This window comes from Arsukibacterium perlucidum DSM 18276 (genome assembly GCF_000382165.1).
Classification (GTDB): Bacteria; Pseudomonadota; Gammaproteobacteria; order Enterobacterales; family Alteromonadaceae; genus Alishewanella; species Alishewanella perlucidum.
The window spans coordinates 1-57,671 of sequence record NZ_KB907723.1 but is presented as its reverse complement, the minus strand read 5'-3'; the positions used below and the strand labels follow the sequence as shown (position 1 = coordinate 57,671).

Genomic DNA, 57,671 nt, shown 5'->3' with positions numbered 1-57,671 from the left:
GACCGACATTGGAATCACCGAAAATTAATGTAGAACGATCTCCATCGGTAAACAATACTGGCTCGCTTGGCATCCCATCGAATTTAACTCCACTCGCAGCATCACCACTAGACAATGCATCTGAATCTTTAAATTCATCGTCCCGTGACAAGTCAAAGAAATGATAATTTAAACGGGAACCTTTAAAGGGGTCTACCGCCATTATCCAGCCATCGCCTTGTGGATTACACAAATCGGTGTCAGGAATAATAGTGTTCATTACTAAAGTTCCACCTACAATTCTGGGTTTTGAGGTTATCCGCTCCCGGGTATCGACTAAGTCCATTACCCAGCCGCGTTTACCATCCATATCATTGCCGGCAACATAGGGCAGACTGCGGGCACTTCGATTCTCACCAGTATCAGGGTTCACATAGTCTACATTGGTCATAGTGCGGGACACTAACTGGCCGCGACCCGATATAGTTGCACCATCTTTAATACCATACCAGCTCTGGCTATCAGCATTCACACTGTCACCGGTTTCTATAAACTTACCGGTACCAAAGAATATCCATAATTCGGCCGTTTCCGGGTGGCTTTCCAGCGTTACCCCACCGGTAATTGGCTGGCGCTTAAGCGCTGTATCCCGCGCAACAAATAATGGAGTGCCGCTATTTGCTACTTGCCAGCCCCCGGTAGAAGATGCGCTAAGATCAAATTTCCAGACATTGCCGTTAATATCACCGGCAAAGAACCAATCGGTATTACCATTTTTATTCTGATCCCATCCCTCTACCTGAGCCAGACCATAAGAATCAGTGGAGGAAGTTTCAAGTTTCACAATCTCCATATCTGCACCTTTTTCCAGGTCTATAACCAACAAACCTGACTTTCCGGCGCTATTGTTATAACCATAGCCGGTAACGACTGACCAGCGGCCGTTATTTAAACGGGTGATTACTGGTTTGTGTGGCATGATACCCAGCTCAGGCAATTTAATATCCCATAGCACTTTTATGGCCGTCGGATCAGTAACATCCAGGGCAAACATCCAGTCACCGCCCCGCCCCAGGGTACTAACCATTACAGTACGCCAGCTGCCACCAATATAGACATCAGCCACAGTGGGTGAACCATCAGTATAGAACCTGTGCTCATAATCCAGGCTGGCAAAATCAACCAGCCTTGCTTCGGGCTTCAGCATTGCCTGTGGTATATATGCAAAGGTTTCAATACCTGCGGTGGCAGATGAAGCATCGGCATCAAACGCATGAAACATACCGTCATTTGCACCGACGAAAACCTGCGGAGCCCGGGTTTTGGTCGACGCTAAATATGTCTGATAGCTTGATGCCTCACCCCAGCTGCTGTAACGCTGATAATTCCGATTCTGTGACTCACCAATATACACAGGTGACGAATGCGCGATATCGCCAAGCAAGGACGATCTTTCCCGGAATATGCCAGTCGGGTTTGTGCCAGACTTTTCTTTTGATTTGTTGCCACGCAAGTAATTAACAGTATCTTCGTTATTTAGTGCTGATTTTTCATCAGTGGAGAGATTGGACCAACTGAATGCAAAACTACTAGGATTGGCGCCCGCACCGCGACTGGTCAGAATTTTCCGGTCTGCCCATGCAGGGAAGTTAGCGGACCACTGCACGCTTAATGTTTCAACATCCCGACTAACCAAATCACCACTCCAGGTTGAGGTATTGAAAGAGGCCTGGAACACACTTTTATCTTCCTGCAACGAGGTAGTCGTTGCAGCAAGGTTGGATGCAGAGGCAACCCGGTCAACGATATTACGCAGGGTATTGGTTAATTCATTATTAAATGTTTCGGGATCTTTCGCACTGAAAAAACCGCCGCGGCTATTGACACCAGCGTGTAATAAATCATCAATTTTTTTGGGGTTAGTATCGGGCGTTGGCCAGCGACTATCATTAATGGGCCACTTTTTGGCATCTTCAACATTTGTTATAGAACCATCAACGCCAAGACCAACTCCATATGTCACCATATGTTGCCAGTCAGCCGGATCCAAGGTACCACTGGGCACATTATTCTCTAAGTCTAGCCGTAAATCCGTTTTCCAGTAATGATGGGCGATATCCGCCAGGGTATCACTTCTGCCATCACCATCTGAATCGCTGAAACCCCGGCTCTGATTAGTGTAAAAACCGTCAGTCATTAACACTGTGAAATTTTGCCGGCATGATACCAGACCACTACTGGTATTTTCAGGCTCTGCCCGATATGGTTCATTCGTTTTAAAATAATCCCCGGCAGCTTGCAAAGTAGATTTTAACGGAGTACCAGAGGTCGTGTCAGGCCTGCCATAAAGCCAATTATAAAACTGATTTTTACCTGCACCTTCAAATGCTCTTACACCACGCTCTACTTCAGGGTTGCGGTTTAACCTGCCATAGCCAACCCGCATAGTCTCGGGTAACGTCTGGAATGCCCTACCGATACCCGCTTTTGAAGACATAAGGCGGCTTCGATAGTAAGAATACCAGTTGGCAAAATTCTGGATGGTCTCACTGTCCTGATCAGCAACAATATAGCGCCTGTAGCAACTGTTATTATTCCGATCTGTACAGAGCGTCGTATCGAATAAATAATAATCCGCAGCGCCCGCGCTACCACAAAATGCATCACTTCCACCATCCTGATACTGCCAGGTTGCCCTGAAACTGGTTTGCAGATTGACAGTTGAGGAACTGCTGTTATAGCCATTGAATTTAGCCGCTGTAAATGTCGCATCCGGGTAAGATGCACCGTTTGCTTCCAGAGGTGGTAAATAAGTTAAGTCAGGATTAAAGTACGATTCATTGTAATCTGGAGATCTCCCCCGCGCTCTGTTCGTCACGCTGGTATCATTCCTGCATACGCCACTGACACTATCAGGCATATACGACCACGCCATTGAACCGGAATCATCCAGCATAAACAGGATATTTGGCGGTACATCACTGCCCGTTTGTAATGGCACCTGAGGAATAGAAAGCGTTGTCGCTGCATGGGCAGTCGATGCCCCAAACAGCACACCAAAGCTTAACATCAGCCAGTTCTTCATAGGCACTCTGTTATTGTTGCTCATTTTAAATATCCTCATAACCTTACAAACGCCAGATGGTTTGCATTAACACTTCCGGAGTGCCGGGTGTCACAATATTCCTGGCCGTTACCCGAAAAGTCGGCGATAAACAATCACTGTCGATGGTCGTGTTACTCGCGCAATCAGGCCTGACTGGTGAAGGCCACTCGCCAAGATACTCAATAAAGTACTGGGCTGAACTGGCCATATCTGCATTTATAACGGGCGCAGCACGCCATTCTGTTAACGGGTCCAGCCAACGGTCAACGTCGACTAATACCGGTACATCGTAAAACCAGCCATTTGCTGGAATCTGTAATCTTGGATCAGGCACTTGCGCAGCAATCCAGTTTTCAGCAGAACGCAACGCAGCTTCAACTTGTTGCACCGCCAGTTGTCGTTCATATAAATTCGCCGTCATTCGCTCCTGCATAACTGAACGCTGCATACTGGCCACTGACACCAGCGTTATCACCAGCAGCAATAACAAGGCAACAACCAGTACAGCACCATTTTGACGATAATAGTGTTTCATTTTATTACCTCATAACCTGTTGCGCACAGCAGCAAAAAATTCAATGGTCCGCATTTCTATCGGCAGGTCGGCGTTGGTAAAGGCATTCGGATCCATAACCAATGAAACCTGTACACCGGTGACATTTCCCATAGCTACTGCTGGTGAAAAAGCAGCAGGGCCAAAGGGTTGATTGCCATCCTGATAGGCCAGGGTCAAACTTGCCACCCCAAACAAAACTTCCTCTCGTACCATATTGCCTCCGATAATAATTTCCCGATATAAGGAATTAATTGCCGGATCGTCAGCACTGGCAGCCACCAGCCACAACGCAGACTCTAAGCGCATTAACATGGCTCCCCCTAGAAAGACGCGCGGCCGGGGAGCAGCGCAAACAAGCGGAGACTGATACCCCAAATCTTCAGAACAATTGAGTGGAGCAGCAGCGGCATGGCTGACAACATTTGGTGCTGTGGCTGCTACCTGGAAAATTGCCGCCAGTGTGTCATCACATAACATGGCAATTTCGCCAGCCTGAAGAGGAGACGCTTCATTAAGATTTAACAGTGGCGGCACATGGCTGCTAACAGACGCCGTAGCGCCGGCTCCATACATTAAGCGTATAGACTCACTCACACCGTTAGTACCGGCAGCGAAGCCTTCTAAACCGCCCTGCCATTGCGACCAGGCAGGTGCACCACCAATCACACTGACAACCCGTACTGAATTGTTACACCCCGCGAAACCAGCACTGCGGATATCCTGTGACATTAGCTGAAACGCTAAGCGGGCACTGCTTTGCAAAGAGGCCAGTTCGTTATTTACCCGGTTAGTGGTCTGATTAGACAAAAACACCCCGATAACGCCGCCCAGAAGCACCAACCCCAGAACCAAAGCAATCATTAACTCTACCAGTGTAAAGCCCTGACTCGCTCTGCACTGCCTCATGGCCTTACCTCCATCACTACCACAGAATTAGCATTCATTCGTTGATCAGACCAGTCCATTGTTACGGTATAAACGCCATCTGCCCATTCAACTAACGCGCACTCAGACGTCGCCTGTTTGACATCTTGCTGCCAGTCCGCAGTAACTGGAATACCACCAACACCGTCACAGGTTGTCATTGCAAACGCGCCGGTTCTTGCTACCGGTCCTGTGGTACGCATTACTTCAAATAATGTCTCAGTGAGTATGACCGCCATCGCCCGCTCATGGGCGGTGTTAGTGCTTCTGAGACTTACCGACTGCAAGCCAACAACCCCCAAAATACCAATTGCCAAAACCAAAACGGCTATCAGTACTTCAAGTAAACTCGTACCTTGCTGTTTGCTATAACCACTGAGTCTATTCATTTTAATATTCCTAAGGCGCTGGACAGCCAGCATTTTGCTCACTTATAACCGCTATCTGGCCACCTGAACGGATTCTGACATTGCGACTATTCGGATTGATTGAAGACGTTGGATGACAGACCCTTAATGTTGCCTGCAGCGGCAGGCGGTTGCCTGTTCTCAGTAAACCCTGTGGTGTAATTCTGATCTGGTCTTCAGCGTCTGCCAGAGATTCACTAGCCAGAATAACCAACTGTGGTGACTCCAGAGTTCCTTCCCGCAACACAGAATCTGGTTCAATACCTGATGGGTTTGCTGCAAGACCTACTACCCAACCTTGCCAGCCGGCCTCTGGCGCAGCGCTGCAACTATTGCCATCTGCTGAGTGACAGAATGTTACCGTAGCATTAGTTTTAACAGCCTCGGTTTTGGCATATTCAATAGCAGCGAGCAGCAGGTTTGCCTGAGCATTTAAGCGGTTACCATTCACAAGATTAGCAAAGCTCGGTACTGCTACTGTCAGGACAATGGCTAAAACTGCAACCGTCACCATCAACTCGATTAGGGTAAAACCACACTGTCGGCAGGCGGGCGGGCGCGGGTTTTGCCTAAGATCTGCAACCACTAAAGCCATGGCATTTCCTATTTTAGTTTGTTTAAAGTAAATACTTTATTTCTAGTGTCACCCTAGCAAAAGATAATGTCTATGCCTATGCCAGGACGGACTAAAGGTTTATTCAGCCGATAAACGGCAAATCTGCTTAAGCAGCAAACTGGATTTAACTCAGGCTAAGCTTTAATGCCTGCTTTACCTGACTGAGCGCTCTGCGACTTACTTCCAGCCGGTTATCCAGCCCTGTCAGTTCAATATAATGTTTGCCATCCGGCGCAGCGCGCAGTGCACTAAAATAATCTCTGTTGATTAGTGTACTGCGATGAATTCGCACCAGTTGCTGCGGATAACGTTGCTGCAACTGACTTAAGGTTTGCTCCAGCAATGCCTCGCCCTCAGCAAATACCATCCGAACGTACTTACTGTCAGCACTGAAATACAGCACTTTACTCAGATTAATTTGCCGTGTCGCTGAACCTAGCTGATAGCTGATTAGCTCCTCTTTTGCCGGGGTACGTTCCAGATGGGCCCTGGTGCGATTACCAAGCCGGGCCAGCGCGGCACTTAACCGCTCAGCTGAAACCGGCTTCAGAATATAATCAGCCGGACAAACCTGATAGGCATCCAGAGCGTGTTGCGGATGAGCGGTGACAAAAATTATCGCCGGTGGCAGTGGCTCTCTGGCCAGCTCTGCCGCCAGTTGCAAACCGTCACCGCCGGGCATTGCGATGTCTAATAGCAATACATCGGGCTGCAATTGCTTACACAGCTGCAACGCCTGCTGGCTGTTCTGTGCCTCACCGACACAGCTAAAACCGGTGATAGCCTCCAGCAAGCGTTTTAACCGGGCGCGGGCCAGTGGCTCGTCGTCGACGATCAGAACTTTCATCCGTTGCCGCCAGGCTGGTTTTTAGGTAACACCAGTTTAACCCGAAACTTACCATCGACAATACTGCGGTTTAAACTGGCACTGTCGCCGAAATAAAGCTGCAAACGCTGCCGTATATTTTTCAGTGCCACGCCATTACTGCGACTTTTATCCAGCGCAGGGGCAAACGGGTTACTGATCAGAATGGTCACCGACTGACTGCTGTTGATCATCTCAATATCAATACTACCGCCATACTGACAACTTTCGATACCATGACGCACTGCATTTTCCAGCAGAGGTTGAATAGTCAGCGCCGGCACCTGCAATTTGGGTAGACTGACAGGCAGTTGCCAGTTTTGTTTCATCCGGTCGCCAAGTCGCCACTGCTCTAACGATAAATACTGCCGGGCCAGCGTCAATTCCTCCGTCAGACTGATTTGCTCACCGGCATGCATTGCGGCCCGGAATAAATCGGCCAGATTAAGTAATGCCTGCTCGGCTGCCTGGCTGTCTTGATGAGTTAACTCAGCAGCGGTGTTTAAGCTGTTGAATAAAAAATGAGGCTGGATCCGCGCCTGCAAAGCGCCTAGTTCAGCCCGGCTCTGAGCAGCCAACTGCTGGTTGCGCTCTGCATGCATCAGCCCCAGCTGAATTGCCATTAAGCCGACCACCAACGCTATCATCAGATTCGCCAGAATAAAATGCAGGAAACTTTGGGAAAGCAGTAAGCCAACATCGTGCAGCCATAACCAAGCCAGACCGCTGACCAGGGCGGTGATAAAGAAAAGCAGTAAAAGGCAGCATGCCGCTATTGTTAAGGGTCTTTGCCGGGCCAGCAACGGTCGCAGTTTGCAATAACCGTAACCTGACACCAGCGCTATCCAGTGCACAAACAAACTGATCAGCCCCAGGCGCTGCCAGGGGCTTTCCAGGGTGCCTGGCGCAAAAGCCAGCAAAATCGCCACGGCCTGCGCCAAAACCAGCACTCTGAGTACCATCCGGCCATGACACAGATCAGGTAACGGAAATACAGGGTAAGGTGTTGCATTTGCTGCTTTAGTCACCTTAGCTCCTGTATGCTTGCTAGCGCAGCTCTGCCGGGATGGCGAACACGACATTTTCCGGCCGGCCCGGGTTTTCACTGACCGTATGACCGCCCCACATTTGCAGCTGCGCCACGACTTGCTGCACCAATACCTCTGGCGCTGATGCGCCTGCGGTCACACCTACAGCTTTTATATTCTCTAACCAGCTTTGTTGAATATCATTTGCTGTATCAATTAAATAGGCTACACAGCCCATTTTCTCGGCCAGCTCTCGTAAGCGATTTGAATTACTACTGTTTTTTGCTCCAACCACTAACAGTAAATCCGCTTTTGATGCTAAATCACGTACCGCATCCTGCCGGTTCTGGGTGGCGTAACAAATGTCATCTTTACGCGGCCCGTCAATATCCGGAAAACGGTTACGTAATGCTGTAATCACATCGGCAGTATCATCAACCGACAGCGTCGTCTGACTGGAATAGCACAGCTGAGCCGGGTTTTTCACCTGCAATCTGGCCACGTCTTCTACCGACTCAACCAGATAAATGCCCCCTGCCGGGTTGTCGTACTGGCCCATGGTGCCTTCCACTTCCGGATGACCAGCATGACCAATTAAAATACATTCAATCCCTTTGCGGCTGGCCCGGGTTACTTCCATATGTACCTTAGTCACTAAAGGACAAGTGGCATCGAATACCTTTAAGCCACGCTGCCTGGCGTTTTCCCGCACGGCCTGCGACACGCCATGCGCACTGAAAATGACAATATTGCCATCGGGAACTTCATCAAGCTCATCAACAAACACTGCACCGCTGCGGCGCAAGCCATCCACCACAAACTTGTTATGCACGACCTCGTGCCGCACATAAATAGGATGTTCGTATAATTCCAGTGCCCGCTCAACAATACTGATAGCCCGGTCGACCCCGGCACAAAAACCACGCGGATTGGCTAACAAAATATCCATCTGTTTAGCTCACTTTTACTATTTCAACATTAAAGGTCAGGGTTTGCCCGGCCAGCGGATGGTTAAAATCGACCGTTACCGAATCGCCCACCACCTCACGCACCAACCCAGGCAGTTCCGAGCCATCAGGCATAGCGAAACCAATAATACTGCCTACCTTTGCCGGGGCATCATTAGAGAACTTACTACGATCTATATAGTAGATGTTATCAGGGTTTGGCATGCCATAGGCATCCAGCGGTTCCAGGGTAAAGGTTTTTTTAGCGCCTTCTGCCATTCCCAATAAATTCGCTTCAAACGCTGGCGAGATACTAGTATCACCCATTTGTAGTTTAGCTGGTTTATTGCGTACCCGGGTACTTTCGGCGGCACTGCCATCGGTTAAGGTAATGTCAAAATGAAATAACACAGTACTGTTTGCGCCAATTTGCTGCGTCATGCTTTGCCCTCTGCATTACTGCTAAAACTATCCCAGATTAATAATACTGCACCAATAAAAATCACTGAATCTGCCAGGTTAAATACCGGATAACTCCAACTTTTATAAAATACATGCAGCATATCAATAACATAACCGTAAATTACCCGATCAATTAAATTGCCAATGGCGCCCGCCAATACCAGCGACAGCGCCAGGCTCAGCTTCAGCTGCGCCCGCCCTACCCGGCTGAGCCAGATAGCAATCACAATGCTTATTACAATCGCTATAGCGGTAAAAAACCAGCGTTGCCAGCCACCGGCATCACTTAAGAATGAAAAAGCCGCGCCTCTGTTGTAAACATGTGCCAGTTCAAATACCGGTAGTAATGGAATACTGCCCTGATAAGGAATAGCATGTAATACCCACTGTTTTGAGGCCTGATCCAGCACAATAAATAACAGGATCAGCCACCACCAGCGCCAGCCAGTCTCTTTTAGTAACCGCATCAGGCAAACTTCCTTTGCTCGCCGCTACCGGCGACATTACTGACACAACGTAAACAGATCCCAGGATGCGCAGGATCGGCACCTACATCATGCCGGTGATGCCAGCAACGCTCGCATTTAGCAGCAGCAGACGCTGTTACCAACACTTTTAAACCGGCAAGATCAGTGGCAACTGCTTGCTCTGGTGCCGCATCGCTGCTGACCTCGGCAGTTGAGGTAATTAAAGCAAAGCGTAATTCATCACCCAGCTTGCTTAATGCCGCCGCTAATTCAGGGCCAGCATACAAGGTTACTTCAGCCTGCAGGGAAGCACCAATCCGGTCCTCACGCCGCGCTGCTTCCAGCACTTTATTTACTTCATCCCTAACCAGCAGAACCTGCTGCCAGTAGCTATCATCAAACTGACCGGCCGGAACAGTAGCAAGTACGTCATACCAGACATCTGTAAATACATATTTACTGCGCTCGCCTGGCAAGGCCTGCCAGATTTCCTGCGCGGTAAAGCTCATAATTGGCGCCATCCAGCGCACCATCGCCTCGGCAATATGATACAAGGCAGTTTGACACGATTTACGGGCCAGGCCGGTCTGATGCGCGGTATACTGGCGGTCTTTAATCACATCCAGATAAAAACTACCCAGTTCAATGGTGCAGAAATTCATCAGCTTCTGACTCACCTGGTGGAACTGATAGTTATCATATGCTTCAACAATTTCCTGCTGCAATTTAGCAGCACGACTGACCATCCATAAATCCAGCTCAACCATTTGATTAAACGGCACCAAATCGGTCGCTGGGTTAAAGCCATTCAGGTTAGCCAGCAAGAAGCGCGCGGTATTGCGAATACGCCGGTACTTGTCGGCCGCCCGGTTCAGAATTTCATCTGACACTGTCATCTCAGAGGTGTAATCGGCTGTGGCTACCCATAACCGCAGAATATCTGCCCCTAACTTGTTCATTACGTCCTGCGGTGATACCACATTACCTAATGATTTAGACATCTTGCGACCTTCACCATCGACGGTAAAACCGTGCGTCAGTACCTGACGGTAAGGAGCATGCGCTTTACTGGCTACTCCGGTCATTAACGATGACATAAACCAGCCCCGGTGCTGATCTGAGCCTTCCAGATATAAATCGGCCTGCTTGGCATGATTAAATTCCGGGCGTTGATCAACCACAAAAGCATGGGTTACGCCCGAGTCAAACCAGACATCCAGCGTATCGCTTACTTTCACATATTGTTCGGCGTCGCCACCCAGCAGTTCGCCGGCCTCTAAATCAAACCAGGCCTGAATACCGCCCTGCTCAACTTTTTTAGCAACCTGCTCCAGTAAACTTTGAGTTTCCGGGTGCAAAGCGCCGGTATCTTTATCGACAAACAGCGCAATCGGCACGCCCCAGGTACGCTGGCGCGAAATACACCAGTCCGGGCGGCCCGCAACCATTTTCTCAATCCGCTGCTGACCCCAGTCCGGGATCCAGCGGGTATTGCTGATTTCGGCCAGTGATTTCTGGCGTAAGCCCTGCTTATCCATACTGATAAACCACTGTGGTGTCGCCCGGAAAATAATCGGCGTTTTATGGCGCCAGCAATGCGGATAGCTGTGTTTATAAGCCTTATGTACCAGCAAGGCGCCGGCTGCTTTTAATGCTTCCACTACACTGTCGTTGGCTTTAAATACATGCTGGCCGGCAAACAATGGCGTATCTGGCAAATACACACCATTAGCACCCACCGGGTTCGCCACTTCCAGACCGTATTGCTTGCCAACCACAAAGTCTTCCTGACCATGGCCAGGTGCAGTATGGACACAGCCGGTACCTGATTCAGTAGTAACATGCTCACCGAGGATAACCGGCACGCTGAAGTCATAAAGCGGGTGGCGCAGCTGGGCCAGTTCCAAGGCCTCACCTTTACAGAAGCCAAGGGCATGGTAATGCTCGATATTGGCTCTGGCCATCACATCGGTAACCAGATCGGTGGCGATGATTAAACGCTCAGGACCATTCGGCCCTTGCTCTACCTGCACCAGGCTGTAGTCTAACCTGGCATGCACCGCTACCGCCCGGTTGGCCGGAATGGTCCACGGCGTAGTGGTCCAGATCACCACCGATAGCGGGCCCTGGCCCCGATGCTGCTCAGGATGATCAAATTTATCTACCAGCTGCTCATCAACCAGCGCAAACCGCACGTCAATCGCGGGCGATACTTTGTCCTGGTACTCTACTTCAGCTTCAGCCAATGCTGAGCCGCAGTCGGTACACCAATGCACCGGCTTAAAGCCCTGTTGCAAGTGGCCGTTGTCGATAATCTTTCCCAGCACCCGGATAATGTTCGCTTCAGAGCTGAAATCCATGGTCCGGTATGGGTTATCCCAATCCCCCAACACCCCTAAGCGAATAAAGTCTGTTTTCTGCGCTTCAATCTGGCTCTGTGCATAATCACGGCAATGCTGGCGGAATTCTGCCACCGATAACTTCACCCCGGGCTTACCGTGCTTCTTCTCCACCACCAGCTCAATAGGCAGGCCATGACAATCCCAGCCCGGCACATAAGGCGCATCGAAATCTGACAGTGTTTTCGCCTTAACGATAATGTCTTTTAAAATTTTATTTACGGCATGACCAATATGAATGTTGCCGTTGGCATATGGAGGGCCATCATGCAAAATAAAACTTTGCTTACCTTTTTTGGCAGCACGGATCTGCTGATACAGGCCATCCGCTGTCCACTGCGCCAGCATTTGTGGCTCGCGCTGAGCCAGGTTGCCACGCATGGCAAAGGCTGTTTCAGGCAGGTTAAGGGTATGCTTATAATCGCTCATCCGTTTTATTCCGTTTTAAAAGTTAGCTAACGCTGCCGGCAGTTGTGGCCAGGCGACTAAAATACGTTTTGGCAGCATGCATATCTGCCGTAATTTGTTGTTGTAACGCGGCTAAATCAGCAAAGCGCTGTTCGCTTCGCAACTTATGGCGCAAGGTTACTGCTATCTGACTGCCATATAAATCGGCTTTAAAGTCAAAAAGATGTGCTTCAAGCTGCTCACGCTGGCCCTGCACAGTTGGCCGGTTACCAATATTCGCCACTCCCTGAAAGCAACCATATTTGGTCTCGGCGGTAATCGCGTACACCCCCCGTACCGGTAACTTGCGCCGGTACAACCAAACATTTGCCGTTGGAAACCCTAAATCCCGACCCAGCTTACGGCCGTGGCGCACCCGGCCGGTTAAACTAAATGGCCGCCCTAACATAGCCTCAGCAGCAATTAAATCGTCATGTTGCAGTGCCTGCCGGATCAAGGTGCTACTTACCCGCTGCTGGCCCAGTTTTAAACTGGAAGTGCTGGTTAAACCAAACTGATAGCGCTCAGCGGCCAGTGCCAGCATGGCAAAATCGCCGCCGCGATTACTACCAAACCTGAAATCATCACCGACGATCAATTGCCGGGCACCGAGTTGTTTAAGTAATAGCTGTTCGATAAACACCTCAGGCTGCATAGCAGCAAACCGCGGATTAAAGCCAACACAAATTAAACGATCAATTCCCAGCTGCGCCAACTGGGTATATTTTTCCCGAAAACGGCTTAAGCGGGCTGGGGCAGCACTGCCTGCAAATAACTCCAGTGGCTGCGGCTCAAACACCATAACGCAGGAAGGCAAATTCAACCGGGCAGCAATAGCCTGCACCTTTTGCAGTACAGCCTGATGCCCAAGATGGACACCATCAAAATTACCTATGGTCAACACGCAGCCATGATGCTGAGGTTGAATATTGTGTAAGCCGCGAATTAACTCCATGCCTGCCTTAAGGTTGCTGCTACTGCATATAAACGCGGCATTATAACCACTAACTTAATTGCTTTCAGCAATAGTTTGCACTCGAAAATGGGATAGCCGCACCCCCAGCAACCATAACATGGCAAAATAGCTGACAATACCCAACACACACAATATTGCCAGCCGGCCGGCCTGAGCCCAGAAGTCAAGAGCCAGCCAGCTGACAAAAGGCGGACTTAGCCAGTATAAGCCTGTTGCCATTATTGTACTTGCCAGGGCAATCTTCGCCAAAAAAATCCAGCTGGTTTTGCTAAACTGGAATACCCCGGCTAACACCAGCCCCCGGTATAGTAAATAAGCATTTAAGCTGGCCGATAAGGCGGTCGCCAGGGCAAGACCAACATAGCTGAGCCATGGCGCCAGCATCAGGTTAAACGCCATATTGGCCACCATGGCAATAATGCCAATCCGTACCGGCGTTTTAATATCCTGCCGGGCATAAAAACCCGGTGCCAGTACCTTAATCAACATAAAGCTTAACAAGCCGGTGGCATAGGCCATCAGGCTGTACGACACCATCATTACATCGTTCTGGCTAAATTCCCCACGCATAAACAGCAACATAATAATGGGTTGCGCCAGCACGATCAGCGCTGCCATCGCCGGTAAACCAAACATCGCCACAAAACGGATGGCCCAGTCCAGAGTGTGGCGAAATTTAGCGTCGCTGGCACTGGCATGATGACGCGACAAATTAGGCAGAATAACTGTGGCAATGGCAATACCAAATAAGCCCAAAGGAAATTCAATCAGCCGGTCAGAATAGTACAGCCAGCTAACCGCACCTGTTAGTAAAAACGAGGCAATCACGGTATCCAGCAATAAATTAATCTGGCTTACCGATACGCCAAATAATGCCGGCAACATTAAGGTGCGGATTTTTTTCACGTTCGGGTCGCGCCAGCCCCACTTTGGCATCACCAGCAACCCGGCTTTGGCCAGAAACGGCAGCTGAAACAACAATTGCACCAGGCCACCGATAAACACGCCCCAGGCCAGCGCCATTGCGGGCTCTTCAAGCTCTGGCGCCAGATACAGTGCCGAGCAAATAATGGCAATATTTAAAAATACCGGGGTAAAAGCGGCTACTGCAAACCGGTTGTAGGTATTGAGCACCGCACCGCTAAGCGCCACCAGACTGATAAACCACAGATAAGGGAAGGTAATTTTCAGCATCAGACTGGCCAGCTCAAACTTTTGGGCATCAGGCCCGTCATTCAGCCATTCAATAAACCAGCCCATACCGAATAACAAAGCAATAACCGGCGAGGCTACCACACCAAACAGGGTGACTATGGTAACAATTACCCCAAGGGTGCCTGCTACTTTGGCAACAAGCTCACGCACAGCATCATCGCCATGCTGCGCTTTTACCTCGCTGAGTACCGGTACAAAAGCTTGTGAAAAAGCGCCTTCAGCAAACAATCGTCGTAAAAAGTTAGGGATCCGGTTGGCAAAAAAGAACACATCGGCAGCCGCTCCTGCACCAACAAAATTTGCCACAACTACATCACGGACCAAACCTAATACCCGTGAAATCAGCGTCATAGCACTGACAATCAGACCAGATTTTAATAATTTTCCCGACACCCGCTACTCCTTTAATCGCGCCAAAGCTATTTTGGCCCGTTATCGCTACCGATTACCAGTAGCTACAACAATTTAATTCCTGCCTTTTCACGTTAAAGCATTTGACAACGGGCCATTAAATAGGCATATTATGCGGCCTTTAAAGAGTCCGGTTTTAGTTTTTAGGAGTGTTACCTTGGCTAACATTAAGTCTGCTAAGAAGCGCGCAATTCAATCAGAAAAACGTCGTCAGCAAAACGCCAGTCAACGTTCTATGATGCGTACTTTCATCAAGAAAACCTACGCAGCGGTATTAACTGCTGACGTAACCGCTTCAACTGAAGCGTTCAACAAAATGGTACCTGTAATTGATCGTATGGCGGCTAAAGGCCTGATCCATAAGAACAAAGCAGCACGTCATAAAGCTCGTTTAAATGCGCATGTTAAGGCATTGAAAGCTGCTTAATTGGTAGTGACCAACAAAAAAGCCAGCGCAAGCTGGCTTTTTTGTTGGTGTTTATAACACGTTAACTGCAATACAATTTATGCATTAAGGCAATAAGCTTCTCTGCTTCTTCACTGCTTAATCTGTAATACACAGTTTGCGCGACTTTACGGGTTTTAACCAGCTTATGCCGGCGAAGTAATGCCAGATGCTGAGATAGCGCAGACTGACTTAAATCTAATTTGTCATTAATATCCCCAACCGACAGTTCGCCTTCCAGCAAGTGGCATAGAATTATTAAACGTCGCTCATTCGACACAGCTTTTAACAGTTTCACTGCTTGTGCTGAATTATCCAGCATGTCATTCAAGTTCATTTTCATTTCTCTGACTTTCTGTATTTGGCTGATTATTACCGATTAGACCAGAATGCGACAAGATAATCATTCTTGTTTAACAAGATAAAACATTAAACGAACACTAAATAAGCAAAACCAGCATTCTCAGTTAAAGCTGGAGTGACTATACCAAATTACATATTCGTTTTGCCGAAAACGGTTTCACTACATAAAGCGTTAGCGCGAGCGGCAATCGCATCCTCAAGATTTTCTCAACTTGACTGTGCTGGCACCATAAATATCAGCGCCTGCCTATCCAGTTGTTTAAAACGTCTCAATAATACCTTATCGTTAATGTCTGGCAGCTGAATATCAAGAAAAGCTAACTAAAGGTGGTGCCGCCTGTCAATAATCCTGAAATATAAGATTGTTGAGCATGCAGCCCTGACACCTGATTGCCGAAAATTTAATAGATAAGCTTTTGGCCACAAGCCTTATCCTGAGCAAAATGTATTTCACCGCCCACTGCTAGGGCGTTAATTAAAAGCATGCTAAAGTCCCGATAATGTAACAACACTAAGGCAGAATGATAAGATGAAATTGTGGCTAACAACAATAGTAGCGGCGGCAACCTTTGCCGCAAGCAGCAGTACACTGGCGAACCAGTTAGAACTGAATAATGATCTGGCTTATAAACTGGTGGAATCATTAACAGTAGAAGTTGGTCCTCGCCTGGCTGGCAGTGAAGCGGATGCCCGCGCCGTTGCCTGGGCTGAACAGAAGTTTAAACAACTGGGTTTTGATAAAGTATGGACCGAACCCTTTACCATGCAATACTGGGAACGGGGTAATGCCAGCCTGCGGGTTGAAGCTCCCTTTAACCAGGCACTGGTATTAACCGCTCTTGGCGGCTCCGTTGGCACCCCTTTTGACGGCATTACCAGTCAGGTAGTAATGTTCGACAATCTGCAGCAACTGCAACAAGCCGACCCTGCAACAGTAAAAGACAAAATTGTTTTCATTAATCAGACTTTACGCAAAGACATTCGCGGTAGCTTTTATGGCCAGGTTGTCGGTGCCCGGGCTCAGGGCGCCGTAGAAGCAGCTAAGCTGGGTGCCAGCGCTATTATTATCCGTTCAGTTGGCACCAGCAATAATCGCTTTGCCCACACCGGCATTATGCGTTACTCAGAAGATGTACCAAGGATCGCCGCAGCCGCTATTTCGGTGCCTGATGCCCAGCAACTTAGTAAAATGCTGGCAATAAACCCGGAAACCAGCCTGAGCTTGCATATGCAAAATAACCTGCCAGGTGAAGTGACCAGCCATAATGTCATTGCAGAAATTACCGGCAGCAAGCGGCCTGATGAGATAGTCCTGATTAGCGCACACATTGATTCCTGGGATGAGGGAACTGGCGCTCTGGATGATGGCGCCGGTGTTGGACTGGTTATGGCAACTGCGGCGTTGTTGAAACAACAACGGCCAGAGCGCACTATCCGGGTAGTGCTATTTGGTAATGAAGAAGGTGGTTTAATTGGTGCCCGTGCCTATGCTGCGCGCCACGCTGCTGATTTGAAGAACCATGTATTTGCCTCTGAGTCAGATTTTGGAGCTGGCCGTATCTGGCGTTTTGATACCGGTTTTGGTGAACAGGCACTGACTTTTGGTGCTGATATCCAACAGCAGCTGAAGCACCTCGGTATAGAAACAGGAACAAATACGGCGTCTGGCGGGCCGGATGTCTCAGTGCTAAAAGCACTCGGCGTGCCGGTTGCCTCGTTACAACAGGATGGTACCGATTACTTTGATTACCATCACACGCCAAACGACACTCTGGATAAGATTGACCCGACTGCACTGCAACAAAATTTACAGGCCTGGCTGATTATGACCCGTTCCATTGCCAATAGTAACATTGACTTAAGAGAGTAAAGCGATAGTCGTTATAGTTTTCGCAGTTAATTCAGCAGCGCCGGGCGATGCCGGCGCTGCAAGTTGCGGGTAACCCATAACTGTAACCCCACTATCAGCAGAATAACTGCTGATGGATAATAAAACTGACTTAACGGTAATACAAAAATAGTCAGCGACGTTAACACACAGGCAAAAGGCAACAACTCATAACCCCAAAATGGTACCGGCCCGTTTTTTCGATCCGCATAAACTTGATCCACCCGCCTGTGCTCTGAGCGCACAATCCATACCAGAGCACCAGCCAGGAACAATAGTGCACCTGATAGCACGCCAAGCATCGATGGCAATAACATCATACTGACTAAACCAGCGAACATATAACTGTAGGGTAAAGGTTCATATATTTTAGTTGGTAACACAGCATCACCTTTAAATATCAACCAGCACAACTTTCTCAAGTATAGAAGCCCGACAGCATTTTGCACATTTTTTAAACAACAGTAAGTTTGCTGCAATTACAGGATTAGCTTTACTAGGGAAGAACAAGATACTAAGCCCTATAAATCATATTGTTAACTTAAACATCCCTTTATAACACCATCTCATCCATTAAAATATATAATGCTTAAACAGTAAAATTACTCAGTTGATGAAATGTTGGCCACTACGCATAATGCGCGCCCTTGCAGTTGGCGTTATGGCGGTACGATATGGAAAATATGCTATATGACATTATAAGTTGGATTGGTTTAACCATTTGTATCGGTGCTTTTTTTATTAAAGATGTATTCTGGCTTAGATTAGCCACATTAATAGGTTGCAGCCTGTTATTTGTTTATTACAGCCATATTGCAATACCACAGGGGGTTATTTCTAATCTGCTGGTTTTATTGATTAATGCCTATTACTTAGTGCGGTTTGCCAGTGCCCGCAGAAAAGCGCGCATTGCCAGCGAGCTGCCTGGAACAAACCCAGCGACACTGACTACAGAAAACTGACAACAGGCAATAAGCTTATTAGCCAGGCTTTTTTCAGATCGGCTGACAAGCTATACTAAGCCGCGCGACGCACACATTGGGGCAGTTGGAGCCGGCTTATGCAAGATAATGAACTTGACCTGTTTCTGCAGGAAATGACGGATGTTAAACCTTTGTCGCAAGATGAAGTGCGCCAACAAACCGAATTCAGTCCTACCTTAGCCCAACAGGCGCGACGCAAAGCAGCAGAACTGGAAATGGAGTATGATCCGAACTATCTAAGCATGGAATATGTTGATTTAGTAAAGCCGGATGACCCTTTTGCATTCTGCAAAGATGGTGTCCAACGAGGGGTATATCGAAATTTACGGCTGGGTAAGTACCAGCTGGATGCCACCCTTAACATGTTGGGTAAAACTCTGACCGAAGCCCGCAGTCAACTATTGCATTTTATTGAAGACTGCCATAAACGCGGCATCCGTACGTTGTTAATTCATCATGGCATGGGCCGTAACAGCAAACCGCATCCGGCAATATTACGCAGCTACGTATTTAAATGGCTGCCGCAGTTACCCGCAGTGCTGGCAGCGCATACCGCTCAGCGTCAGCATGGCGGATACAGCGCTACCTACGTATTGTTACAAAAGAATGCGGAGCAAAAACGGCAGAATCGGGAGCGTCACACTAAGGGTTAAAGTAGTGCGTCTTAAAGCATCAAGGGGTCAGGGCTAATAACCGGCTTGCACCGATAACAACCCTAACCCCTTGCTGTTTGGTCATTCCACTTGACCGAATCTTTTCCTGCAGCCTTAAGTATAATTAACCGTTCAGATTAACAACCAGGCCGCTTCGGCTTTGGTCAGAAACGCTGACAGTGCCATTAGACACACAACGACAGCGATTGCAGTAAAGCCAAAACCACGACTGGACGCTTTACTCATAACATACCTCAATGACGCATTTTATTCTTTTTATTATGATTTCAGTCTAAGTTACCTAAAACCGACGTTGAGTGTAGTGAACTTGTGACAAATTTACAATAACTGTGTTTTTAACCAGTTAGTAGCCTCTGACCAAATCTACCGGGTTAAGTAAGCCGGTACCTTGCTGCGCGCGCCGGTAGTTTTCTGCAATCTGACTGACCACTGTTGCAACATTTGTTACCGCCGAGACATGCGGCGTGATCAACACCGCCGGATGTTGCCACAGCGGGCTGGCCGGCGGTAATGGTTCCTGCCGGAATACATCCAGACAAGCAGCACCCAGTGGCCCGTGGTCCAGAGCAGCAAGTAACGCGGTGTCATCAACGATGGCCCCCCTGGCGACATTAATAAAAATAGCGCCGGGTTTTAATGCTTGAAAAAAATCCCGGCCCAGCAGGTTTTCAGTTGAGGGGGTCAGAGGTAGCAGACAAATAATAACATCTGCCGCAGCAACAGCATGATGCAACTGCTCATCTCCGGCAAAGCATTGTATATCTTGCAGGCTTTTACCGCTCCGGGCCCAGCCAGCCAGCTGATAGCCCTGTTGGCAAAAATGGCTGGCGACTGCACTGCCCAGCTCGCCCAGGCCCAAAATAGTAATACGACTGAGCTTGCGCGGGCTTTTTGGCCGCCATAAAGACTGTTGTTGCTGGCGACTAAACATGTCTAGCTGCAATCGGTAATAGCTCATCACACCGTCAAGGTAACCGATCATCGCAGCAGTTAAGGCAGGGTCCACAATTCTGCTTATTGGTAAATCTGGCAAAGTCGGGTCAGAGAGGATGGAATCGACCCCGGCACCAAAACACTGAATAGCCTTTAAGTTAACCAGGCCATTTAAACAACCATGCGGTTGGCGCCAAACCACGGCAAATTCAACCTCTGCTGGATCGTAAAGCTCAGGCCAGATCTCTATCCGGGTTTGCGGCAGGGCTTGCTGCAGCCGATATTGTAAATCATCCAGCTTCCGATCAGGGATGATCAGGGCAATACTCATAGACAATTCCGCTTAAGTTGCTGAAAAGGAGTGATAACTTATTCTAGCGCAAACATAGCATAGGTTGCGACTACAGCAAACTTCCGTAAACTGCCATAAAACTGTCGCGCCGCTGTCACATTCTGCGGTTAGCCTGCTGAAAAAGGCCGTTGAACCGGCATTATGCGGGAGGTTTTATGTTTAATGTCGAACAGGTTATTCAGCAACAAATGCCTGGGATCACCGGTAAACCCTGGCTGTATAAGCCAGTAAAAGGTGCGCTGAGCTATTTACTGCACGAGCAAGAGTTTGCCGCTTTCAGCCAGCAATACCCCCACCTGCAGGGCCTGGATTTTGTGGAACAGGTGCTGGACTACTTTAACTTCAGCTATAGTGCCCGCGACAATGAAATTGCCAGGATCCCCGCCAGCGGCAAAGTGGTCATCATCGCTAACCATCCTATAGGTTCATTAGATGGTCTGGCGCTGATTAAACTGATCAGCGATATCAGGCCCGATGTAAAGATTATTGCCAACCAGTTATTAATGTCAGTGACCGCATTGCACAGTTTATTACTACCGGTAAATAATATGGAAGGTGGCACCGAACGGGGCCGTTTAAGCGAGATAAGAAAGCATTTACAACAAGAAGGTGCCCTGGTGCTGTTTCCGGCAGGTGAGGTATCTCGTCTGAAGCCAAATGGCGTGCGTGATGGCAAGTGGCACAACGGTTTTTTACGCTTTGCCAGCGCAGCCAAGGCCCCCATTTTACCCATTTATATTGATGGCAGAAATTCAGCTTTGTTCTACGGCGCGTCAATGCTGTACAAGCCTTTGGCTACTATGCTGCTGGTGCAGGAGATGTTTAAGCAACAACGTAAAAACATCACTATGCGAATTGGTGAGCAAATTCCCTTCGACAGTTACGGCCAACTGCCACTGCCTGCTAAAGAACAGTTAAAACTGTTTAAGAAGCATCTGTACCGGTTGGCGAAAGACAAAGCGCCGCTGTTGCGAACGCAAAGTACCATTGCCCATCCGGAACCACGCAGTGCGCTAAAGGCAGATCTGGCAAAATGCCAGCAGCTTGGCACCACCAGTGATGGCAAGCTGATTTATCTGTATTACCATCAGCAAAGTTCGGCACTGATGCGGGAAATTGGCCGCTTACGCGAACTGGCTTTTCGGGCGGTTGGTGAAGGCACCGGTAATAAGCGGGACATTGACAAATACGACAGCTACTATCATCACTTAATTTTATGGGACCCGACTGAGCTGGAAATGGTGGGTGCTTACCGGCTTGTTCCCAGTGCAGAGGTAATTGCAAACACAGGTGTGGAAGGTTTATATACAGCCAGTTTGTTTCATTATAACCAGGCGATGCAACCCTACTTAGAACAAGGGCTGGAGCTTGGCCGCAGCTTTATTCAGCCGCGTTACTGGGGTAAACGCAGCCTCGATTACTTGTGGTATGGCATTGGCGCTTATTTACAGCATAACCCGCAAGTTCGGTATTTATTCGGGGCAGTCAGTATTTCTGCCAGTTACCCGCAAACAGCGCGCGATCTGCTGGTCTATTTTTACACGCTGTACTTTGGAGCGAATAGCTCTGCGGCGCTTGCTAACCAACCCTACCTGTTATCGCCTGAGCAACAGCAAAGCTTGCAGCATCAATTCAGCGGTACCGATTACAGTGCCGACTTTATTCAATTAAAGCACCTGCTGGCTAATATGGGCCTGAACGTGCCTACCTTATACAAGCAATACAGCGAATTGTGTCAGCCCGGTGGTGTCAGCTTCCTGGCGTTCAGCACCGATCCGGCCTTTGCCGACTGTGTCGATGGCCTGGTGCTGGTGGATCTGCAACAATTAAAACCAGCCAAACAGGCCCGCTATCTAACCTGAGCTTTAAGTAAAGGCTGTGAAAAGAATAAACGAAGTTCAGGTAGCATTAAGTCTCAGCCACCTATAACCACTATACTTGTGTAAAAATGTCGTCAACGCGGTTGGCGGCAATACCGCCCACTGTGGAGGAAACCACTATGTATAGCACCAGTGTAAACTTCAAAGCCCTGCTACTGAGTGTGTTATTGGTCTTTAGTTTTAATGCTAAAGCTACTGATACCCTGGTCCAGGCAGAACTGGACCAGCTACTTGCGCCGGTGGCGTTGTATCCGGATACCGTCCTGACTCATGTGCTGATCGCTGCAACCTACCCGTTGGAGGTAGTACAGGCCGCCCGCTGGTCAGCACGTAATCCCGACTTAAGCGGTGATGCAGCGGTGCAAGCCGTTGCCAGCGAGGACTGGGAGCCCAGCGTTAAAGCGCTGGTTGCATTTCCTGATTTACTGCAACGACTTAGTGAGGATCTGGACTGGACCCAGCAGCTCGGTGAAATGTTTTTAACCGATGAAGCAGCTGTGCTGGCCAGTATTCAGCAACTGCGTGAGCGCGCCTATCAGCACGGCTCATTAAACAAAATGAAACACCTGACAGTGCAGCGCGAGCGTGAGGTGATTATTATTGAGCCACGCCGGCCTGAAGTGATTTACGTGCCTTACTACGACACCCGGGTCGTGTATGGCAACTGGTGGTGGTCAGCTTACCCTCCTGTTTACTGGCATGCCCCCCGTGGTTTTCACGTTAGCAGTCACTTTTACTGGGGCCCGAGCTTTACGGTGAGGCCATCGTTTTATTTCAGTATTTTTGACTGGCATCATCACCATATAGTGGTTAATCATCACTATTATCATAAGCCACCGCGCTACTACCCGTCGCGTACCAAACACTATACCGACGCCCGCCGCTGGCAGCATAACAGCTACCACAGACGCGGTGTGCATTACCGGCACGAAGTATTAAACCGGCAGCATAACTTTGGCTATGCCCGGCAGGTTACTAAAGAATACCGGGCAGAAACAGGCAAGCGTCGTGAGCAGCAGCATCGTGATCAGTACAATGTTAACCAGAACAATGTTAAGCAGCAAAGTCGTGAACACACTGAAATGCAACGCCCTGCAATGCAGCGTCGTACCGCTGAACAGGTTAATTTACGCCAGGCCCCGGCAGCAACAGCCAGTCGTCAGCTGAATGGCCAGCAGCGGGCAGAGCGGATTGAGCGCGTGGAGCAGGCAGAACGTGCTCAGCTTAATAATCGTGAGCAGCATGCTATCCGGCAACAGACTGAACGCCAGCCTGCCAGGACCACAATAGCACGGCCAATGGAAACCTCAGCACCAACAAGCTCTGAGCGGCAACAACTGGTACGCCAGCAGCAAGCACGACCAGAGCAACGGATAACGCCGGTTCAACGGCCTGAGCCACAGGTTCAGCGCAGCCAGCCGCAACGTCAGGTTCAGCCACAAGTGCAGCCGCAACGTCAGGTTCAGCCACAAGTGCAGCCGCAACGTCAGGTGCAACCGCAACGGCCTGTGCAGCAAATACAGCGGCCAGCAGCACAACCTCAACGTGCCGCACCTGTTGTCAGTCGTGAAGTGAGCACCAGCCGCGAGTCACGCAGCATTCAGTAATGTGCTTGGCGGCCCGCGACAGATACCGGCCATGGCAGTAATGCCTGGCCGGTTTTTTACGTCTTAACATAGTCCCCGCTAAGCTGCGACTAAAGTTGGGGCTGGCACTAAGCCGGACAGTGTTTTACAGTAAAACTATTGAATAAAATAAAGGCAACGTTTCTATGGCCACCGCGCCGCTAAACTGGCAGAAACTACTGAAATCCGGCAACCGCATTTTTATCGGTTCGCATGCCGCTGTGCCCACCGCGCTAATTGACGATCTGATCAACCATGCCAATAGCCTGCACGATATTGAAATTGTCCAGCTGGTTACCCTGGCCGATAATAAATGGGCCGAGCCGCAATATCAGCACTTGTTTAAGGTAAACACCTTCTTTATTGGTGGCGAAAAAATCCGCCGGGCAGTTGCCGAAGGCCGGGCCGACTATACCCCCTGTTTTATGACCGATATCCCGGCCTTGTTTACCGACGGGGTACTGCCACTAGATGCTGCGCTGATTATGGTAAGCCCGGCTGATGAGCATGGTTATCATTCGCTAGGTGTGTCGGTAGATGTGGTCGCAGCAGCCGCCAAAGCAGCAAAAACTGTTATTGCTCAGGTTAACCCGCAAATGCCAATTACCTTCGGTCAGTCTTTTATTCACCGGGATGATATCGACACCTTTTATTATGCCGATCAGGCACTGCCTGAAGCAGCCATGCCAGAGCTTGACGCCCGTACCGAACGGATTGGCCAGTATGTGTCACTGCTGGTCGAAGATGGCGCCACCGTCCAGCTTGGCGTTGGCCGTATTTGCGCCGCGGTCACCCGCTATCTGAGCAACCACAAGGATTTGGGGCTGCACAGCGAAATGATCACCGATGGCGTGCTGGAACTCATTAAAAAAGGCGTGATTAACAACCGGCGCAAAACCTTTCACCCGGGTAAAAGCGTGGTCAGTTTTTGCATTGGTAGTAAGGCGTTGTATCAGTTTGTTGATCAGAATCCACATATCGGCTTTTACCCCAGCGAATATGTTAATTCGCCGGCCAATATTGCCCGTAACGATAAGATGGTCGCAATCAACAGCGCCATCGAGGTCGATTTAACCGGCCAGGTGGTGTCAGATTCAATTGGTCATCAATTTTACAGTGGGATTGGCGGCCAGGTCGACTTTAGCAGAGGCGCATCCATGAGCAGCGGCGGCAAACCCATTATCGCCCTGCCCTCTACGGCTAAAAATGGCACTATCTCCAGGATAGTACCGCATATTCGCGAGGGTGCAGGCGTAGTAACCAGCCGCGGTCATGTCCATTATGTGGTTACTGAATTTGGGGTGGCCTCACTACGTGGTAAAAGTGTCCGTGAGCGGGCTCTGGAGCTGATCAGAGTGGCTCACCCAAAGTTTCGCAGCCAACTGCTGGCCGAGGTCCGCAAGTTCTACTGGGTCCCCCATTATCAGCTACAAACCCCGGTTGAAGTGGCCGAGCTTGGTGCCGTAGGCTTTAAAGAACTCCAGATAAATGGGGAAAGCTTCGATTTGCGCCCTTTGAACCCGTCGGATGAACGCCGGTTGCAGGAGTTTTTCTACTCTCATACCAAAGAAACCCTGCAAATGCGCTACAACACAGTGCCCACCCAGATGAGCCGGGAGAAATCCTGCACATTGGTCAGTGTTGATCAAACCCAGGATTTAGCCCTTTGTATCGTGAAGCAAAAAGGCTCAGTGGTAGAAATTCAGGCCGTTGGCCGCTATTACCTGATTAAAACAAATAACAGCTGCGAAGTGGCCTTTGTTACCCGGGAAAAACATCAGGGTAAAGGTATGGCAAAACGGCTGTTGCAGCAGATGATAGACATCGCCGGCAGTCGTAAGCTAAGCAAAATGACCGCCTATGTCCGGGCTGAAAATAAACCGATGCTTAGTGTATTTACCAAAGCCGGTTTTAAACGCCAGGGTTATGACGACCCAACAGAAGTATTTTTGGAACTTGAGTTAGCTGCCGTGCCAGCAGAAGGAGCCAGCTGATGGCCATAACGATTTTTAGCCATGCCATTTGTCGCCAGCATGTTGCCGGTGATGACCATCCGGAATGCCCGGCGCGGCTTGATGCGATCAACGACCAGTTGATCCGCTCCGGGCTCGATTATGTGCTGCAACAAAAAGATGCCAGCCCCGCCAGCAAAACCGACTTGTGCCGGGCTCACAGTACCCGGTATGTCAGCGAGCTGTATGCTAAAGCACCGGCGGATGGTCATATCTGGCTCGATCCAGATACCCAGATGATGTCCAAAACCCTGCAGGCAGCACTTTACGCTGCAGGTAGCGGTATTAATGCAGTTGATGACGTGATGCAGGCCAGCGATAAACAAGCTTTTTGCGCTATCCGACCGCCCGGCCACCATGCAACGCATGATCAGGCCATGGGCTTTTGTTTTTTTAATAATATCGCTATTGCGGCCGAATATGCGCTGAATCAGTATTCGCTGAAGCGGGTGGCAATCGTCGATTTTGACGTGCACCACGGTAACGGCACTGAAGATATTTTCAAAAACGAACCCCGGGTCCTATTTTGCTCTTCTTTCGAATATCCGCTGTATCCGCATACCGGTGCCGATACTGTATCCGATCATATTATTAATTTACCACTGCCAGGTGGCTGCAAAGCCAGCCAGTGGCGGGCTGCAGTCAGCAGTGAATGGCTGCCGGCACTGGATGCCTTTGCGCCAGAACTTATTCTGGTATCAGCCGGTTTTGATGGCCATGCCGAAGATGATATGGCGCACTTTATGCTGCGCGAGGAAGACTACCATTGGTTGGCGACCGAGCTGAAAACCGTCGCAAATAAGCACTGCCAAGGCCGGGTAGTTGCCATGCTGGAGGGCGGTTATGCATTAAGTGCGCTGGGGCGCAGTGTGGTAGCCTTCTTAAAGGGGCTAATGTAGCAAAGTCAATAATGCATAACAGGTAGTTTGCTCACTTTTTATAGATACAAAATATTGATACAGAACAAAGTAACCGGCTGAATTTCAAAAACGCCGGTTTTTTATTGATCCAGGCCAATATTCTGTTCTGACCAAAGTGCACAATTGCTCCATAACTAAACTGTGGAGCACCTTATGAAAACTTCTTTAATCGCTATTCCTCTGATCTCTGTGCTAGCTGCTGCGCCAGCCTATGCTGATTTTGCTATCAATATTGGCGCCATTAATGTTGCGCCGGATGACAGCAGTTCCAGCTTAAACGTGATTGAGCAAGTCGCTGGCTTACCGAATGGCTCGACAGCATTGGCTGTTAACAGCAACACCCAGTTAGGCCTGACCTTTGACTACCGGATTAAGCCAAACTGGGCAGTACAACTGATTGCTGCCACGCCATTCAGTCATGATATTTCAGTCAAGGGCTCTGCGATTGACGGCCTGAAAGTAGGTAAAACCAAGCATCTGCCACCTACCCTGCTGGCGCAGTATCATTTTATGCCTGAAAGTCAGACCTTTGATCCTTTTGTTGGTATTGGTGTTAACTACACCGTGTTTTTTGACGAGCAGGTTGATGGTCAGCTTGAAGGCGCATTGGACGCCTTAAGTGTTACCGGCGCTAATGATGTGGTAAGCCTGAAGCTGAAAAGCTCTTTTGGTCTGGCACTGCAGGCCGGCGTTAACGTTAAATTAAGTGATACGCTTGGGCTGCATCTGATGCTGAGTAAAATGGATATTGATACCACCGGCCGGGTGCAGGTTAATGGCAACACCGTGCAAAGTGTCAATGTTAGTATTGACCCTTATGTTGCTATGATAGGCCTGCGCTGGACCTTGTAACCGGTAACAATCCAGCAGCCTAAATTAAAACTACCGTCATAAAAAAACCCTGCAAGCGCAGGGTTTTTTATTAATGTGGACGCTAACTTATCCCAGCCATACCCTGGCGTTACGGAACATCCGCATCCATGGGCTGTCTTCCTGCCACTCATCCGGGTGCCAGGAGTTAGCAACGGTGCGGAACACCCGCTCCGGGTGCGGCATCATAATACTGACCCGGCCATCAGTGGTGGTAAGCGCGGTAATACCGGCAGGCGAGCCATTCGGGTTAGCCGGATATTGCTCAGTAATCTTACCAAAGTTATCAACAAAGCGCATCGCCACGGTGCCACTGTGGTTGGCCTTAGCAAAGGCCTCGCGGCTGGCAAACTCGGCATGGCCTTCACCATGGGATACTGCAATTGGCATCCGTGAGCCCGCCATGCCACTAAAGAACAACGACGGGCTTTGCTGAATCTCCACCAGGCTGAAGCGCGCTTCAAACCGTTCTGACTTATTGCGAACAAAATGCGGCCATAGCTCGGCACCCGGGATCAGCGTTTTTAAATTCGACATCATCTGACAGCCATTACAGACTCCCAGCGAGAAGGTAGTTGGCCGCTCGAAAAACGCCGCAAACTGAGCCCGGGCGATATCATTGAACAATACTGATTTGGCCCAGCCTTCACCGGCACCCAGCACATCACCATACGAGAAACCACCGCAGGCGGCTAAACCGTTAAAGTCGCTGAGTTTTACCCGGCCAGCGAGAATATCGCTCATATGGACATCAACCGCGCTAAAGCCGGCCCGGTTAAAGGCAGCCGCCATCTCAAGATGCGAGTTAACGCCTTGCTCGCGTAAAACAGCCACTTTCGGCGCAGCACCTTTTAAAATAAAGGGCGCGGCAACATCGGCATTGGCATCAAAGCTGAGTTTTACATTCAGGCCCGGATCGGTGTCATCTGCCTTACCAGTAAATTCCTGCAAAGCACCTGCCGGGTTATCGCGCAAAGCCTGCATCTGATAGGTTGTTTCAGCCCAGATACAGCGTAAACGAACACGGCTGTCACTGAATACGTCGTTCTCACCACGGCGGAATATCAGCTGATCACTGGCCGTTACCGGGCCCAGCGTATGGCTGCATGCCGCCAGATTATGCTGTGCCAACACCTGCTGCACATAAGCCAACTCGCTATCGGCTACCTGAATAACCACACCCGGCTCTTCACTGAACAGCACGGCTAAATCGTCATCGCCCAGGTTACTGATATCGGCGTTAAAACCAGCTTTGCCGGCAAAAGCCATTTCCGCCAGAGTGACAAATAAGCCACCGTCGGAACGGTCGTGATAGGCCAGCAGTTTTTGCTCACGGATCAGTTGCTGCACAGCAGCAAATAAATTAAGCAGCAGCTCCGGGCTGTCTAAGTCGGCGGCAATGTCGCCCAGTTGCTTATACACCTGAGTTAAACAAGAGCCACCTAAACGGTTGGCCCCCTGGCCTAAATCGATAAGCAGCAGGCTGGTATCACCTCTGTCGGTGCGCAGCTGCGGCGTAACAGTTTTGCGGATATCTTCTACCCGGCCAAAGGCGGTGATCACCAGCGACATTGGCGATGTTACGGCTTGCTCTGCACCATTTTGCTGCCATTTGGTTTTCATCGACATCGAGTCTTTGCCCACCGGAATGGTGACCTCAAGCGCCGGGCATAACTCTTCGCCAATGGCTTTTACAGCGGCGTATAAGCCGGCATCTTCACCGGGGTGGCCGGCTGCTGACATCCAGTTGGCCGACAGTTTAATCCGTTTCAAATCGCCAATATCACTACAGGCAATATTGGTAATAGCTTCAGCTACCGCCAGCCGGGCTGAAGCGGCAAAATCCAGCAAAGCGACTGGCGTACGCTCGCCCATCGCCATCGCCTCGCCATGATAGGTATCATAGCTGGCCGCAGTAATACCACAGTTGGCTACCGGCACCTGCCAGGGTCCAACCATCTGATCACGCGCCACCAGGCCGGTTACAGTACGATCGCCAATGGTCACCAGAAAGGTTTTCTCAGCAATCGCCGGCAGGCGCAGCAGGCGCTCAGCGGCATCAGCAATAGTGATGCCGTCACGGTTCAGAGGCTGACTAACGGCTTTGGCACTTTGCACATCGCGATGCATTTTCGGTGCTTTGCCCAGCAAGACGCTCAGCGGTAAATCAATTGGGGTGTTACCAAAATGCTTATCGGTTAAGGTAAGATGTTGTTCACTGGTTGCCTCGCCCACAACGGCGTAGGGTGCACGCTCGCGTTGACATATTTGCTCAAACACCGCCATTTTTTCCGGCACAATGGCCATCACGTAGCGCTCCTGCGACTCGTTACACCATATTTGCAATGGTGACATGCCCGGCTCATCATTCGGCACGTTGCGCAGTTCAAACTTACCACCGACACCGCCATCGTTTACCAGTTCAGGGAAAGCATTCGATAAGCCACCGGCGCCAACGTCATGGATAAAACAAATCGGGTTATCGCTACCCAGCTGCCAGCAGCGGTCTATCACTTCCTGACAACGCCGTTCAATTTCCGGGTTTTCCCGTTGTACTGAGGCAAAATCAAGGTCTTCTGCCGACTGGCCCGAAGCCATCGATGACGCGGCACCACCACCTAAACCAATGTTCATGGCAGGACCACCTAATACCACCAGCTTGGCACCCGGTGGTAACTCACCTTTTTGCACATGATTGGCGCGGATATTACCCAGGCCACCTGCGATCATAATAGGTTTATGGTAGCCACGTACTTCTTCGCCGTTGTGGCTGGTTACTTTTTCTTCATAAGTACGGAAATAACCATTAATTGCCGGCCGGCCAAATTCGTTGTTAAAGGCCGCTCCACCGAGCGGTCCCTCCAGCATAATATCCAGCGCACTGACAATCCGCTCTGGTTTACCAAAATCGGTTTCCCACGGCTGCTCAAAACCAGGGATCCGTAAGTTAGACACAGAGAAACCCACCAGGCCTGCTTTGGGTTTCGAACCGACACCAGTAGCACCTTCGTCACGAATTTCACCACCAGAACCGGTCGCCGCGCCCGGGTAAGGCGAGATAGCTGTTGGATGGTTGTGGGTTTCCACTTTCATCAGAATATGAATATCTTCATGATGGTAGTTATATTCGCCGCTGCCAGGCACCGGGAAAAAGCGGCCAGCGGTAGAGCCAGTCATAACTGCAGCGTTATCTTTATAAGCAGAGAGCACATAATCCGGGGTGTGCTCAAAGGTATTTTTTATCATTTTGAACAAGGATTTTGGCTGGACAACGCCGTCTATGGTCCAGTCGGCGTTAAAAATTTTATGCCGGCAGTGTTCAGAGTTGGCCTGGGCAAACATATAGAGTTCAATATCGTTCGGGTTGCGGCCGAGCTGTTGAAAATTAACGACCAGATAGTCAATTTCATCATCGGCCAGTGCCAGGCCCATTGCCATATTAGCATCTGCCAGCGCCTGACGACCGCCGTTAATAATATCAACAGAGCTTAAACCCGCAGGAGCTGCATGCTGAAATAATGCCTCTGCCTGGCTGAACTCGGTAAACACCACTTCCATCATCCTGTCATGCAGTAAGCCACTGACAGTATGTAGTTCACTATCAGTTAAACTGCGGCTGCTTTCAATGTAATAAGCAATACCTCGCTCCAGCCGCCTGATTTTACTCAGGCCACAATTATGAGCAATGTCACTGGCTTTAGACGACCAGGGCGAAATAGTACCCGGACGAGGGGTAACCAACAGTAACTGGCCAACTGGCTCATGACTGGCAATAGCCGGGCCGTAAGTTAACAGTTTATCCAGGGTGCTTTGCTCGTCGCTGCTCAGGGCAGCGCTGTTTTCAGCAAAGTGCATATACTCGGCGTAAATTGTAATTACCGGCAAAGTGCGTTCAGCACATTGGTCAAGTAACTTGGCAATTCGGAATTCGGACAGTGCAGGTGCACCACGCAGGATCAACATAGGCTAGGTTTCCGTTGGTTGAGCGACGATGGAAGCTGATTTAAGCGCGCCATTATAAAGAAATTTGGCGCTAAGTGGTATGTGAAAAAACTGACTGCCCCGCTTAAGTTTGATATAACAGTCTCCAGGGTAGTAAATTTCAGGTTCGGCATGCAACTAAGAGTGCTTTTCTGGCTGCTGGTTTGCCTGCTTAGCGCATGTGCGCCGGAGGCAGAACACACATCACAGCTAGACACAATTCATCAGCGCAACACTTTGCGGGTTGGCTTATTACATGGCCCAACCAGCTACTTTATTGGGGTTGATGGCCCCACCGGCTTTGAATACGAGCTGGCCCAGACCCTGGCACATCGTTTGGAAGTTGAACTTCAGCTATTCCCAAGCTACCACTTAGATGAGCTGCTACAAAAACTCGATACCGGCCAGGTAGATTTTATTGCCGGTGGTTTAACTCTCACCCCACAACGGCTAAGCCGGTATCGCGCGGCACCGGCATATCGCTGGATCAGCGAGTTACTGGTATTCCGGCAGGGTGATGACTGGCCGCGTTCGCTGGATGATATTACCGAGCCGATTGTGGTTATTCAGGATAGCAGCCATGCCCAGACTCTGGACAGACTAAGTAAAGACCACCCTAACCTGCAATGGCGTGAGCAAAAAGATCTCGACGCCGACGATGTGCTGCAACTGGTAGTTGATGGCAAAATTCCCTATACCCTTACTGACTCTAACCAACTGGCTATTAACCGCCGCTTTTATCCTAATTTAAGTATTGGTTTTACCGTCAGCGATAATCTGCCTGTTGCCTGGTTGCTGGCTGATAGCAATGACGACTCGCTGCTGGCGGTGTTAATTGAGTTTTTTGGCAACATTTATCAAAGTGGCGAGTTAATTACCCTGGAAGACCGTTATTTTGGTCATGTTAGTCAGTTCGATTATGTCGACACCCTGCAATACATCGATGCCATCAGCCAGACTCTGCCCGATTACAAAGACCTGTTTATCCAGTATGCCGGTGAGCTGGACTGGCGTTTACTGGCGGCGCTATCCTATCAGGAATCACACTGGGATCCGAAAGCCCGCAGTCCAACCGGGGTGCGCGGCCTGATGATGTTGACATTACCAACAGCCAAGCAAATGGGTGTTAGCAGCCGGCTCGATCCGGAACAGAGTATCAGTGGCGGCAGTCGCTATTTACAACGCTTAGTCAGTCGGATCCCGGAGCGCATCAACATGCCAGATCGGCTCTGGTTTGCTCTGGCTTCATACAATGTTGGTTGGGGCCATGTTGAAGATACCCGTATTCTGACTCAGCAACAAGGTGCAGATCCTGATAAATGGCTGGAAGTAAAACAGCGCTTACCCCTACTGCGGCAAAAAGCCGTTTACCAGCATACCCGCTATGGTTATGCCAGAGGCGATGAAGCCGTCACCTATGTTGAAAATATCCGCCGTTATTATGATACCCTGGTATGGACGGATGAAAAGCAACAGGCCGAACAACGGCTCGAGCAGCAACGCTTGCGCCTTACTGAACAATTGCTACCCGACACCGCTATTTCAGAGCCAGAACCGCAAGCACAACAGGAAATTGAACACTAATTTTAAGCCCTTTAACACACCAACCCTTGTTGTCCGGTCTGTGTAGCTCTATAGTAACCGCATATTAACGTTGCACTGGCAACGTCAGCAATAAATTCGGGTCCACTATGCTTAAACGAAAAAAGCCGGCTTTAAAACGCCGCAAACTCAGTGCCTTTGCCATTACGTCCAGCCGGCGCCGGGTAAAACGAAATACCGACTTACTGAAACTGCACCGCAGACGGCGTAACTATCAGACCATTATGCAGGATCATCCGGGCCTGCAGGCGTTTTCCGGTCAGGATCAAGCTTAACCGCAGCGCGTTTTGCTGCTTTTTTTTCCAGCCGTCGCCGCTGAAAAAAAGCCGATAATCTGGCGGCACACTCTTCTGCCAGTACGCCACCAATAACTTCAAGCTGGTGGTTTAGCTGCGGGTGTTGCACTAAATTCATTACCGAGCCGGCGGCACCGGTTTTATAATCGCTGGCACCAAATACCAGGCGAGCCAGCCTGCTATGTACCAGCATACCAGCACACATACTGCAGGGCTCAAGTGTGACATACAGGGTGCAGTCAGTCAGACGGTAGTTTTGCAACTGTTGCCCGGCCTGGCGTACAGCCTGCATTTCAGCATGAGCTGAAGGATCGTTTAAGCTAATCATCTGGTTGTAGCCTTCCGCAATCAGCAGATTATCTTTAACAATTACCGCGCCAACCGGCACCTCGCCAGCTTCCTCTGCTTTGGCAGCCAGTTGCAGCGCTTTGGCCATCCATTGTTGATCGGTCATAAACTCTTACAATTTTTTCAGACACCTGCTGCAAGTTTACCACTACTATCTGGTGATATTGACTAAACTTTTAAGCTTTGCGCTACGGCCACAGCAATTAAGACAATTTAATAAATTGATTTACATAACAATTATAACAATGGCATCAGCCTTGCTTTTCAGCATAAACTAATTAAAAAAAGGGAGAACATCATGGGACCATTTGAAATTGCCGCTATTGCCATTGTTGGTGGTTTTGTCTACGCAGGCTACGAAGTGCATATGAAAACTAAAGGCAAAGCCGGCAAAGGTGAGCTGGAAGCGCTGCAAACTGAAGTGCATCGGCTGAAAGAGCGGGTCAGCACCCTGGAAAGTATCGTTACGGATAAATCCTATCAGCTTAAAGATCAAATCAACAAACTGTAGCCAAAACATCGCTATCATCAAAAGCTGTCAAACTCTGACAGCTTTTTTTATTGCCTTTCCTTATTGCCTCTCCAGCATAATAGTTTCACCACTATTTGGTTAAAACCACTACTGAAAAGAAAAACCCGGCAGCACCAAATTTCAAAATTTCAATTAAGTTATTGTTTATAAAAATTAATTAATTCTGGCATAGCTCTTGATACCTTATTGCTATTACATCAAAAAGGAAAAATATCATGAACAAAACTATCGTAATTATTTTAGCTGTGGCATTAGGCATTTACTGTTTGCCAACTATCCTGGCTATTGTCGGCTCAGTATTCGCTATTCTGATTGGTCTGGTCGCAGCGGTATTTGCTATTGGCATTACGGCAGTGGTTACCCTGGCTCCTTTGCTGTTATTTGTCTGGTTGATCTGGTGGCTGGTGCGTGACAACCGGAAGCAACAGCAGTACTAAGCAACTGTTATAGCTACCCCTGCTACAAAAAAGCCCTGCCAGGTTTAACCTGGCAGGGCTTTATCTTACCCAAACACCGTTAGCTATTTAGCTTGTGGAAAAGCGCCGCAGACGTAGCGTATCACGTACTACCTCATAGCCAGGAAACAGGGCAATAATAACTAAGCTTAGTCTGATACTATTTTGGAATGCATCCGGGCTGAAGTAACGCTCCCAACGCTCAACATCAAGCTGCAACAGTGGCCCGGACACAGCCAGCAGGATGAACATCAATGCAAAAGCCAGATTAACCCCTATGTTCAGCTGTAACATAGGTTTGCTCCAGATACGACGGCGCAACTGCCATAAACTACTCGCCATCCCCAGCACAATAACCGGGCTGAACCACATCAGCATCACTAACGCCAACTGACTAAAAACCTCACCGCCCGGCTCTGCTCCGGCATCCACCTGTTGCCAAAGCGGAAACCAGATTATCAGCAACAGAAAAGCGTAAGTAGCCAAATCTGAAAAAATGTCATTCAGACTAATATGCTGCCAGCCAGCGCCAACGGGCGGTAAGTCTTGAGGTTGCCACTGGCTACTGGTATTACATGAACCAGGCTGTTTACCGTTGAAAGCCACAGCAAAACCGACCGTTACAGCAGTAAAAGCAAACACCGCATCTTCAATAAAGCCCGATGCCAGCCCCTTGATAAACAGCAACAGCCCGATGTCAGAGCCTGTTAACCAAATTCTGGTCATAAACACCACCTGCAGCACAAGCAACACGCCCAGCACCATCAACAGGGTGTGTTTATATAACGGCATTAACCATTCAGGTATCAACGGTGCTGGCGGGCAGAACTGGCGGGCGACCTGCCTGGGATGGCCCATTGTTTTCAGTACCTCAGCAACCTGTTGCCCGGTCAGTTCACTTTCCTGTTGTTCAGCCATGGCATCAAGTTGATCCAGAATATTGGCATGCAGTTCCCGGCCTATTTCCTGGCGTTTTTGTTCAGGTAACTCGCGCTGTACTGCCGCGATATAACGGTTAACTAATTCCATTAGGTTTGCTCCTCTGCTTGGTTCGCTGGCATAGTCTGCTCTGGCTGCAACAGTGGCCCCAGTGCATTGTTTAAGGTGGTCCATTCCTGGGTAAGTTGTTGCAGCAATTCTGCACCCAGCTCAGATAACAGGTAATAGCGACGTTCCCGTCCTTCTCCCTGCTGCCATTCGCTCTCTAGCAAGCCCTGATCGGCCAGCCGTCGCACCAAAGGGTATAAGGTACCCTCGTCAATATCGATGCCAGCGTCTTGCAAGTGCCGGCGCAGCGAGTAGCCGTAGTGGCGCTCACGCAGTGCTGCCAGCACTGCCAGTACCAGCACCCCTCGGCGCAGTTCCAGCCGCATTTTGTCTAATTGAGCCGTTGTCATAAGCTATCCTTCTTTTACCAAGCTAAGTGCACTGAGCACTGAGCACTGAGCACTGAGCAAAGTGTACTGTGTGACACATACTGTGCAGCACACAGTATTTATACTAGGCGCCGCACAGTATAAAAGCAAGTGCTGAATAGTGAGTTTTGCTAAAACTTGGCATCTTTACGATCTGACTACTGACCAATAATACATAATCAATTGATTTAATTAACAATAATTTTGGCCTGTTTTCTGCTTAATGCTTTATTAAATAATATTTTTTATAGGGTAAGGGCAACAGATGAGCGTGTTCAGATTACTATTTAATATCCTGTGGTTTGTGCTGGGTGGCTTTGTGATGGGGCTGTTGTGGTGGTTGGTGGGTTTGTTATGCTTTATCAGTATTATCGGTATTCCGTTTGGACGCAGTTGTTTTGTAATTGGCGAAATGGCGTTCTGGCCGTTTGGCCAGGATGTAGTAAACCGGCGTTATATTAACCGTTATGATGATATCGGCACCGGTACTTTAGGCACCCTGGGTAATATTATCTGGTTTTTATTGTTTGGCTTCTGGCTGGCACTGGGCCATTTAGGCCATGCTATAGTCTGCTTTATCAGCATCATCGGCATACCCTTTGGCATCCAGCATTTAAAGCTGGCGATGTTAAGCCTGGCGCCGATTGGCAAAACCGTGGTGGCGCGCCGCGCTATTATTAACTAAGCGGGCAGGAAAAACTTTGTGGCAGCAGATAACTACCAGCGAATTTGGCAAACCGTATTATTAATTCCCGCCGGCAAGGTGGCGAGCTATGGCCAGATTGCTGATTTAGCCGGCCTGCCCGGCCGCGCCCGCTTGGTTGGTAAAGCGTTAGGTTATGCGCCGCCGGAACTGGCCGTGCCCTGGTACCGGGTACTGCGCAGCGACCGCAGCCTGGCGTTTGCACCAGGTAGCGCCACGGCACTGGAGCAACGCCAATTGCTGCTGGCAGAGGGCGTTATGCTGCGCCAGAACCGGGTAGATAAAATAGCACTATGGCAGCCCGATTTAGCCGAGCTGCTGTTTAAGCTGCAATATTAGCTTTTATTATAAACCCGCCGCATAAATAGCAGCCCGCCCAGTAATAAAACGCTAACCGGCATACTGCCACCGGAAGATCCGGTGGTGGCCGGTGGTACTGGCAATGGCACCGGGCTGGCCACAACCGTTATGGTAATACTGGCGCTGGCAGCCGCTCCTCTGGCGTCGGTGGCCGTAACGCTGAACACCAGATCACTGGCACTGGATGGCGCAACAAAACTTACCGTGTTGCTGGCAGCGTTTTGCAAACTAACGCTGGTGCCACTTTGCTGCTGCCACTGATAGCTGATGGCATCCCCTTCCGGATCGGTTGCCACTGCCGTTAAGGTGACACTCTGGCTGGCATTAACCTGGCGATTTTCGCCGATACTGACGCTGGGAGCCGTGTTTGCATCGTTGTCCAGAATAGTCAGGGTAAGTGCGGTTATTTCGCCTAACTCACTGCCAGCAATGCTGGATAAACGCAGCACCGCGGTTTCATCCTGCTCCGGTAGCTCATCGTCAATAATTTTCAGCACAATTTGCCGCTCGCTGCTGTCGCCATCTTCCCAGCTTAGCTCGCCATTAGCAGCCTCAATATCCTCACCAACCGTTGCAGTGCCACTGTCCAGCGCATAACCCACTTTGATAGCACCGTCACTGCCACCCAGCCGGCGCACGGTAATACTGACAGTGGTATCGGCTTCAACCACCGATAATGCAGACTCAACCAGACTTACCACACCAGCGCGCGGCGGATCTTCGCCAAAACGCAGCCGCAGATAAGACGGGTTGGTCAGGCTGGCGCCGTTTGCCGGGTCAAATAACCGGACAAACAACTCGCGTTCAGCGTTCAGGCCTCGATCAAGTGTAGTGATACCGATCGTTTTACTACTGCTATCATTTACCGCCCAGTTGAGACGGCCACGGATATTCTGATAATCCTGTTCTGGCTCAGCCCGGCCAGCCAGAATTTCATAGCCAACACTTGTTGCAGTGCTACCGCCTGTTCGTGCTACCTGCAGTTGCGCCACCTCGCCAGGGCTTACCCGCAGCTCGCTCTGACTGAATGATAATGCCCCTGCCAGCGGGTTAACCTTATTATCCCTGAACACATAAAGACCACTATTGATATCGCTACCGATAATCAGCCCAGAAGGCAGGTACGGATACACGCCCCACATGCCATTAAAAGCCGCGCTGTCTGATGCCGGAAAGGTATCAAAAAAACCAGCCTGCACCGGGGCTGCCGGGTTAGTAATATCAAGAATGGTTAATCCACGTTGATAATTCGACATGTAATAACGATTGCCGCGGACAAAGCCGTTATGATCAATTGCTTTGGTAGGCCCGGTGTAAGTCGCCGCTAATACCGGTGCCGTTAAATCGGTTAATTCAAATACCCGCACTGTGGTGTTCAGACCATGATTGGTTTCATCCAGTTCATCATGCACAAATAGATATTGCTGATCTTCAGTCCACCAGCCGGAATGGACATAACTGGCCAGGCTATAGCTAAAGTCGGCCAGCGCCAGATTGCCGGTATCACTGATATCCCACAGCTTAATATTCTGCTCATTAAAATCAAATAACACCTGGCACTCTGGCCGGTCACACTGATTAATGGCACGCTGGTCGGTGACCAGCATAGAGGCAACATCATGGCTGTAATCGCTGCGACTGGCACCGCTTTGCAGCCAGTTAGCGCTTAACTGTAATGGATCCGCCAGGCTATAGCTGGCCACCGCGCCACCCTGCTCAGGTTGGCCGGCAAGGTGCAGCGCCGGTTGCTGACCGGTTAACGCGGTGTTGGTTGTGTAATCAACATTACTGACATACAAGTTATGTGCGGAGTTGGCCGAACGATCTGTAGCAGCCAGCCGCACGCTGCTGGGCAAGTCATTTAAGTCGATTATCTGAATGCCGTTATTTGCCTCCGAAGATACGTAAGCATAAGCCTGCCAGCGGCCGAGATTATCATCAAAAAACTGCAGCACTTTAATGTCGCGCCAGCTGGTATTGCTGCCATTAACAGTTCCCACCACTACCGGGGTAGCCGGATTGGCCAGACTGACCACTGCTGTGCCATTATTTAAACCGATTAAAGCAAACTCAATACCCGTATTAAGATCAGTATGGCCCCAGATATCATTGGCCGAACTGGCAGTCGCACTCAAATCAGCTAACGCCAGATGAGCAACCAAATCAATCTTATCGCAGCTGAACACGCCCGCCGTTCCTGCTTCGCAGTCAGCACCTTGCTGGCTTTGTTGCAGCGCACTATGGGCGGCAAGCTGCTGGCTGAGTTCGGTACCAAAGCGGCCGGGACCATCATTAATAATCTGAAAACCGCGCTGGTAAAGCCGCTCAACAAATTCAGCCGGCACGCCGGTTAGCACTGTCTTATTCAGCTGCGGTGCCTGCTGCAAAAAATGGTCAAACCTGTTGTAACCACCCAATACCGGCACTATCTCGCTTAATAGCAACACCGCATCATCTGCAGTGGCAAGTTGATACTGGCCCGACGCAACCAGCACCTTGTCGCCCTTGCCTGCCTGAGTTAAGGCATAGCCAATGGTCCGGCAAGGCCGCAACACATCCGCACAGCGGCCGCTGTCCCGGCCCGTTTCAGCTACGAATCGTGCTTTATCATGCTCAGCATGGGCCTGCACCTCTGCACTGAGCCAGCTGGCACAAACTAATACCAGAGCAGAAAACTTTACTGCCGCCTTACTCTGCCAAAAATAACGGATGCTCATAAACATTACCTGTCTTATATCCTGACGCCAAGCTGACGCAGTCTTAGTCGATTTTCACTTTAGTTTAGAGTATTGTTTACCGCAGCTTTACTAAATACAACCAAATTATGATTTCAGCGTTTAAGATAACCATTAATCTGATGCTTGTGCTTGCTATCAGTCTGCTTGGCGGCTGCCAGCCTGACACTGCATCTGGCTCTTCAAAACATCTTGCCGTGCAACTTAGCGGGCTCCAGCAGCAACCAGACTGCCAGCAACCCATTTTTATTGCTGAGCAACCGTGGCAGATCCAAAACCTACGGTTTTTTTTAAGCGATTTTAGTCTCAACCAGCGCCCACTGCAGCTAGCTACCACCCAGTGGCAGCAATCGCGCCTGGCCTTACTGGGTACTGACTGTCAGGGCAACAGCAACTGGCTACTGCAGTTTACTGAAGCTTTAACCCCGGGCCAGCTGAGCTTTACCCTTGGCCTGCCTTTTCCTGTTAACCATCAGAATCCGCTTGCTGCCAGTTCGCCGTTAAATCACAGCGAAATGTACTGGAGCTGGCAACTTGGCTACAAATTTCTGCGTCTGGATTTACAAGGCCCGGGGCATGGCTGGGCATTTCACCTTGGCTCTACCGGCTGTCAGTCAGCCAGTGTCTTACGTCCGCCTGTAGCACCGTGCAAAGCCGCCAATACTTTCAAGGTAACGCTGGATTACCAACAAGGCCAGAGCCTGCAACTGGATTTGGTGCTACTGCTGGATAAGGTAGACCTTGCGCTTAACAGCAGCTGCATGTCAGATAGCCAGCAAAGTAACTGTCAGCAGCTTTTTAACAATTTAATGCTGACGCCAGTATGGCAAATGACCCCTGATGAGCAAGGACAACATGCAAGTTATTAATCCTGGCAGTGCGCTTAGGCTGGCACTGTGTGTAGTGTTGGCCAGCCTGATACTGGGCAGTTGCAACAAACCTAAGGAGCCAACGACTGCCTGGCAATGGCCATTGCCACCTGATATGCCGCTGCCACGGGTGCCGGCAGAAAACCCGATGACTGATGCTAAAGTAGAGCTGGGTCGCCACCTGTTTTACGATACTCAGCTATCAGTTAATGGCAAGCAAAGTTGTGCCAGTTGTCATCAGCAGCAATTTGCTTTCGCTGAGGCCCGACCCCGCTCAGTGGGTGCTACCGGCCAGCAACATCGGCGCAATGCGCTGGCGCTGGTTAATATCGCTTATAATAATACTCTGACCTGGGCCCACGATGGCCTGACAGACATTGAACAGCAGTTACTGATACCGTTATTCAGTGACGACCCGGTTGAACTTGGGCTTGCTGGTCAGGAAGCAGAAGTACTGCAACGACTAAAACGGCCACCCTATCCACAGTTATTCAAGCAAGCCTTTGGCAGCACCGAACCAGAAATGCAGCAGCTGGTCATGGCGCTGGCCAGTTTTGTCAGGAGTTTATTGTCGTTCCAATCCGACTTCGACCGCTATGCCTACCAAAACGATGATGCCGCACTAAGCCAGCTGCAAATTACAGGAATGAACTTGTTTTTTTCGGAGCGGCTGGAATGCCATCATTGCCATGGTGGTTTCAATTTCACCCAGGCTACCAGCCACAGTATGCAGCCATTAGATCTGCGTCCTTTTCACAATACCGGTTTATATTACACCGCTAATTCATCAGCAGCAGGTTACCCGCAGCATGACCGCGGCCTGGCAGAGTTGACAATGAACCCGGCAGATGACGGTCGTTTCCGGGCACCAACCCTGCGTAACATTGCTCTGACCGCGCCCTATATGCATGATGGCAGTATTGCCACCCTGGAGCAGGTAATCGATTTTTATGCGGCAGGGGGGAAGGTGTTACTTGAAGGCGACTATGCCGGAGATGGCAGGTTGCATCCTGGTAAAAGTCAGTTTGTTCGCGGTTTTGAATTAACTGCCAGCGAACGGGCCGCCGTGCTGGCATTTTTATATAGCCTGACCGACCCAAATTTTATTACTAACCCGGATCATAGTAACCCCTGGCAGTCTTCTCCCTGAATCGCTAATCCTCTGATTGCACGGCACTTGCTACCTGCGACAAGGCTTTCCGTTACCAGAGCCTTTTACTGACCCGCAATATTTTAACCAAAAAAAACGGCCTGATAACAGGCCGTTTTGCTGAAAGTGATGAAGTCAGAGTGCGTGGTGCACTCTCAATATCAACTTAGTAGTTTTTCTTCGCTACTGTCAGTTGATTGTCTACGCGTTTAACATCGTTGGTCTTCTTGGCGATAGCTTCTGCCAGATCTTTCTCAGCATCTGAATCCACTTCACCTTTGAGCATTACCACGCCATTTTCTACATCGACATCTATTGCGGTGCCGCTGGTTTCAGACTCAAACAATAAGCGGGTTTTAACAACCGTCGCTACTTTGGCATCGGTTAAGCCACTACCGTCATCGTCGTGGTCCTTTTTATCCCGCATATGGCGTTCGTTTGATACCGTTAATTTATTATCAACGGAGGTAACACCATCCAGATTCTCAACTAATTCGGCAGCAAGCGCTTTATCAACTTCTCTGTCTACCTTACCGGTCAATGTTATTTTACCGTTCTTAACATCGGTGTTGATGTCAAAGGAATTAAGGTTACCGTTCAACAGTAACGTTGTTTCAGCTTTACCATCTATCCATGCGTCTTTGGCACCATCTTGCCAATCGTTAGCGTTTGCTGCAACTGAAGTACCAGCCAATGCTACGGTCATCATTACGGCTAAAGTAGTACGTTTCATATATTCACTCCTTTGTTGTGAGACATCAATACTGTTGCCAGTTTGATACCAACTTCTAAGAAACCTCTAAGCTATTGCTTTATAAAAAAACGTAATTTTCTCATTCATTTAGCGTTAATTTTTTGATTGTATTTTTAACCAGCTTACCGGTAAATATTTCCTATTTATCTTTTGTCCCTTATCTTTTGATAGTTATCTATCAGGCACTTATTTGCCAGATAACAGGGGGCTCAACTGATCAGTCACAATCTGCAAACCAGCAGTCAGGTTTGCCAACGCCCGTGCATTGTCGCGCTGAGTTAATTTCCGGTTTAAACGCTTAAATGAAGTCAACTGCCGGTGCAGCTGCTGTGGTAATTCTGCCAGCCATTCATTTTTATCATCGGCTTTGCCGGCATTTTCCCAACGATACCACTGGCAAACCGCGTTAATTTCAGCATCGCTGGTAACCTTGACACCGTCGGCGTTATTGAGGCTGAAAGCTTGCTGATGCAGCAACTCAAGCTCATGAAAATAGCGGCGAATATTGTTATTACTTATCAGCGGTGCAGTACGCTGGTAAAATGGCCGGGCTTGCTCACACACTGCCAGTACCAGACTTAATGTTGCCTGATCACCGGCGCTATTACTCTCGGTTTTTGGATTAAACGCCAACACAATACTGCCTCCTGAGACCTCGGTTGTCATTAATTCATATTCAATTCATATACCAAGTTTAAACTTATGATTTATAATGACATTATTATTTTTCAATTCATCTCTAAGTCTATTTCAGTAAATTTTACTGATGGCCATTGTTAATTTTACATTGCTGGATTAGAGTAGAGCACTATCACATGGAGTGACAACATGAGCAAACCCAGGTTATTTATTCATCTGCGTGACCCGGAGCTCGCTGACAAATTATTACAATCACCGGCAGTCAGACAATTTATCATAGTTAAAAGTAGTGATAGTTCAGCCTGGTCTGAACAACTGCAGCAACAGCATTGCGATCTTGCTGTTATAGAGTCTGATGACAGCGATAATGATGATTATAAACGCTTGCTGGAAAGCAGAGTTTTAACCGAAATCGATTTTATTTTTATCAGTAGCGGCCCGCCAAATGAATTGCTTGATACCTTAATGCGTCGTGGTGCCGGATATCACTTCCGGGCGCCACTGGACTTTGGTTCGGTAATTGATACCCTGCAGGATTTCTATCAGCAACTTAGCACTGAGCGTAAACAGGTAAAAGCCACCTCCAGTGAACTTGATCAGTTTGGTATGTTAGTGGGTTCATCTAAGCCAATGCTGAAACTATACCGGACCATCCGTAAAGTAGCGATTACCGAAGCCAATGTGCTGATTGTCGGTGAAAGTGGCGCAGGTAAAGAGCTGGTTGCCAATACTCTGCACCTGGCCAGTTTACGGTCTGATAAACCCTTTGTGGCTATAAACTGCGGAGCGCTTAGCCCGGAGCTGATTGACAGTGTATTATTTGGTCATATCAAAGGTTCTTTTACCGGAGCACACCGCGATCATCAGGGGGTATTTGCCCAGGCTGAGGCGGGCACCCTGTTTCTGGACGAAATTACCGAAATGCCGATTGAGCATCAGGTAAAATTATTGCGGGTACTGGAAAATGGCGAATACCGGCCAGTTGGCAGTGATAAGACGTTTACTGCCAATGTCCGGATCGCAGCCGCAACCAACCGTGACCCCATGCAAGCAATTGCCGAAGATATGCTGCGGGAAGATTTATACTTCCGGCTGGCCCAGTTCCCGGTAACCGTGCCACCGCTGCGCGACCGCGCCGAGGATATTATTGGCCTGGCTCAACATTTTCTGGCTTATCGGAATGTGCAGGAGCAACAAAGAAAGCAGTTTTCCGCGCAGGCGCAAAGCCTGATCGCTAATCATAGCTGGCCGGGAAACGTCCGGGAATTAAAGCATGCGGTTGAACGTGCCTATATTCTGGCAGATAACACAATTGAGCCAGAGCACCTGCTGCTGGAAGAACCGCACCTTGATAGCGATGGCGGCGCAATAGCAGATACTATTCCAACCGGTGTGCGTTTAGATGAATTAGAAAAGGCTGCTATTCTAAGAACATTAGCCAAAAACGGTGGTAATAAAACCGATACTGCGCAACAGCTCGGCGTAAGTGTAAAAACATTATACAACAAGCTGGAGAAATATCAGCTGGAACGCTGAATACACCTCTGAACCCGCTTTGCTGCCGAATATCAAACAAAGTTAAAAGCCACTACAAAACTGCAGTGGCCTGATTAGAGTAATTCGCCTGAGCTGTGATTACATTATCATCGCTACATCTTCATCATCGCTACATCTTCGGCGACTTGCCTCGTAAGGCGCCAGCCAACAGTGAAATAACCAGTAGCACGATGAAAATAAAGAAAATAATTTTAGCGATGCCAGCTGCAGTTCCGGCAATACCGCCAAAACCCAGCACACCTGCAATCAGTGCGATAACTAAAAAGGTTAATGCCCATCCTAACATTTTTGCTCCTTAATGCATGGTTTGCACATAGCTTAAATTAATCGATTAAACATATGCGAAAGCCATGCCAGAAAGAATTTTTATGCAACTTAATGATTTATATGCAATTTATATTAGACAATGGCAGGGCAACAAATAAACAAGATAACAACCAGCAATTATTACTTACTGCCAGGTAACTTTTTCATGACAATTATTTATTGATATGCGGATCTGTTTCGGAGCTAAGCAACAATCTTCAGACACACCAATAATGACGCCAGTATCATTAGCGCCAGATCAGCATTAAAACGACTTGGTCTGGTAGGTAATTGCCCTTCGCTCAATAGGGAAGCTCCAGAGCAAACAGTGACCCTATACTAAACGTCGCAGCCATTGAATGGCTCCCAGGCTTCGCAAGGTTTTAACAGCTGGGTTGTGCCGCAACTGCATTAGCATACCGGCACCAAAGCTCAGAGTCAGGCCGGGAGCGGAGCCCAGAAATTGCTTACAGCGCTGCCCTGATAGAAACAAAAAAGCATGGCGTAGCTGCTGGCGATGCTGAAATTGTTCAGTACACTGCTGTAGCTTCCGCTTATCTTTTTTAATCAACAGATCGATTAACACTATTGCCTCCTGCAGGTTCAGCAGTGAACCTGAGTATGCCTTTAACCTGCGCTATGGTATTGCTAAAGCCTACCTGCTTCAGCGAATAACGCATATTCCGCAAACACCAATACAACACTAATACTTGCAATACAAATAACAGTGCTGCGGTAAGCGGTATTGATGCGGTTGCCTGAAATAGTAAATAACCGGCAAACACCAACACCGAACCCCACAACATCACTACACCAGCACCAAGCGCTACCAGTAAACCCGCCGCCAGCATTAAACTACGGCGTGATAACGCCATTTCGGCGCTGGCTGTTTGCTTGGTGATCTGCGTTTGTTGCTTGTACTGCTCGGCAGTCAGGCTGAGTAAGGCAGCTATCTCAGTTAACTGAGCCATTACTTTTTCTGGCAATGGCTCAGAGGCCGTTTGTTGCGGCTCTGTGTCCCGAGATTCAGCCATAACTAGTTGCCGCGACGAAGCAGAGCACTAACCAACATACCGGCGGCAAATGCGATACCAGCGGCAGCTAGTGGGTTTTCCTGGGCAAATTGCTTACTACGCTCGTATGAGCTTTGCATTTGCATTTTTAACTCTTCCTGCTTCTGATCGATAGTTGCTTTAGAGCTGGCTGCAGTTCTGCGTAGGCTATCTTCCGCTGTCGCTGCTTTCTCTGCCATCGAGTCTACCGCATGATGGGCTGCTTCTGAGGCTCTTTCAGTTACGGGCGAGTTAGCAGTCGAATTACCTGCTGTTTTCGTACCAGTTTGAGTTATTGCCATTGTAAACCTCCTGCTTGTTTAAAGAAGACACCACTGTACTCAAGCACTTTAACTTATGCACAGTTTATATCTGTATTTGATACCCGAATGTGCTGCAAAGCCTGTGCCAGAATGGGGGGGTAAAAATAAACATTTAAAAACAATAGTTTATATAAAGGCATGTAGCAGAGGCAGTTAACACCAAACCAGTATAGTGTAGAAGTTACCTGATAACAGTAAACATTACAGACATCATTTAAATAAAAAGCCAGACTCCAGTCTGGCTTTTATCGTCAAAAACTAGTTACTTATCATGATGTATCCGCATATGAGGGAATAAGATGACATCACGGATTGAGGCAGCATCAGCCAGCAGCATAACTAAACGGTCAATGCCAATGCCCTGGCCGGCAGTCGGAGGTAAACCGTGCTCCAGCGCGGTAACAAAGTCTTCGTCGTAAAACATCGCTTCATCGTCGCCAGCATCTTTTTGGGCGACCTGCTCGCGAAAGCGCTCTGCCTGATCTTCCGCATCGTTTAACTCACTAAAGCCGTTACCCAGCTCGCGGCCACCGATGAAAAACTCAAAGCGATCGGTAATTTCCGGGTTATGGTCGTTGCGTCGGGCCAGTGGTGAAACCTCTGCCGGGTATTCGGTAATAAAGGTCGGATGCCGCAGCTTGGTCTCAACCAACTCGTCAAATACCTCCATTAAGATCCGGCCATGACCATAGTTGGCTTTAACTTCAATACCCAGGCTTTTCGCCAGCTCTGCCACCGCTTCGCGTGTGGCAAGTTGCTCTTTAGTCACTGTCGGGTTGTAGTGCAGAATAGAGTCGGTAACCGACATCCGGGCAAACGGCTTGCCGAAGTCGAACACTTCACCCTGATAGGGCACTTCAGTGCTGCCCAACACATCAAGTGCCAGACCACGGAACAGCTTCTCAGTTAAATCCATTAAGTCGTTGTAGTCGGCATAGGCCCAGTAAAACTCCAGCATGGTGAATTCCGGGTTATGCCGGGTCGACACCCCTTCATTGCGGAAGTTACGGTTCAGCTCAAACACCTTTTCAAAACCGCCGACCACCAGCCGTTTTAAATACAGCTCAGGCGCTATACGTAAAAACATCTGCATATCCAGTGCATTATGGTGAGTTTCAAACGGCCGGGCGGAGGCACCACCCGGGATAGCCTGCAACATCGGTGTTTCTACTTCTAAAAAGCCGTGGTCATTAAAAAAGCGTCGGATATAGGCCACGGTTTTGCTGCGCACCAAAAAGGTGTGCCGCGACTGCTCGTTAGAGATTAAATCCAGGTAACGCTGACGGTACCGTGCTTCGTTGTCAGTTAAACCGTGGAATTTATCCGGCAGTGGTCTGAGCGCTTTGGTCAGCAGGCGGATATCGCTAAGCCAGACAGTTAACTCACCAGTCTGGGTTTTAAATAAGTGGCCGGTAGCGCCGATAATATCGCCCAAATCCCACTTTTTAAACTGCTCGTTATACACACCCTCTGGCAAGCTATCGCGGGCGACATACAGCTGAATTTTGCCACCCATATCGGCAATAGTAGTAAAGCTGGCTTTGCCCATAATCCGGCGGGTCATCATGCGGCCACCTAAGCTTACGGTGATTTTCTGCTCTTCAAGCTGCTCTTTGGTCAGGTGATCATATTTGGCAATCACTTCAGATGAGATACTGTCACGGCGAAAATCGTTCGGGAACATAAAGCCGTCTGCACGCAGCGCCGCTAGTTTATGTTTTCGCTCAGTAATCAGCTTGTTAACATCCTGAATTTCGTCATGTGGGTTCTGCTGTTCAGCCATTTTTGATTCCTGAGTCAAGTGAGTATTAGCGTTATGTAACTTATAAACCGGCTTTTAAGCTGGCTTCAATAAACTTGTCGAGATTACCGTCCAGTACCGCCTGGGTATTGCGGGTTTCAATACCAGTGCGTAAATCTTTAATCCGCGAATCATCCAGTACGTAAGAGCGAATTTGACTGCCCCAGCCAATATCCGATTTAGTATCTTCCAGCGCCTGCTTTTCGGCATTCTGCTTTTGCAGTTCAAACTCATACAATTTGGCACGCAATTGTTTATAGGCGTTGTCGCGGTTTTTATGTTGTGAGCGATCGTTCTGACACTGCACCACGATATTAGTGGGTAAGTGGGTGATCCGCACTGCTGAGTCAGTCCGGTTTACGTGCTGACCACCGGCGCCCGACGCGCGATAGGTATCGATGCGTAAATCTGCCGGGTTAATGTCAATTTCAATATCGTCGTCAATTTCCGGCGCCACAAATACTGAAGCAAAAGAGGTATGGCGACGGTTACCAGAATCGAAAGGACTTTTGCGAACTAAGCGATGGACGCCGGTTTCGGTGCGCAGCCAGCCGTAGGCGTAATCGCCGCTGAATTTAATAGTACAACCTTTAATGCCCGCGACGTCGCCATCGGTCACTTCATACAGTTCCGGTTTAAAGCCTTTATCTTCACCCCAGCGCAAATACATCCGCATCAGCATGCTGGCCCAGTCTTGCGCTTCAGTACCACCCGACCCTGCCTGGATATCCAGATAGCAGTCGTTCTGATCATTTTTACCGGAGAACATCCGCCGGAATTCCAGCAAGGCCAGCTGTTTTTCCAGCCCGGCTAATTCTGTTTTGGCTTCTTCAAAGGTTTCTTCATCTTCCGCTTCAAGCGCCAGCTCAAGCAGGCCAGCAACATCTTCCAGCCCCTGATCCAACCGGTCGATAGTACCCACCACCTGCTCCAGCGCTGAACGTTCTTTGCCCAGTGCCTGGGCTTTTTCCGGATTATTCCAGACGGCAGAGTCTTCCAGTTCGCGCGAAACTTCTTCTAAGCGCTCTTTTTTGCCATCGTAGTCAAAGATACCCCCGAAGCACGTTAGTGCGTTCAGTCAGATCTTTAATGCTGTTGTTTACCGGATTCACTTCAAACATGGGTTATCTCAGGCCTTAAAACGGTCGAAAAAATTGTTGCGGATTATAGCAAAGATATGGCTGGCAGTGCAGCCATCTATTGATGTTTTTCTTAAGAAGCTTGCCGGCCTTGCCTGGCAGCAAAACCGGCGGAGTTAACTCAGCGCTGTCATATAGCGAACAATAAGTTGCAGATTTTGCTGCTCGCGATATTCATTAATATCCAGCTGATAGGCCAGCCGGACTTTCTTTACGTTAACGTCAGGCCAGGTTTTATTATCGGCATTAAACCAGATAGCATCGACCAACAGGCCATTTGGCCCCTGCAACATCAGTTTCAGGTGACGCTCTGCCAGCATTTTCTGGCTGATTAACGTAAACTCGCCATCAAATACCGGCTCCGGAAAAGCCTGGCCCCAGGGGCCGGCGTTTTGCAGTAACTGAGCAAAACTAATATCAAAACAATCGGCTTCCAGCTCACCATCGCTGTAAATCACTGCAGTCAGCTGCTCGGCAGTTAAATGCTTTTTGGCGGTCAGGCTCAGCGCCAACTGAAAGGTTTCCAGCCGCTCGGCGGCGATGGTTAAACCCGCCGCCATGGCATGACCGCCAAATTTCTTAATCAGCCCGGGATACTGGCTGGCAATTTCTTCGAGTAAGTCGCGAATATGTAAACCTGGAATAGAGCGTGCCGAGCCTTTTAACTCGCCGTTGTCACCCTCGGCAAAGACGATTGTCGGCCGGTGAAACTGCTCTTTAATCCGGCCGGCTAAAATACCAATAACACCCTGATGCCAATCATTGCGATACAAGCACAGACACTCTGGCAGGCTGCTGCCGTCAAAGGATAATTTGCTTAAAAAAGCCTGCGCTTCTAACTGCATACTTTGCTCTATCGCCCGGCGCTCAACATTCAGCGCATCCAGTTCGGCCGCATACTGTCTGGCTAAACCCAGCTCGGGTGCCAGCAGGCAGCTTATACCAAGCGCCATATCATCGAGGCGGCCGGCGGCATTTAATCTGGGTGCCAGTGAAAAGCCAAAGTCACTGGCGGTCAGTTTTTCGGCCCGGCGGTTGGCAATATCAATCAATGCCTGAATGCCCGGCCGGCATTTGCCACTGCGAATCCGCATTAAGCCCTGATGTACCAGAATACGGTTATTGGTATCCAGCGGCACCACATCAGCGACCGTACCAAGCGCAACCAGATCAAGCAATTCAGCAATATTGGGCTCACTCAGGCCTTTTTCTGTAAAGTACTGCTGTTCACGCAAGCCAGCCCGTAGCGCCATTAACAGATAAAACGCCACCCCAACACCGGCCAGCGCTTTACTTGGGAAATTACAGCCAGGTTGGTTCGGATTTACAATCGCATCAGCATTGGGCAGGGTATTGCCGGCCAGGTGATGGTCGGTAACCAACACCTTGACCCCGGCTTTTTTCGCCAGGGCCACCCCTTCTACCGCAGAAATACCGTTATCGACGGTAATAATCAGTTCAGCGCCCTGCGCCACCACTAACTCAGCCAGCTCAGGCGTAAGGCCGTAACCGTACTCAAAACGGTTAGGCACCATATATTCCAGGTATTTAAAACCAAAGGCTTTTAAGCCGGCCATCAGCACGGCAGTGCTGGTAGCGCCGTCGGCATCGAAATCGCCGACAATCACGATATGCTGCTGTTGCTGCAAAGCATCGATTAACAATTGCACCGCGGCATTGATGCCCTTCAGTGCACTAAAGGGCAATAGCCCGGCAGCCCCCCGCTCCAACTCTGCGCTATTGCTGATCCCGCGATTCTGGTACAACCGGCGCAACACCGGATGCAGGTGCTCTGCTATAACCTGACCGGTTACCGGCTCGCGCCGGCTGATTTGTTTTAACTGCACGCCTGATACCTGCTGTAGTTTTCTATTTTATACGCAACGTTGTTTGTGTTAACGCAGCAATGAGGCCATTGCCGCGACACCTACATTATTTTGCCTCTAATTGCTGCAGCAAACCTGCGGCCGGTTGGTAGCCAGGTATAATCCGGCCACTGGCCAGAATGAGTGCGGGAGTACCATTAATGCCAAACGACTGACCAAGTTCATAATGTTGTTTAACCGGGTTGTCGCACATAGCCGGTGGGTTGCGTTTGCCCTCTTTGGCCAGGTCCATTGCTTTTTGCTGATTACGCGAGCACCATAAGTGTTGCATTTCCAGGGCGGTTTTACTGTTTAAGCCACCACGCGGAAACGCCAGATACCGAATAGTAATACCAGCATTATTGTAGTCTTTCATTTCATTGTGTAGTTTCTGGCAATAGCCGCAGGTTGGGTCAGTAAAGGCATACACAACATGCTTTTCGTCTTTAGCCTTATATTCAATATAGCTACCCGCAACTGCCGGCAATTGCTGGCTGACGTAGTTTCTCATCTGTACATCGTTAACGAGTTCTGCCTGCTGTAAATCGTAAATATTACCTTCAATAAAAAACCGGCCGTCTGTGCTGGTAAAGAACAAGCCGCGCTGAGTAAACACCTGCAATAACCCAGGCATTGGGCTGTTGGCAACCGCGTTTACCTGTAATCCGAGCGGGGCCAGACTTTGCGAGATCTCAGAGAGCTCTGGGGCGTCTTTTTGCTGCTGCGCCATGACATTAAAATTAAAACCAACACTTAAGCTTAAAATGCCCAGAGTAAGGGCGCCTGATAACCAGTTTTTCATACACTTTCCTAATTGGCGTAGCTGAAAATTATTAGCCACGCGGATGATGTTGTTGATGCAGCCGTTGCAAACGTGCCTGAGCTACATGGGTATAAATTTGGGTTGTAGATAAATCACTGTGTCCCAGCAGCATTTGTACTACCCGCAAATCAGCGCCATGGTTCAGTAAATGAGTGGCAAACGCATGGCGCAAGGTGTGCGGCGACAGCTCAGCCTGAATGCCCGCTACTTTCGCATAAAACTTAATCCGGTGCCAGAAGGTTTGCCGGGTCATCTGGCTGCCGCGACTACTGGCAAACACTAAATTACTGTCGTCTTTAACAATATCCGCCCGGGCCAGGCGCAAATAACGACTGAGCCAATCCTGGGCGTCCTCGCCCATCGGCACCAGTCGCTCTTTACTGCCTTTACCCAGCACTCTAAGCACGCCCTGGTTAATGCTCACCTGCTGCAAGGTCAGACTAATCAGCTCAGTTACCCGCAAGCCACAGGCATACAGCAGTTCCAGCATCGCCTTATCCCGAAACTGGATCAGGTCGTTGCAATCAGGGGCCTGCAGCAGCGCTTCTACATCCTGTTCCGATAGGGTTTTCGGTAAACTGCGGCCAATTTTCGGGTTAACCAGTTCAGTTACCGGGTTAGCTGCACAACGACCGGCTTTATGGTAATGCCGGTAAAAACGCCGCAAGCTGCTTAACATGCGTGAGCTGCTGCGCGGGCTCAGCTGTTGTTGGTAGCGTTCGGCCAGAAACTGGTTAATCAGTTGGCTGTCTGCTTTTAGAAATTGTTGCTGTTCTCTGGCCAGAAAACGACCAAACAGGGTTAAGTCACTACCATAGGCACTGAGGGTATGCGGGCTAACGTCTTTTTCCAGCCAGAGCTGGTCGAGAAACTGCTGAATTAGCGCCTGCTCAGCAGAGTCTAGGGCTGGTGGTTGTTCCGGGTTCATGGTCCTGAGCCTGGCTAGTGTACTACTGAAGTCTGGGCGTATCTTAGCCGATTGCACTCATCAGGCATAGTCTGGCTTGGGTAGCGCCAGCCGTTTCTGCTACAATGCGCCGCAGAACTCGCTGGCGGAACTCAGATGAAAATAGGCTTATTTTACGGCTCCACTACCTGCTATACCGAAATGGTGGCAGAGAAAATTCAGGCACTGATTGGTGCTGATGTGGTTGACTTACACAATATTAAAACCGTGCCCCTGGCGAGAATGGCCGACTACCAGCTGTTGATCCTGGGGTTATCAACCTGGGATTTTGGTGAGATCCAGGAAGACTGGGAAGCGCACTGGGATGAGATCAGTAGCGTTGATTTACGCGGTAAAACCATCGCCATTTACGGCATGGGCGATCAGCTCGGTTATGCCGAATGGTTTATTGATGCCGTCGGCATGCTGCATGATGCTATCGCCCCACAAAGCCCGGATCGCATAGGTTTCTGGCCAACCAGCGGCTACGATTTTATAGCCTCCAAAGCCCTGACGGCCGACGGCGAGCTGTTTTACGGTCTGGCACTGGACGATGAAAACCAGTATGAACAAACCGATGAGCGGTTAAATACCTGGGTTAGCCAGGTGCTGACTGAAATCGCCGAGCGGCTTTAAAACTTCAGATAAAAATCGCGTAACAGCAGCCGGTATTGCTGACTGTAACTACCATCGTCGTTATGGATCAGCAACTGTTGCTGCCGGCTTTGGCAGGGCTGGCGCTGCCACTGCATCAGCCGGCGAATGGGCGCTTTATCTGCCCGGCTGAACACCCTGCAACTTGCCGCAGCATACCAGCCTTGAGCCTCTGCCTCCAAGCTGAAGGCAGCCGCAGCACTCTCGGGTAATACCAGGGCAAAACTGCCTCCGGGAGCCAGCAACTCTGCCGCTTTTGTCAGTAATAATGGCAGCGGTAAACTGGAGGTATGCCTGGCCTGATTACGCTTTTCATTTACACTTAACAAGGCATTGTCGAAAAAAGGCGGGTTAGACACAATTAAAGCGTAACGTTCGGCTGGCTGATAGGTTAGAATATCGCCTTTTAGCAGTTGCAGGCGACTGGCAAAAGGGCTTTGTTGGAAATTATGCTCAGCCTGGCTGGCGGCATTAGCGTCAAGTTCAATAGCGTGGATAGTGGCTGTTACGGAGCGCTGCGCCAGCATCAGACTGATTAAGCCACTGCCGCTGCCGATATCCAAAAATGCAATGCCCGCAGATACAGCAGTGCTGCTTTTTACGCTGTCAGAAGTTGGCAAGCTGGCCCAGGCCCCCAGCAATAAACCATCAGTACCGACTTTCATCGCGCACTGATCATGGCCCACGAAAAATTGTTTACACTTAAAACCAGCTGACATCTTCACCTCTGCTGCTAGTTTACTGGCTGCCAGACAGGTTTGTCATCTGAATACTGTCGACCCTGAGGAACACCTTTTATGAGCTTTGCCGATTTTCAATTCGACGACTCTATTAACCAGGCGCTGGAAGAAGCCGGCTTTACCGAGCCTACCTTAATTCAACAGCTGGCTATTCCACCCGCGCTGGATGGCCGCGATGTGCTGGCCAGCGCCCCGACCGGTACCGGTAAAACCCTGGCTTTTGTGCTGCCGGCTATTCAGTATTTACTGGATTTCCCGCGGCGCGACCCCGGTTTTTGCCGGGTACTGGTGATGACCCCTACCCGCGAGCTGGCGTTTCAGGTTTATGAAGAATTTAAGCAACTGGCGCAGTATACCAAACTTAACGTTGGGGTGATTACCGGCGGTATTAACTACGGCAGCCATAAAGATACCCTGGAAAAAAATAACGATATTCTGGTCGCCACCCCAGGGCGCTTAACTGAGTATCTGGATGAAGAGAGTTTTCAGGCAGACGAAGTAGAAGTGTTAATTCTGGATGAAGCAGACCGGATGCTCGATATGGGCTTTATTGGTGAAATGAACCGGATAGTGCTGGAAGCAAGGCGACGCCGCCAGACCTTTTTATTCTCTGCCACCCTTGAAGGTTTAAATTTAGAGCGCTTTGCCGAGCGGGCGTTAAAAGAGCCCGAACAAATTGAAGCGGTGCCGTCCCGTAAAGAAAAAGCCAAAATTCTGCAATGGTTACACCTGGCCGACGACAATATTCATAAGCTGGCGTTGTTAACCCATATTCTGAAGCAGGAAGACGTTACCAAAGCTATTGTTTTTGTGAAAACCCGCGAGCGGCTGGCCAGTTTAACCGGTCAGCTGGAAAGCGCCGGTATTAAATGCTGTTGGTTACAAGGCGAAATGCCGCAGGATAAACGGTTACAGGCAGTACAGCGTTTTAGTCAGGGCCAGGTGCCAGTGCTGATTGCTACCGACATTGCTGCCCGCGGTCTGGATATTGACGATATCAGCCACGTTATTAATTACGACATGCCACGCAGTGCCGATACCTACGTGCACCGGATTGGCCGTACCGGCCGGGCCGGTAAAAAAGGTACCGCGATTTCTCTGGTAGAAGCGCATGACATGGCGATGGTTGCCAAAGTGGAGCGCTATACTGAACAAAAGCTGAAACGACGGGTGATTGAGAGCCTGCGGCCAAAGCATAAAGAAGCGAAAATTGGCAGTAAGAAGAAAAAACCCGGTAAGCTGGCGGCCAAAAAGCTGGCCAAAAAAACGTCTAAAAAATAATTCTGTCTCAGCCCCCTATTGCAGCAAACTGGCGCTTTTTGCGCCAGAGCTGCTGCATTTTTAACAAAAGCATGCTATCAATAGCGATAAATTAGGAATAATTTATTACTAAGAGGCATTAAGTCATGAATAAACGCCAATTTTTACAGTCCGGCGCACTGGCGCTAAGTGTATTACCGCTGGGGCTATTACCTCTTAGTAGTTGCGCTGCCGTTAGTAATCAACAAGGTGCCGCTAACAGCAACGCCATTCTGCCGAAAATGCTCAATCCGGGGGATACTGTTGCGCTGGTTAGTCCCTCTAAAGCAACCGATAATCGAATCGATATTCAGATTGCGACTGAAGTGCTGCAAGCCCTGGGCTTTAAGGTAAAACCGGGCCAACACCTGAATGAGCGTCGTGGCCACCTGGCAGGCACTGATCTTGAACGGGCCAGCGATATTAATGCCATGTTTGCTGATCCAGAGGTAAATGCGATTATTTGCCTGCGCGGCGGCTCGGGTGCTGCCCGGCTGTTACCGCTACTCGACTACCCGCTGATTAAACGTAACCCGAAAGTGTTGCTGGGCTACTCCGATATTACCGCCCTGCACAACGCCATTAATACCCAGACCGGGCTGGTCACTTTTCATGGCCCCAACGGCACCGGCAGCTGGAACAGCTTTAATGCCGATCAGTTTCAGCGGGTATTTTTTCAGCGTGAGCTGATGCAATATCAAAACGAATTAGATGCCAAAGATGAGCTGGTACCGCGGCAAAATCGCATTCAAACCATTACTGGTGGCAAGGTGCAGGGCCAGCTGGTTGGCGGTAACTTAACCGTATTAACCGCGTTAGCGGGCTCGCCTTATTTACCGGATTTCACCGGTAAAATTTTATTCCTGGAAGATGTCGAGGAAGCGCCCTACCGGGTAGATCGGATGCTCAGCACCTTAAAACTGATGGGGGCGCTGGATAAAATTGCCGGCTTTATTTTTGGTGAATGCACCGCGTGCCGGCCAGGTGGCGGTTTTGGCTGGTTAACCATGGATCAGATTTTTGATGATCATATTAAGCCATTGAATATTCCGGCGTATCGCGGCGCGATGATTGGCCATTTAAGCAAACAGTTTATTGTGCCGCACGGCGCCACAGTAGAAATGGATGCTGACTCCGGCACGTTCAGGATGTTAAACAGCGTGTTTCAGGGTTAATGTAATCTGAGGGAGAGTGCGGATTACTCTAAGACGACCGTTGAAGCCCTGGACGGGCGGAAAAATTCGTAGGGAACGAATTTAAACAGCCTTGCTGGCCCGCAGGGTAAACTTCATGGAGGAAGTTTATAAACGAGCCTACAGGGATGATGAGATGGACACCTCAAGTGAAATCGGCGTCACAATGCGCCATTATTGATGTGTTAACCGTCAATAAGCTTACATGAGGTGTCCAAAATGAAAGTTACACTAATTGGAATCGATTTAGCAAAAAGTATTTTTCAGATCTGTGGCGTTAATCAGGCAGGTAAAGCGGTTTTTAATCGCACGATTAAACGCAAAGATTTATTGGTCTTCTTAGCTAATTACCCAGATGCAACCATTGCGATGGAAGCCTGCTCA

At 49.4% G+C, this 57,671-nt stretch carries 54 protein-coding genes and 1 pseudogene (1 of these 55 running past the window's edge); 22 read left to right on the top strand and 33 right to left on the bottom strand.

The features are described 5' to 3' along the window. The 13 genes from H141_RS0115045 to murJ all read right to left on the bottom strand — a co-directional run. Window positions 1–3,088: the 5' portion of a pilus assembly protein gene (locus tag H141_RS0115045; RefSeq protein WP_019677109.1), read on the bottom strand. It extends 68 nt beyond the left edge of the window; 3,088 of the gene's 3,156 nt are visible here — the first part of the coding sequence; the start codon lies at window positions 3,086–3,088; the stop codon falls past the left edge of the window. Window positions 3,089–3,107: 19 nt separating this feature from the next. Further along, window positions 3,108–3,620 carry a pilus assembly PilX family protein gene (locus H141_RS0115040; protein ID WP_019677108.1) on the bottom strand — a complete coding sequence of 171 codons (513 nt, stop codon included), beginning with the start codon at window positions 3,618–3,620 and terminating at the stop codon, window positions 3,108–3,110. Between the two features lie 9 nt (window positions 3,621–3,629). Continuing rightward, the gene (locus tag H141_RS0115035; RefSeq protein WP_019677107.1) at window positions 3,630–4,547 is read right to left on the bottom strand and encodes a PilW family protein; all 918 of its coding nucleotides are present in this window, start codon (window positions 4,545–4,547) and stop codon (window positions 3,630–3,632) included. Next, entirely contained in the window at window positions 4,544–4,954 is a 411-nt protein-coding gene (gene pilV, locus H141_RS20985) for a type IV pilus modification protein PilV (RefSeq protein ID WP_019677106.1), read from the bottom strand. Before pilV ends, H141_RS0115035 begins: the two co-directional genes overlap by 4 nt. Before the next feature lie 10 nt (window positions 4,955–4,964). After that, window positions 4,965–5,567, bottom strand: coding sequence for a GspH/FimT family pseudopilin (locus tag H141_RS20395; protein WP_019677105.1), 603 nt, complete (start codon window positions 5,565–5,567; stop codon window positions 4,965–4,967). A 145-nt stretch (window positions 5,568–5,712) separates the two neighbouring features. After that, window positions 5,713–6,435 (bottom strand): LytR/AlgR family response regulator transcription factor, encoded by a 723-nt coding sequence (locus tag H141_RS0115020; RefSeq protein WP_019677104.1) that lies wholly within the window; start codon window positions 6,433–6,435, stop codon window positions 5,713–5,715. Then, the gene (locus H141_RS0115015; protein ID WP_019677103.1) at window positions 6,432–7,481 is read right to left on the bottom strand and encodes a sensor histidine kinase; all 1,050 of its coding nucleotides are present in this window, start codon (window positions 7,479–7,481) and stop codon (window positions 6,432–6,434) included. The genes H141_RS0115020 and H141_RS0115015 overlap by 4 nt, the downstream gene beginning before the upstream one ends. 19 nt (window positions 7,482–7,500) lie before the next feature. Then, window positions 7,501–8,430 carry a 4-hydroxy-3-methylbut-2-enyl diphosphate reductase gene (gene ispH, locus H141_RS0115010; protein WP_019677102.1) on the bottom strand — a complete coding sequence of 310 codons (930 nt, stop codon included), beginning with the start codon at window positions 8,428–8,430 and terminating at the stop codon, window positions 7,501–7,503. A 4-nt stretch (window positions 8,431–8,434) separates the two neighbouring features. Next, the gene (gene fkpB / locus H141_RS0115005) at window positions 8,435–8,869 is read right to left on the bottom strand and encodes an FKBP-type peptidyl-prolyl cis-trans isomerase (RefSeq protein ID WP_019677101.1); all 435 of its coding nucleotides are present in this window, start codon (window positions 8,867–8,869) and stop codon (window positions 8,435–8,437) included. Further along, complete coding sequence (lspA, locus tag H141_RS0115000; protein ID WP_019677100.1) at window positions 8,866–9,357, bottom strand: signal peptidase II; 492 nt, start codon at window positions 9,355–9,357, stop codon at window positions 8,866–8,868. Before lspA ends, fkpB begins: the two co-directional genes overlap by 4 nt. Further along, window positions 9,357–12,185 carry an isoleucine--tRNA ligase gene (gene ileS, locus H141_RS0114995; protein ID WP_019677099.1) on the bottom strand — a complete coding sequence of 943 codons (2,829 nt, stop codon included), beginning with the start codon at window positions 12,183–12,185 and terminating at the stop codon, window positions 9,357–9,359. Before ileS ends, lspA begins: the two co-directional genes overlap by 1 nt. 22 nt (window positions 12,186–12,207) lie before the next feature. Beyond that, a complete protein-coding gene (ribF, locus tag H141_RS0114990; RefSeq protein WP_019677098.1) occupies window positions 12,208–13,158 on the bottom strand; it encodes a bifunctional riboflavin kinase/FAD synthetase in 951 nt (316 codons plus the stop codon). 54 nt (window positions 13,159–13,212) lie between these two features. Next, on the bottom strand, window positions 13,213–14,787 hold the full coding sequence (murJ, locus tag H141_RS0114985; RefSeq protein WP_019677097.1) for a murein biosynthesis integral membrane protein MurJ: 1,575 nt from the start codon (window positions 14,785–14,787) through the stop codon (window positions 13,213–13,215). A 175-nt stretch (window positions 14,788–14,962) separates the two neighbouring features. Between murJ and rpsT the strand changes: the two genes are divergently transcribed. Next, complete coding sequence (gene rpsT / locus H141_RS0114980; protein WP_019677096.1) at window positions 14,963–15,232, top strand: 30S ribosomal protein S20; 270 nt, start codon at window positions 14,963–14,965, stop codon at window positions 15,230–15,232. Window positions 15,233–15,293: 61 nt separating this feature from the next. Here rpsT and H141_RS0114975 read toward each other — a convergent pair whose 3' ends face one another. Beyond that, window positions 15,294–15,593 (bottom strand): ArsR/SmtB family transcription factor, encoded by a 300-nt coding sequence (locus H141_RS0114975; RefSeq protein WP_019677095.1) that lies wholly within the window; start codon window positions 15,591–15,593, stop codon window positions 15,294–15,296. Between the two features lie 549 nt (window positions 15,594–16,142). On the opposite strand from H141_RS0114975, the gene H141_RS0114970 reads away from it, so the two are divergent. Further along, entirely contained in the window at window positions 16,143–17,483 is a 1,341-nt protein-coding gene (locus H141_RS0114970) for a M20/M25/M40 family metallo-hydrolase (RefSeq protein WP_019677094.1), read from the top strand. Between the two features lie 26 nt (window positions 17,484–17,509). Here H141_RS0114970 and H141_RS20390 read toward each other — a convergent pair whose 3' ends face one another. Beyond that, entirely contained in the window at window positions 17,510–17,884 is a 375-nt protein-coding gene (locus tag H141_RS20390; RefSeq protein ID WP_157610952.1) for a hypothetical protein, read from the bottom strand. A 291-nt stretch (window positions 17,885–18,175) separates the two neighbouring features. Between H141_RS20390 and H141_RS20385 the strand changes: the two genes are divergently transcribed. Further along, on the top strand, window positions 18,176–18,463 hold the full coding sequence (locus H141_RS20385; RefSeq protein WP_019677092.1) for a hypothetical protein: 288 nt from the start codon (window positions 18,176–18,178) through the stop codon (window positions 18,461–18,463). Between the two features lie 98 nt (window positions 18,464–18,561). Next, window positions 18,562–19,137 (top strand): DNA endonuclease SmrA, encoded by a 576-nt coding sequence (gene smrA / locus H141_RS0114955; protein WP_019677091.1) that lies wholly within the window; start codon window positions 18,562–18,564, stop codon window positions 19,135–19,137. 364 nt (window positions 19,138–19,501) lie between these two features. Here smrA and H141_RS0114945 read toward each other — a convergent pair whose 3' ends face one another. Beyond that, on the bottom strand, window positions 19,502–20,422 hold the full coding sequence (locus tag H141_RS0114945) for a 2-hydroxyacid dehydrogenase (RefSeq protein WP_019677089.1): 921 nt from the start codon (window positions 20,420–20,422) through the stop codon (window positions 19,502–19,504). A 176-nt stretch (window positions 20,423–20,598) separates the two neighbouring features. Here H141_RS0114945 and olsF point away from each other — a divergent pair, with 176 nt between their 5' ends. The 5 genes from olsF to H141_RS0114920 all read left to right on the top strand — a co-directional run bounded on the left by olsF (window position 20,599) and on the right by H141_RS0114920 (window position 27,732). Continuing rightward, the gene (gene olsF / locus H141_RS0114940) at window positions 20,599–22,305 is read left to right on the top strand and encodes a bifunctional ornithine lipid synthase OlsF (RefSeq protein WP_019677088.1); all 1,707 of its coding nucleotides are present in this window, start codon (window positions 20,599–20,601) and stop codon (window positions 22,303–22,305) included. Between the two features lie 137 nt (window positions 22,306–22,442). Continuing rightward, on the top strand, window positions 22,443–23,930 hold the full coding sequence (locus tag H141_RS20380; protein WP_019677087.1) for a DUF3300 domain-containing protein: 1,488 nt from the start codon (window positions 22,443–22,445) through the stop codon (window positions 23,928–23,930). A 164-nt stretch (window positions 23,931–24,094) separates the two neighbouring features. Continuing rightward, complete coding sequence (locus tag H141_RS0114930; protein ID WP_019677086.1) at window positions 24,095–25,942, top strand: bifunctional acetyl-CoA hydrolase/transferase family protein/GNAT family N-acetyltransferase; 1,848 nt, start codon at window positions 24,095–24,097, stop codon at window positions 25,940–25,942. Next, window positions 25,942–26,859 carry a histone deacetylase family protein gene (locus H141_RS0114925; RefSeq protein ID WP_019677085.1) on the top strand — a complete coding sequence of 306 codons (918 nt, stop codon included), beginning with the start codon at window positions 25,942–25,944 and terminating at the stop codon, window positions 26,857–26,859. Before H141_RS0114930 ends, H141_RS0114925 begins: the two co-directional genes overlap by 1 nt. A 174-nt stretch (window positions 26,860–27,033) precedes the next feature. Continuing rightward, a complete protein-coding gene (locus tag H141_RS0114920; protein ID WP_019677084.1) occupies window positions 27,034–27,732 on the top strand; it encodes an OmpW/AlkL family protein in 699 nt (232 codons plus the stop codon). Between the two features lie 87 nt (window positions 27,733–27,819). Here H141_RS0114920 and purL read toward each other — a convergent pair whose 3' ends face one another. Further along, on the bottom strand, window positions 27,820–31,713 hold the full coding sequence (gene purL / locus H141_RS0114915) for a phosphoribosylformylglycinamidine synthase (protein WP_019677083.1): 3,894 nt from the start codon (window positions 31,711–31,713) through the stop codon (window positions 27,820–27,822). A 150-nt stretch (window positions 31,714–31,863) separates the two neighbouring features. Between purL and mltF the strand changes: the two genes are divergently transcribed. Next, on the top strand, window positions 31,864–33,315 hold the full coding sequence (gene mltF / locus H141_RS0114910) for a membrane-bound lytic murein transglycosylase MltF (RefSeq protein ID WP_019677082.1): 1,452 nt from the start codon (window positions 31,864–31,866) through the stop codon (window positions 33,313–33,315). A 107-nt stretch (window positions 33,316–33,422) separates the two neighbouring features. Then, window positions 33,423–33,608 carry a hypothetical protein gene (locus tag H141_RS20375; protein ID WP_019677081.1) on the top strand — a complete coding sequence of 62 codons (186 nt, stop codon included), beginning with the start codon at window positions 33,423–33,425 and terminating at the stop codon, window positions 33,606–33,608. Here the strand turns inward: H141_RS20375 and tadA are convergent. Then, the gene (gene tadA / locus H141_RS20370; protein ID WP_019677080.1) at window positions 33,556–34,083 is read right to left on the bottom strand and encodes a tRNA adenosine(34) deaminase TadA; all 528 of its coding nucleotides are present in this window, start codon (window positions 34,081–34,083) and stop codon (window positions 33,556–33,558) included. The two genes, H141_RS20375 and tadA, sit on opposite strands and share 53 nt — an antisense overlap. A gap of 192 nt (window positions 34,084–34,275) precedes the next feature. Between tadA and H141_RS0114895 the strand changes: the two genes are divergently transcribed. Both H141_RS0114895 and H141_RS0114890 read left to right on the top strand, forming a co-directional pair. Continuing rightward, window positions 34,276–34,488 carry a hypothetical protein gene (locus H141_RS0114895; RefSeq protein ID WP_019677079.1) on the top strand — a complete coding sequence of 71 codons (213 nt, stop codon included), beginning with the start codon at window positions 34,276–34,278 and terminating at the stop codon, window positions 34,486–34,488. A 236-nt stretch (window positions 34,489–34,724) separates the two neighbouring features. Further along, on the top strand, window positions 34,725–34,946 hold the full coding sequence (locus H141_RS0114890) for a hypothetical protein (protein ID WP_019677078.1): 222 nt from the start codon (window positions 34,725–34,727) through the stop codon (window positions 34,944–34,946). Window positions 34,947–35,033: 87 nt separating this feature from the next. Here the strand turns inward: H141_RS0114890 and H141_RS0114885 are convergent, their stop codons facing one another. Then, window positions 35,034–35,993, bottom strand: coding sequence for an HAAS signaling domain-containing protein (locus H141_RS0114885; protein ID WP_019677077.1), 960 nt, complete (start codon window positions 35,991–35,993; stop codon window positions 35,034–35,036). Further along, window positions 35,993–36,361 (bottom strand): PadR family transcriptional regulator, encoded by a 369-nt coding sequence (locus H141_RS0114880; RefSeq protein ID WP_019677076.1) that lies wholly within the window; start codon window positions 36,359–36,361, stop codon window positions 35,993–35,995. The genes H141_RS0114885 and H141_RS0114880 overlap by 1 nt, the downstream gene beginning before the upstream one ends. Window positions 36,362–36,644: 283 nt before the next feature. Between H141_RS0114880 and H141_RS0114875 the strand changes: the two genes are divergently transcribed. Both H141_RS0114875 and H141_RS0114870 read left to right on the top strand, forming a co-directional pair. Further along, window positions 36,645–37,064 carry a YccF domain-containing protein gene (locus H141_RS0114875; protein WP_019677075.1) on the top strand — a complete coding sequence of 140 codons (420 nt, stop codon included), beginning with the start codon at window positions 36,645–36,647 and terminating at the stop codon, window positions 37,062–37,064. 18 nt (window positions 37,065–37,082) lie between these two features. Then, the gene (locus tag H141_RS0114870) at window positions 37,083–37,421 is read left to right on the top strand and encodes an MGMT family protein (protein WP_019677074.1); all 339 of its coding nucleotides are present in this window, start codon (window positions 37,083–37,085) and stop codon (window positions 37,419–37,421) included. Here the strand turns inward: H141_RS0114870 and H141_RS0114865 are convergent. Continuing rightward, the gene (locus H141_RS0114865; protein WP_019677073.1) at window positions 37,418–40,159 is read right to left on the bottom strand and encodes a choice-of-anchor B family protein; all 2,742 of its coding nucleotides are present in this window, start codon (window positions 40,157–40,159) and stop codon (window positions 37,418–37,420) included. The genes H141_RS0114870 and H141_RS0114865 overlap by 4 nt on opposite strands. Before the next feature lie 107 nt (window positions 40,160–40,266). On the opposite strand from H141_RS0114865, the gene H141_RS20980 reads away from it, so the two are divergent. Together H141_RS20980 and H141_RS0114855 are read left to right on the top strand one after the other, a co-directional pair. Continuing rightward, complete coding sequence (locus H141_RS20980; protein WP_019677072.1) at window positions 40,267–41,046, top strand: MbnP family copper-binding protein; 780 nt, start codon at window positions 40,267–40,269, stop codon at window positions 41,044–41,046. After that, window positions 41,033–42,196: an MbnH family di-heme enzyme gene (locus H141_RS0114855; protein ID WP_019677071.1), complete on the top strand. Its 1,164-nt coding sequence runs from the start codon at window positions 41,033–41,035 to the stop codon at window positions 42,194–42,196. The genes H141_RS20980 and H141_RS0114855 overlap by 14 nt, the downstream gene beginning before the upstream one ends. Window positions 42,197–42,362: 166 nt before the next feature. Here the strand turns inward: H141_RS0114855 and H141_RS0114850 are convergent, their stop codons facing one another. Then, entirely contained in the window at window positions 42,363–42,929 is a 567-nt protein-coding gene (locus H141_RS0114850; RefSeq protein WP_019677070.1) for a BON domain-containing protein, read from the bottom strand. A 207-nt stretch (window positions 42,930–43,136) separates the two neighbouring features. Further along, window positions 43,137–43,586: a hypothetical protein gene (locus H141_RS0114845; RefSeq protein ID WP_019677069.1), complete on the bottom strand. Its 450-nt coding sequence runs from the start codon at window positions 43,584–43,586 to the stop codon at window positions 43,137–43,139. A gap of 192 nt (window positions 43,587–43,778) precedes the next feature. Here H141_RS0114845 and H141_RS0114840 point away from each other — a divergent pair, with 192 nt between their 5' ends. After that, entirely contained in the window at window positions 43,779–45,125 is a 1,347-nt protein-coding gene (locus tag H141_RS0114840; RefSeq protein ID WP_019677068.1) for a sigma-54 interaction domain-containing protein, read from the top strand. A gap of 130 nt (window positions 45,126–45,255) precedes the next feature. Here the strand turns inward: H141_RS0114840 and H141_RS21190 are convergent, their stop codons facing one another. The 9 genes from H141_RS21190 to xerD all read right to left on the bottom strand — a co-directional run bounded on the left by H141_RS21190 (window position 45,256) and on the right by xerD (window position 53,383). Beyond that, window positions 45,256–45,432 (bottom strand): DUF1328 domain-containing protein, encoded by a 177-nt coding sequence (locus H141_RS21190; protein ID WP_019677067.1) that lies wholly within the window; start codon window positions 45,430–45,432, stop codon window positions 45,256–45,258. Between the two features lie 354 nt (window positions 45,433–45,786). Next, the gene (locus tag H141_RS0114825; protein ID WP_019677066.1) at window positions 45,787–46,038 is read right to left on the bottom strand and encodes a hypothetical protein; all 252 of its coding nucleotides are present in this window, start codon (window positions 46,036–46,038) and stop codon (window positions 45,787–45,789) included. Continuing rightward, entirely contained in the window at window positions 46,016–46,486 is a 471-nt protein-coding gene (locus H141_RS20360) for a hypothetical protein (protein WP_019677065.1), read from the bottom strand. The genes H141_RS0114825 and H141_RS20360 overlap by 23 nt, the downstream gene beginning before the upstream one ends. Before the next feature lie 2 nt (window positions 46,487–46,488). Beyond that, window positions 46,489–46,806: a hypothetical protein gene (locus tag H141_RS0114815; protein WP_019677064.1), complete on the bottom strand. Its 318-nt coding sequence runs from the start codon at window positions 46,804–46,806 to the stop codon at window positions 46,489–46,491. A gap of 283 nt (window positions 46,807–47,089) precedes the next feature. Beyond that, window positions 47,090–48,610 carry a lysine--tRNA ligase gene (gene lysS / locus H141_RS0114810; RefSeq protein WP_019677063.1) on the bottom strand — a complete coding sequence of 507 codons (1,521 nt, stop codon included), beginning with the start codon at window positions 48,608–48,610 and terminating at the stop codon, window positions 47,090–47,092. Window positions 48,611–48,650: 40 nt separating this feature from the next. Continuing rightward, window positions 48,651–49,749 (bottom strand): peptide chain release factor 2 gene (gene prfB / locus H141_RS0114805; protein WP_169337183.1). Its coding sequence is split into 2 segments (ribosomal slippage): window positions 48,651–49,673 and window positions 49,675–49,749, totalling 1,098 coding nucleotides; the frame shifts between segments, so codons are not numbered across the junction. Window positions 49,750–49,883: 134 nt separating this feature from the next. Then, window positions 49,884–51,614 carry a single-stranded-DNA-specific exonuclease RecJ gene (recJ, locus tag H141_RS0114795; RefSeq protein WP_019677061.1) on the bottom strand — a complete coding sequence of 577 codons (1,731 nt, stop codon included), beginning with the start codon at window positions 51,612–51,614 and terminating at the stop codon, window positions 49,884–49,886. A gap of 85 nt (window positions 51,615–51,699) precedes the next feature. Continuing rightward, window positions 51,700–52,434 (bottom strand): bifunctional protein-disulfide isomerase/oxidoreductase DsbC, encoded by a 735-nt coding sequence (dsbC, locus tag H141_RS0114790; RefSeq protein WP_019677060.1) that lies wholly within the window; start codon window positions 52,432–52,434, stop codon window positions 51,700–51,702. Between the two features lie 31 nt (window positions 52,435–52,465). Next, window positions 52,466–53,383, bottom strand: coding sequence for a site-specific tyrosine recombinase XerD (gene xerD, locus H141_RS0114785; RefSeq protein WP_019677059.1), 918 nt, complete (start codon window positions 53,381–53,383; stop codon window positions 52,466–52,468). A gap of 135 nt (window positions 53,384–53,518) precedes the next feature. On the opposite strand from xerD, the gene fldB reads away from it, so the two are divergent. Further along, the gene (fldB, locus tag H141_RS0114780) at window positions 53,519–54,037 is read left to right on the top strand and encodes a flavodoxin FldB (RefSeq protein ID WP_019677058.1); all 519 of its coding nucleotides are present in this window, start codon (window positions 53,519–53,521) and stop codon (window positions 54,035–54,037) included. Here fldB and H141_RS0114775 read toward each other — a convergent pair. Beyond that, window positions 54,034–54,774, bottom strand: coding sequence for a tRNA1(Val) (adenine(37)-N6)-methyltransferase (locus H141_RS0114775; RefSeq protein ID WP_019677057.1), 741 nt, complete (start codon window positions 54,772–54,774; stop codon window positions 54,034–54,036). The two genes, fldB and H141_RS0114775, sit on opposite strands and share 4 nt — an antisense overlap. Before the next feature lie 78 nt (window positions 54,775–54,852). On the opposite strand from H141_RS0114775, the gene srmB reads away from it, so the two are divergent. The 3 genes and pseudogenes from srmB to H141_RS21490 form a co-directional block, all read left to right on the top strand. Then, window positions 54,853–56,076 carry an ATP-dependent RNA helicase SrmB gene (gene srmB, locus H141_RS0114770; RefSeq protein ID WP_019677056.1) on the top strand — a complete coding sequence of 408 codons (1,224 nt, stop codon included), beginning with the start codon at window positions 54,853–54,855 and terminating at the stop codon, window positions 56,074–56,076. A 125-nt stretch (window positions 56,077–56,201) separates the two neighbouring features. Continuing rightward, entirely contained in the window at window positions 56,202–57,269 is a 1,068-nt protein-coding gene (locus tag H141_RS0114765; RefSeq protein WP_019677055.1) for a S66 peptidase family protein, read from the top strand. 237 nt (window positions 57,270–57,506) lie between these two features. Beyond that, a pseudogene (locus H141_RS21490) lies at window positions 57,507–57,671 on the top strand (IS110 family transposase); the annotation flags it as partial.

Excerpts from the sequence above, each read along its gene's own strand:
- H141_RS0115040 (WP_019677108.1), bottom strand. The coding sequence starts at position 3,620 with ATGAAACACTATTATCGTCAAAATGGTGCTGTACTGGTTGTTGCCTTG.
- H141_RS0115035 (WP_019677107.1), bottom strand. The coding sequence starts at position 4,547 with ATGAGGCAGTGCAGAGCGAGTCAGGGCTTTACACTGGTAGAGTTAATG.
- pilV (WP_019677106.1), bottom strand. The coding sequence starts at position 4,954 with ATGAATAGACTCAGTGGTTATAGCAAACAGCAAGGTACGAGTTTACTT.
- H141_RS20395 (WP_019677105.1), bottom strand. The coding sequence starts at position 5,567 with ATGGCTTTAGTGGTTGCAGATCTTAGGCAAAACCCGCGCCCGCCCGCC.
- H141_RS0115020 (WP_019677104.1), bottom strand. The coding sequence starts at position 6,435 with ATGAAAGTTCTGATCGTCGACGACGAGCCACTGGCCCGCGCCCGGTTA.
- ispH (WP_019677102.1), bottom strand. The coding sequence starts at position 8,430 with ATGGATATTTTGTTAGCCAATCCGCGTGGTTTTTGTGCCGGGGTCGAC.
- fkpB (WP_019677101.1), bottom strand. The coding sequence starts at position 8,869 with ATGACGCAGCAAATTGGCGCAAACAGTACTGTGTTATTTCATTTTGAC.
- lspA (WP_019677100.1), bottom strand. The coding sequence starts at position 9,357 with ATGCGGTTACTAAAAGAGACTGGCTGGCGCTGGTGGTGGCTGATCCTG.
- ileS (WP_019677099.1), bottom strand. The coding sequence starts at position 12,185 with ATGAGCGATTATAAGCATACCCTTAACCTGCCTGAAACAGCCTTTGCC.
- ribF (WP_019677098.1), bottom strand. The coding sequence starts at position 13,158 with ATGGAGTTAATTCGCGGCTTACACAATATTCAACCTCAGCATCATGGC.
- H141_RS0114975 (WP_019677095.1), bottom strand. The coding sequence starts at position 15,593 with ATGAAAATGAACTTGAATGACATGCTGGATAATTCAGCACAAGCAGTG.
- H141_RS0114970 (WP_019677094.1), top strand. The coding sequence starts at position 16,143 with ATGAAATTGTGGCTAACAACAATAGTAGCGGCGGCAACCTTTGCCGCA.
- H141_RS20385 (WP_019677092.1), top strand. The coding sequence starts at position 18,176 with ATGGAAAATATGCTATATGACATTATAAGTTGGATTGGTTTAACCATT.
- smrA (WP_019677091.1), top strand. The coding sequence starts at position 18,562 with ATGCAAGATAATGAACTTGACCTGTTTCTGCAGGAAATGACGGATGTT.
- H141_RS0114945 (WP_019677089.1), bottom strand. The coding sequence starts at position 20,422 with ATGAGTATTGCCCTGATCATCCCTGATCGGAAGCTGGATGATTTACAA.
- olsF (WP_019677088.1), top strand. The coding sequence starts at position 20,599 with ATGTTTAATGTCGAACAGGTTATTCAGCAACAAATGCCTGGGATCACC.
- H141_RS20380 (WP_019677087.1), top strand. The coding sequence starts at position 22,443 with ATGTATAGCACCAGTGTAAACTTCAAAGCCCTGCTACTGAGTGTGTTA.
- H141_RS0114930 (WP_019677086.1), top strand. The coding sequence starts at position 24,095 with ATGGCCACCGCGCCGCTAAACTGGCAGAAACTACTGAAATCCGGCAAC.
- H141_RS0114925 (WP_019677085.1), top strand. The coding sequence starts at position 25,942 with ATGGCCATAACGATTTTTAGCCATGCCATTTGTCGCCAGCATGTTGCC.
- H141_RS0114920 (WP_019677084.1), top strand. The coding sequence starts at position 27,034 with ATGAAAACTTCTTTAATCGCTATTCCTCTGATCTCTGTGCTAGCTGCT.
- purL (WP_019677083.1), bottom strand. The coding sequence starts at position 31,713 with ATGTTGATCCTGCGTGGTGCACCTGCACTGTCCGAATTCCGAATTGCC.
- mltF (WP_019677082.1), top strand. The coding sequence starts at position 31,864 with ATGCAACTAAGAGTGCTTTTCTGGCTGCTGGTTTGCCTGCTTAGCGCA.
- H141_RS20375 (WP_019677081.1), top strand. The coding sequence starts at position 33,423 with ATGCTTAAACGAAAAAAGCCGGCTTTAAAACGCCGCAAACTCAGTGCC.
- tadA (WP_019677080.1), bottom strand. The coding sequence starts at position 34,083 with ATGACCGATCAACAATGGATGGCCAAAGCGCTGCAACTGGCTGCCAAA.
- H141_RS0114895 (WP_019677079.1), top strand. The coding sequence starts at position 34,276 with ATGGGACCATTTGAAATTGCCGCTATTGCCATTGTTGGTGGTTTTGTC.
- H141_RS0114890 (WP_019677078.1), top strand. The coding sequence starts at position 34,725 with ATGAACAAAACTATCGTAATTATTTTAGCTGTGGCATTAGGCATTTAC.
- H141_RS0114885 (WP_019677077.1), bottom strand. The coding sequence starts at position 35,993 with ATGGAATTAGTTAACCGTTATATCGCGGCAGTACAGCGCGAGTTACCT.
- H141_RS0114880 (WP_019677076.1), bottom strand. The coding sequence starts at position 36,361 with ATGACAACGGCTCAATTAGACAAAATGCGGCTGGAACTGCGCCGAGGG.
- H141_RS0114875 (WP_019677075.1), top strand. The coding sequence starts at position 36,645 with ATGAGCGTGTTCAGATTACTATTTAATATCCTGTGGTTTGTGCTGGGT.
- H141_RS0114865 (WP_019677073.1), bottom strand. The coding sequence starts at position 40,159 with ATGAGCATCCGTTATTTTTGGCAGAGTAAGGCGGCAGTAAAGTTTTCT.
- H141_RS20980 (WP_019677072.1), top strand. The coding sequence starts at position 40,267 with ATGATTTCAGCGTTTAAGATAACCATTAATCTGATGCTTGTGCTTGCT.
- H141_RS0114855 (WP_019677071.1), top strand. The coding sequence starts at position 41,033 with ATGCAAGTTATTAATCCTGGCAGTGCGCTTAGGCTGGCACTGTGTGTA.
- H141_RS0114850 (WP_019677070.1), bottom strand. The coding sequence starts at position 42,929 with ATGAAACGTACTACTTTAGCCGTAATGATGACCGTAGCATTGGCTGGT.
- H141_RS0114840 (WP_019677068.1), top strand. The coding sequence starts at position 43,779 with ATGAGCAAACCCAGGTTATTTATTCATCTGCGTGACCCGGAGCTCGCT.
- H141_RS21190 (WP_019677067.1), bottom strand. The coding sequence starts at position 45,432 with ATGTTAGGATGGGCATTAACCTTTTTAGTTATCGCACTGATTGCAGGT.
- H141_RS20360 (WP_019677065.1), bottom strand. The coding sequence starts at position 46,486 with ATGGCTGAATCTCGGGACACAGAGCCGCAACAAACGGCCTCTGAGCCA.
- H141_RS0114815 (WP_019677064.1), bottom strand. The coding sequence starts at position 46,806 with ATGGCAATAACTCAAACTGGTACGAAAACAGCAGGTAATTCGACTGCT.
- lysS (WP_019677063.1), bottom strand. The coding sequence starts at position 48,610 with ATGGCTGAACAGCAGAACCCACATGACGAAATTCAGGATGTTAACAAG.
- dsbC (WP_019677060.1), bottom strand. The coding sequence starts at position 52,434 with ATGAAAAACTGGTTATCAGGCGCCCTTACTCTGGGCATTTTAAGCTTA.
- xerD (WP_019677059.1), bottom strand. The coding sequence starts at position 53,383 with ATGAACCCGGAACAACCACCAGCCCTAGACTCTGCTGAGCAGGCGCTA.
- fldB (WP_019677058.1), top strand. The coding sequence starts at position 53,519 with ATGAAAATAGGCTTATTTTACGGCTCCACTACCTGCTATACCGAAATG.
- H141_RS0114775 (WP_019677057.1), bottom strand. The coding sequence starts at position 54,774 with ATGTCAGCTGGTTTTAAGTGTAAACAATTTTTCGTGGGCCATGATCAG.
- srmB (WP_019677056.1), top strand. The coding sequence starts at position 54,853 with ATGAGCTTTGCCGATTTTCAATTCGACGACTCTATTAACCAGGCGCTG.
- H141_RS0114765 (WP_019677055.1), top strand. The coding sequence starts at position 56,202 with ATGAATAAACGCCAATTTTTACAGTCCGGCGCACTGGCGCTAAGTGTA.